Origin of the sequence: Micromonospora sp. NPDC053740, assembly GCF_040677775.1 — a bacterium.
GTDB lineage: Bacteria > Actinomycetota > Actinomycetes > Mycobacteriales > Micromonosporaceae > Micromonospora > Micromonospora alfalfae.
This window is the reverse complement of the sequence record NZ_JBFASO010000001.1, coordinates 687828-744023: the sequence shown is the minus strand read 5'-3', so window position 1 is coordinate 744023 and position 56196 is coordinate 687828. Positions and strand designations below refer to the sequence as shown.

At 69.9% G+C, this 56196-nt stretch carries 61 protein-coding genes (1 of these 61 cut by a window edge); 34 read left to right on the top strand and 27 right to left on the bottom strand.

What is annotated here, in order from left to right:
- The first annotated feature begins 538 nt into the window (after nt 1–538).
- The 3 genes from AB0K35_RS03325 (at nt 539) to AB0K35_RS03315 (ending at nt 3176) form a co-directional block, all read left to right on the top strand.
- Complete coding sequence (locus AB0K35_RS03325) at nt 539–853, top strand: STAS domain-containing protein (RefSeq protein ID WP_363883425.1); 315 nt, start codon at nt 539–541, stop codon at nt 851–853.
- 351 nt (nt 854–1204) lie between these two features.
- Nucleotides 1205–2158, top strand: a complete 954-nt coding sequence (locus AB0K35_RS03320; RefSeq protein WP_363883423.1) for a hypothetical protein — start codon at nt 1205–1207, stop codon at nt 2156–2158.
- Nucleotides 2159–2303: 145 nt separating this feature from the next.
- Nucleotides 2304–3176 (top strand): NUDIX hydrolase, encoded by an 873-nt coding sequence (locus AB0K35_RS03315; protein ID WP_363883421.1) that lies wholly within the window; start codon nt 2304–2306, stop codon nt 3174–3176.
- A gap of 78 nt (nt 3177–3254) precedes the next feature.
- Here AB0K35_RS03315 and AB0K35_RS03310 read toward each other — a convergent pair whose 3' ends face one another.
- The 9 genes from AB0K35_RS03310 to AB0K35_RS03270 all read right to left on the bottom strand — a co-directional run bounded on the left by AB0K35_RS03310 (nt 3255) and on the right by AB0K35_RS03270 (nt 11581).
- On the bottom strand, nt 3255–4550 hold the full coding sequence (locus AB0K35_RS03310; protein ID WP_363883772.1) for an RICIN domain-containing protein: 1296 nt from the start codon (nt 4548–4550) through the stop codon (nt 3255–3257).
- A gap of 110 nt (nt 4551–4660) precedes the next feature.
- Nucleotides 4661–6022: a ricin-type beta-trefoil lectin domain protein gene (locus AB0K35_RS03305; RefSeq protein ID WP_363883419.1), complete on the bottom strand. Its 1362-nt coding sequence runs from the start codon at nt 6020–6022 to the stop codon at nt 4661–4663.
- A gap of 383 nt (nt 6023–6405) precedes the next feature.
- Nucleotides 6406–6924 carry a DM13 domain-containing protein gene (locus AB0K35_RS03300; RefSeq protein WP_363883770.1) on the bottom strand — a complete coding sequence of 173 codons (519 nt, stop codon included), beginning with the start codon at nt 6922–6924 and terminating at the stop codon, nt 6406–6408.
- Between the two features lie 132 nt (nt 6925–7056).
- Complete coding sequence (locus tag AB0K35_RS03295) at nt 7057–7881, bottom strand: S-methyl-5'-thioadenosine phosphorylase (protein WP_363883768.1); 825 nt, start codon at nt 7879–7881, stop codon at nt 7057–7059.
- Between the two features lie 59 nt (nt 7882–7940).
- A complete protein-coding gene (locus tag AB0K35_RS03290) occupies nt 7941–8351 on the bottom strand; it encodes a hypothetical protein (RefSeq protein ID WP_363883417.1) in 411 nt (136 codons plus the stop codon).
- Complete coding sequence (locus tag AB0K35_RS03285) at nt 8348–9514, bottom strand: molybdopterin-dependent oxidoreductase (RefSeq protein ID WP_363883415.1); 1167 nt, start codon at nt 9512–9514, stop codon at nt 8348–8350. Before AB0K35_RS03285 ends, AB0K35_RS03290 begins: the two co-directional genes overlap by 4 nt.
- The gene (locus AB0K35_RS03280) at nt 9511–10098 is read right to left on the bottom strand and encodes a class I SAM-dependent methyltransferase (protein ID WP_274525468.1); all 588 of its coding nucleotides are present in this window, start codon (nt 10096–10098) and stop codon (nt 9511–9513) included. The genes AB0K35_RS03285 and AB0K35_RS03280 overlap by 4 nt, the downstream gene beginning before the upstream one ends.
- Before the next feature lie 125 nt (nt 10099–10223).
- Nucleotides 10224–10904: a DUF2064 domain-containing protein gene (locus tag AB0K35_RS03275; protein ID WP_363883413.1), complete on the bottom strand. Its 681-nt coding sequence runs from the start codon at nt 10902–10904 to the stop codon at nt 10224–10226.
- Entirely contained in the window at nt 10901–11581 is a 681-nt protein-coding gene (locus AB0K35_RS03270) for a glycosyltransferase family 2 protein (RefSeq protein WP_363883411.1), read from the bottom strand. Before AB0K35_RS03270 ends, AB0K35_RS03275 begins: the two co-directional genes overlap by 4 nt.
- 147 nt (nt 11582–11728) lie before the next feature.
- Here AB0K35_RS03270 and AB0K35_RS03265 point away from each other — a divergent pair, with 147 nt between their 5' ends.
- Entirely contained in the window at nt 11729–13093 is a 1365-nt protein-coding gene (locus AB0K35_RS03265; protein ID WP_363883409.1) for a hypothetical protein, read from the top strand.
- Here AB0K35_RS03265 and AB0K35_RS03260 read toward each other — a convergent pair.
- Nucleotides 13065–14144: an NAD-dependent epimerase/dehydratase family protein gene (locus AB0K35_RS03260; RefSeq protein ID WP_238667935.1), complete on the bottom strand. Its 1080-nt coding sequence runs from the start codon at nt 14142–14144 to the stop codon at nt 13065–13067. The genes AB0K35_RS03265 and AB0K35_RS03260 overlap by 29 nt on opposite strands.
- 159 nt (nt 14145–14303) lie before the next feature.
- On the opposite strand from AB0K35_RS03260, the gene AB0K35_RS03255 reads away from it, so the two are divergent.
- The 3 genes from AB0K35_RS03255 to AB0K35_RS03245 all read left to right on the top strand — a co-directional run bounded on the left by AB0K35_RS03255 (nt 14304) and on the right by AB0K35_RS03245 (nt 16380).
- Nucleotides 14304–14999 (top strand): response regulator transcription factor, encoded by a 696-nt coding sequence (locus AB0K35_RS03255; protein WP_238667934.1) that lies wholly within the window; start codon nt 14304–14306, stop codon nt 14997–14999.
- Nucleotides 14992–16008, top strand: a complete 1017-nt coding sequence (locus tag AB0K35_RS03250; RefSeq protein WP_357360452.1) for an ATP-binding protein — start codon at nt 14992–14994, stop codon at nt 16006–16008. The genes AB0K35_RS03255 and AB0K35_RS03250 overlap by 8 nt, the downstream gene beginning before the upstream one ends.
- Before the next feature lie 171 nt (nt 16009–16179).
- Complete coding sequence (locus AB0K35_RS03245; protein WP_363883406.1) at nt 16180–16380, top strand: hypothetical protein; 201 nt, start codon at nt 16180–16182, stop codon at nt 16378–16380.
- Between the two features lie 70 nt (nt 16381–16450).
- On the opposite strand, the gene AB0K35_RS03240 is transcribed toward AB0K35_RS03245, so the two are convergent.
- Both AB0K35_RS03240 and AB0K35_RS03235 read right to left on the bottom strand, forming a co-directional pair.
- Nucleotides 16451–17011 carry a GNAT family protein gene (locus tag AB0K35_RS03240; protein WP_363883404.1) on the bottom strand — a complete coding sequence of 187 codons (561 nt, stop codon included), beginning with the start codon at nt 17009–17011 and terminating at the stop codon, nt 16451–16453.
- 151 nt (nt 17012–17162) lie between these two features.
- A complete protein-coding gene (locus AB0K35_RS03235) occupies nt 17163–18182 on the bottom strand; it encodes an NADPH:quinone reductase (protein ID WP_363883402.1) in 1020 nt (339 codons plus the stop codon).
- A gap of 98 nt (nt 18183–18280) precedes the next feature.
- Here AB0K35_RS03235 and AB0K35_RS03230 point away from each other — a divergent pair, with 98 nt between their 5' ends.
- Nucleotides 18281–18634 carry a metalloregulator ArsR/SmtB family transcription factor gene (locus AB0K35_RS03230; RefSeq protein WP_363883400.1) on the top strand — a complete coding sequence of 118 codons (354 nt, stop codon included), beginning with the start codon at nt 18281–18283 and terminating at the stop codon, nt 18632–18634.
- An 11-nt stretch (nt 18635–18645) separates the two neighbouring features.
- Here the strand turns inward: AB0K35_RS03230 and AB0K35_RS03225 are convergent, their stop codons facing one another.
- Together AB0K35_RS03225 and AB0K35_RS03220 are read right to left on the bottom strand one after the other, a co-directional pair.
- A complete protein-coding gene (locus tag AB0K35_RS03225) occupies nt 18646–19176 on the bottom strand; it encodes a GNAT family N-acetyltransferase (RefSeq protein ID WP_238667928.1) in 531 nt (176 codons plus the stop codon).
- Between the two features lie 43 nt (nt 19177–19219).
- The gene (locus tag AB0K35_RS03220) at nt 19220–19747 is read right to left on the bottom strand and encodes a MarR family transcriptional regulator (RefSeq protein WP_238667927.1); all 528 of its coding nucleotides are present in this window, start codon (nt 19745–19747) and stop codon (nt 19220–19222) included.
- Between the two features lie 39 nt (nt 19748–19786).
- On the opposite strand from AB0K35_RS03220, the gene AB0K35_RS03215 reads away from it, so the two are divergent.
- The 5 genes from AB0K35_RS03215 to AB0K35_RS03195 all read left to right on the top strand — a co-directional run bounded on the left by AB0K35_RS03215 (nt 19787) and on the right by AB0K35_RS03195 (nt 25766).
- Nucleotides 19787–20413, top strand: a complete 627-nt coding sequence (locus AB0K35_RS03215) for a disulfide bond formation protein DsbA (protein ID WP_363883398.1) — start codon at nt 19787–19789, stop codon at nt 20411–20413.
- A gap of 96 nt (nt 20414–20509) precedes the next feature.
- Nucleotides 20510–20863, top strand: coding sequence for a hypothetical protein (locus AB0K35_RS03210; protein WP_238667926.1), 354 nt, complete (start codon nt 20510–20512; stop codon nt 20861–20863).
- A gap of 524 nt (nt 20864–21387) precedes the next feature.
- A complete protein-coding gene (locus AB0K35_RS03205) occupies nt 21388–22785 on the top strand; it encodes a family 43 glycosylhydrolase (protein ID WP_363883395.1) in 1398 nt (465 codons plus the stop codon).
- 36 nt (nt 22786–22821) lie between these two features.
- Complete coding sequence (locus tag AB0K35_RS03200; RefSeq protein ID WP_363883393.1) at nt 22822–24261, top strand: glycoside hydrolase family 43 protein; 1440 nt, start codon at nt 22822–22824, stop codon at nt 24259–24261.
- A gap of 29 nt (nt 24262–24290) precedes the next feature.
- Nucleotides 24291–25766, top strand: coding sequence for an RICIN domain-containing protein (locus tag AB0K35_RS03195; protein WP_238667923.1), 1476 nt, complete (start codon nt 24291–24293; stop codon nt 25764–25766).
- Between the two features lie 115 nt (nt 25767–25881).
- On the opposite strand, the gene AB0K35_RS03190 is transcribed toward AB0K35_RS03195, so the two are convergent.
- A complete protein-coding gene (locus AB0K35_RS03190) occupies nt 25882–26133 on the bottom strand; it encodes a hypothetical protein (protein ID WP_363883391.1) in 252 nt (83 codons plus the stop codon).
- Between the two features lie 560 nt (nt 26134–26693).
- Between AB0K35_RS03190 and AB0K35_RS03185 the strand changes: the two genes are divergently transcribed.
- Nucleotides 26694–27404 (top strand): ThuA domain-containing protein, encoded by a 711-nt coding sequence (locus AB0K35_RS03185; RefSeq protein WP_363883389.1) that lies wholly within the window; start codon nt 26694–26696, stop codon nt 27402–27404.
- Entirely contained in the window at nt 27374–28492 is a 1119-nt protein-coding gene (locus AB0K35_RS03180) for a Gfo/Idh/MocA family oxidoreductase (RefSeq protein ID WP_363883387.1), read from the top strand. Before AB0K35_RS03185 ends, AB0K35_RS03180 begins: the two co-directional genes overlap by 31 nt.
- 28 nt (nt 28493–28520) lie before the next feature.
- Here AB0K35_RS03180 and AB0K35_RS03175 read toward each other — a convergent pair whose 3' ends face one another.
- A complete protein-coding gene (locus AB0K35_RS03175) occupies nt 28521–30020 on the bottom strand; it encodes an FAD-dependent monooxygenase (protein ID WP_363883385.1) in 1500 nt (499 codons plus the stop codon).
- A 123-nt stretch (nt 30021–30143) separates the two neighbouring features.
- Entirely contained in the window at nt 30144–30764 is a 621-nt protein-coding gene (locus AB0K35_RS03170) for a TetR family transcriptional regulator (protein WP_238667919.1), read from the bottom strand.
- Between the two features lie 134 nt (nt 30765–30898).
- Between AB0K35_RS03170 and AB0K35_RS03165 the strand changes: the two genes are divergently transcribed.
- The 10 genes from AB0K35_RS03165 (at nt 30899) to AB0K35_RS03120 (ending at nt 39345) form a co-directional block, all read left to right on the top strand.
- Nucleotides 30899–31258, top strand: coding sequence for a DNA polymerase ligase N-terminal domain-containing protein (locus AB0K35_RS03165; RefSeq protein WP_238667918.1), 360 nt, complete (start codon nt 30899–30901; stop codon nt 31256–31258).
- 569 nt (nt 31259–31827) lie between these two features.
- Nucleotides 31828–32160, top strand: coding sequence for a TraR/DksA C4-type zinc finger protein (locus AB0K35_RS03160; RefSeq protein ID WP_308193441.1), 333 nt, complete (start codon nt 31828–31830; stop codon nt 32158–32160).
- A gap of 156 nt (nt 32161–32316) precedes the next feature.
- Nucleotides 32317–33360: an aromatic ring-hydroxylating dioxygenase subunit alpha gene (locus AB0K35_RS03155; RefSeq protein WP_363883382.1), complete on the top strand. Its 1044-nt coding sequence runs from the start codon at nt 32317–32319 to the stop codon at nt 33358–33360.
- On the top strand, nt 33357–33575 hold the full coding sequence (locus AB0K35_RS03150; protein WP_238667915.1) for a hypothetical protein: 219 nt from the start codon (nt 33357–33359) through the stop codon (nt 33573–33575). Before AB0K35_RS03155 ends, AB0K35_RS03150 begins: the two co-directional genes overlap by 4 nt.
- Entirely contained in the window at nt 33572–34525 is a 954-nt protein-coding gene (locus AB0K35_RS03145) for a PDR/VanB family oxidoreductase (protein WP_308193436.1), read from the top strand. Before AB0K35_RS03150 ends, AB0K35_RS03145 begins: the two co-directional genes overlap by 4 nt.
- Before the next feature lie 30 nt (nt 34526–34555).
- The gene (locus AB0K35_RS03140; protein ID WP_238667914.1) at nt 34556–35317 is read left to right on the top strand and encodes an IclR family transcriptional regulator; all 762 of its coding nucleotides are present in this window, start codon (nt 34556–34558) and stop codon (nt 35315–35317) included.
- Between the two features lie 112 nt (nt 35318–35429).
- Nucleotides 35430–36356: an SDR family NAD(P)-dependent oxidoreductase gene (locus tag AB0K35_RS03135; RefSeq protein ID WP_238667913.1), complete on the top strand. Its 927-nt coding sequence runs from the start codon at nt 35430–35432 to the stop codon at nt 36354–36356.
- Between the two features lie 51 nt (nt 36357–36407).
- Nucleotides 36408–37289 carry an amidohydrolase family protein gene (locus tag AB0K35_RS03130; RefSeq protein ID WP_238667912.1) on the top strand — a complete coding sequence of 294 codons (882 nt, stop codon included), beginning with the start codon at nt 36408–36410 and terminating at the stop codon, nt 37287–37289.
- A 17-nt stretch (nt 37290–37306) separates the two neighbouring features.
- Complete coding sequence (locus tag AB0K35_RS03125; protein ID WP_238667911.1) at nt 37307–37759, top strand: MaoC family dehydratase; 453 nt, start codon at nt 37307–37309, stop codon at nt 37757–37759.
- A gap of 59 nt (nt 37760–37818) precedes the next feature.
- Entirely contained in the window at nt 37819–39345 is a 1527-nt protein-coding gene (locus tag AB0K35_RS03120; protein WP_363883379.1) for a long-chain fatty acid--CoA ligase, read from the top strand.
- Here AB0K35_RS03120 and AB0K35_RS03115 read toward each other — a convergent pair.
- The 7 genes from AB0K35_RS03115 to AB0K35_RS03085 all read right to left on the bottom strand — a co-directional run bounded on the left by AB0K35_RS03115 (nt 39269) and on the right by AB0K35_RS03085 (nt 46531).
- The gene (locus tag AB0K35_RS03115; RefSeq protein WP_363883377.1) at nt 39269–40156 is read right to left on the bottom strand and encodes a PaaX family transcriptional regulator C-terminal domain-containing protein; all 888 of its coding nucleotides are present in this window, start codon (nt 40154–40156) and stop codon (nt 39269–39271) included. The two genes, AB0K35_RS03120 and AB0K35_RS03115, sit on opposite strands and share 77 nt — an antisense overlap.
- A gap of 39 nt (nt 40157–40195) precedes the next feature.
- Nucleotides 40196–41008 carry an ABC transporter ATP-binding protein gene (locus AB0K35_RS03110; protein ID WP_363883375.1) on the bottom strand — a complete coding sequence of 271 codons (813 nt, stop codon included), beginning with the start codon at nt 41006–41008 and terminating at the stop codon, nt 40196–40198.
- Entirely contained in the window at nt 41001–41825 is an 825-nt protein-coding gene (locus AB0K35_RS03105) for an ABC transporter permease (protein WP_357360392.1), read from the bottom strand. Before AB0K35_RS03105 ends, AB0K35_RS03110 begins: the two co-directional genes overlap by 8 nt.
- Complete coding sequence (locus tag AB0K35_RS03100; protein ID WP_238667906.1) at nt 41822–42622, bottom strand: ABC transporter permease; 801 nt, start codon at nt 42620–42622, stop codon at nt 41822–41824. Before AB0K35_RS03100 ends, AB0K35_RS03105 begins: the two co-directional genes overlap by 4 nt.
- A gap of 66 nt (nt 42623–42688) precedes the next feature.
- Complete coding sequence (locus tag AB0K35_RS03095; RefSeq protein ID WP_363883372.1) at nt 42689–43663, bottom strand: ABC transporter substrate-binding protein; 975 nt, start codon at nt 43661–43663, stop codon at nt 42689–42691.
- 207 nt (nt 43664–43870) lie between these two features.
- The gene (pobA, locus tag AB0K35_RS03090; RefSeq protein WP_363883370.1) at nt 43871–45052 is read right to left on the bottom strand and encodes a 4-hydroxybenzoate 3-monooxygenase; all 1182 of its coding nucleotides are present in this window, start codon (nt 45050–45052) and stop codon (nt 43871–43873) included.
- A gap of 18 nt (nt 45053–45070) precedes the next feature.
- Nucleotides 45071–46531, bottom strand: coding sequence for a benzaldehyde dehydrogenase (locus tag AB0K35_RS03085; RefSeq protein ID WP_363883368.1), 1461 nt, complete (start codon nt 46529–46531; stop codon nt 45071–45073).
- Between the two features lie 296 nt (nt 46532–46827).
- Between AB0K35_RS03085 and AB0K35_RS03080 the strand changes: the two genes are divergently transcribed.
- From AB0K35_RS03080 to AB0K35_RS03045, 8 genes are read left to right on the top strand one after another with little or no spacing between them, the layout of a single operon-like run.
- Nucleotides 46828–47646 (top strand): CoA transferase subunit A, encoded by an 819-nt coding sequence (locus tag AB0K35_RS03080; protein WP_238667902.1) that lies wholly within the window; start codon nt 46828–46830, stop codon nt 47644–47646.
- A gap of 14 nt (nt 47647–47660) precedes the next feature.
- Nucleotides 47661–48431: a CoA-transferase gene (locus tag AB0K35_RS03075; protein WP_363883765.1), complete on the top strand. Its 771-nt coding sequence runs from the start codon at nt 47661–47663 to the stop codon at nt 48429–48431.
- On the top strand, nt 48428–49177 hold the full coding sequence (gene pcaH / locus AB0K35_RS03070; protein WP_363883366.1) for a protocatechuate 3,4-dioxygenase subunit beta: 750 nt from the start codon (nt 48428–48430) through the stop codon (nt 49175–49177). The genes AB0K35_RS03075 and pcaH overlap by 4 nt, the downstream gene beginning before the upstream one ends.
- Nucleotides 49170–49742, top strand: a complete 573-nt coding sequence (gene pcaG / locus AB0K35_RS03065; protein ID WP_238667899.1) for a protocatechuate 3,4-dioxygenase subunit alpha — start codon at nt 49170–49172, stop codon at nt 49740–49742. The genes pcaH and pcaG overlap by 8 nt, the downstream gene beginning before the upstream one ends.
- Nucleotides 49717–51057 (top strand): 3-carboxy-cis,cis-muconate cycloisomerase, encoded by a 1341-nt coding sequence (gene pcaB, locus AB0K35_RS03060; RefSeq protein ID WP_238667898.1) that lies wholly within the window; start codon nt 49717–49719, stop codon nt 51055–51057. Before pcaG ends, pcaB begins: the two co-directional genes overlap by 26 nt.
- Entirely contained in the window at nt 51054–51833 is a 780-nt protein-coding gene (gene pcaD, locus AB0K35_RS03055; protein ID WP_363883363.1) for a 3-oxoadipate enol-lactonase, read from the top strand. The genes pcaB and pcaD overlap by 4 nt, the downstream gene beginning before the upstream one ends.
- Entirely contained in the window at nt 51830–52210 is a 381-nt protein-coding gene (gene pcaC, locus AB0K35_RS03050) for a 4-carboxymuconolactone decarboxylase (RefSeq protein ID WP_238667896.1), read from the top strand. The genes pcaD and pcaC overlap by 4 nt, the downstream gene beginning before the upstream one ends.
- Complete coding sequence (locus AB0K35_RS03045) at nt 52207–53034, top strand: IclR family transcriptional regulator (RefSeq protein ID WP_238667895.1); 828 nt, start codon at nt 52207–52209, stop codon at nt 53032–53034. The genes pcaC and AB0K35_RS03045 overlap by 4 nt, the downstream gene beginning before the upstream one ends.
- Here AB0K35_RS03045 and AB0K35_RS03040 read toward each other — a convergent pair.
- The 3 genes from AB0K35_RS03040 to AB0K35_RS03030 form a co-directional block, all read right to left on the bottom strand.
- Entirely contained in the window at nt 53021–53665 is a 645-nt protein-coding gene (locus tag AB0K35_RS03040; RefSeq protein ID WP_363883360.1) for a DUF2306 domain-containing protein, read from the bottom strand. The two genes, AB0K35_RS03045 and AB0K35_RS03040, sit on opposite strands and share 14 nt — an antisense overlap.
- A gap of 98 nt (nt 53666–53763) precedes the next feature.
- Nucleotides 53764–54426, bottom strand: a complete 663-nt coding sequence (locus AB0K35_RS03035) for a response regulator transcription factor (protein ID WP_363883358.1) — start codon at nt 54424–54426, stop codon at nt 53764–53766.
- Nucleotides 54423–55562 (bottom strand): sensor histidine kinase, encoded by a 1140-nt coding sequence (locus tag AB0K35_RS03030; RefSeq protein ID WP_363883356.1) that lies wholly within the window; start codon nt 55560–55562, stop codon nt 54423–54425. Before AB0K35_RS03030 ends, AB0K35_RS03035 begins: the two co-directional genes overlap by 4 nt.
- Before the next feature lie 159 nt (nt 55563–55721).
- Here AB0K35_RS03030 and AB0K35_RS03025 point away from each other — a divergent pair, with 159 nt between their 5' ends.
- On the top strand, nt 55722–56196 hold the beginning of the coding sequence (locus tag AB0K35_RS03025; protein ID WP_363883354.1) for a PHB depolymerase family esterase. It continues 791 nt past the right edge of the window; the window shows 475 of its 1266 coding nt (coding positions 1–475); it begins with the start codon at nt 55722–55724; the stop codon falls past the right edge of the window.

The window sequence follows — 56196 nt, the reverse complement described above, 5'->3', positions numbered from 1 at the left end:
CGATCAGTGTCGTCGCACCCGCCGGGGCGTGCGACGCCTTCAGCAACACCAGCACCGACGCGGTCACCGCCAGCGACCCGGCCACCGCCACGATCCTCAACCCGGTCACCCCCTCCTGGAGCGCGGGGGAAGGCGTGCGCGGAGCGCCCGCTCGGCCTCTCACGTTCCCCCTGTCGGTCACCGAGCCACCACCAGGTCCGTCACCGTCGACTCCTTGCCTCGACCGCCCTTCAGCATGTGCCTACCCCCGGCCGGCGGACCGAACCGGACAGGCAGCACCTCTTCGAGGATCCGCACCCTGTCACTGCCGTGATCGAGACCCCGCCGCCGCTCCCGAATGGTGTCGGCGGCGAACGTAGTGGGTAGGGTGTTTCGCGGGTCAAGACATGCGCCCAGGTCCGCCGCCCGCGTCTCGTTGCCGCGGGAGGGTCCGACTCACCGATGCACCAGATCGGGAGGCGTCATGTCGATCCTCGAACAACCCACCCGGCAGCACGCTCAACCCACTCGGCGTCAGGCTCAGCCCGCCAAGCCGATCATGAGGCTCGACCTGCACAACGACCGGAATGCGCCAATGATCACCGTTTCCGGCGAGGTCGACATGAGCACCGCGCATCTCATCAGCGAGCTGGCCGAACACGTGATCACAGGGCGACCCGCACGTCTGGTGCTCGATCTCTCCGGGGTGACCTTCTTCAGCGCCCACGGCATCAGCGCTCTGCTGCGGACACAGCGCGCCGCCGAGTCTGCCGAGGTCACGTTGGCCCTGCGCGCCGCCGCTCCGTGCGTCACCTACCTGCTGGCAGTGACCGGCACTTGTCCACTGCGGCCTCATACCGATGGGCTGGCGTGAGCCTCATACGAAAGGGGCCGGTCGACGTGAGAGCCTCAACGTCGCGCTGAGCGTCATCCGTGTTGGCGACAATTTTCGTGTCGCCGCCCCAAGCGCGAAGCATTCGATCATCGAGATTTGGGTTGGCGCAACCCTTGCCGTGCTACTGAGTTGAAGTCGCAGCCTAATGTGGACTGTGCTCCATCGATAGGGCTTGCTCTTTGCCGCGTCCGACGCCATGCTGAGTCGGTGCGACGTGTGGTGGTATTCGGTGACAGCGGCATCAGTGCCAACCACTCTTCACTGCGGGGCGGGGTGGCCTCGGCGACGACCAGCAGATGCTGCAAGAACGGCTGCTAGACGTCTTCTGTTGTGCGCGCGGCGCAAGGAGTTTGCAAACTGGAAAAAGAGGAGGAAGTCTTGCATCCTGCTCGCTCGTTAACACTCAGACGGTGGTTCTTCGCCTCCCTGATTCTTGCTGCGGTGATCATTGTACTTGTGCGCTTCCTGCTCATCCCGGATTCAAAGGATGCCGCCGACTGGCAGGGCACCCTCGCCGCCATTCTGGACAACTTGCTTGCTGCGACAGCTACGTCGCTTGCGATAGGTGTGGCATACGTAGTTCTGCTTCCAAAGCTTGAGGTAGAGCAGGTGGAGATAATCCAACCTCGGCTAATTTCTGGAGCGCTCGAAGCCGCTGCGAGGGATTGCACGCGCTGGTCGATTCGAGCTAGGACGGCCAGCTATTTCGCCAGGGTGGTTGCGCCGCTGCTCAGGGACAACGCCCTTCGTGCTGGTGGGAGTATCGAAATCAAGGTTCAACTGCTTGACCCTGGGAACGATAAGGCCCTGGAGGCCTATGCGCGCTATCGAAGCAACAGGCCCGGCGCCTCGGCTGTGTGGAGTGCGGCGCGGGTTCGTACGGAAATTTGTTCCACGATACTGGCAATGGCGGTCTACCGGAATGAAGCGCCGAGGCTGGAGATAGAAGTCGGACTTAGTTCGGACTTCTGGGTCCTCAGCCTCGACTTGTGCGATGAAATCGCGTTCATAACCGGACAGAACAAGGGTCAACCCTGTCTCTGTGTTCGGCGCACCTCGCAACTGTTCAGCGGATGGCGCGAAGATTTCGAAGCCGGATTCCTGATGTGTCGAATTATTCGGCCATCCGCACCAGGTCTACGCCTGCAGGATCTCCATCGTCCCACGGCTGCAACATTGGGTGTCATCCGGTCCCTTTTTGAATCGGTTGGCATTCTTGGAATGCAAGACTCTAACCTTAAAGAGATTGCTGCTTATATGCGGCGGGAGCACAACTATGCATGACGCTGAGGTAGCTGAATGGCTAGCCAATTGCACTCAACGTGACATGAGAGGGCTGCTGGAGAAGGTTGATCGTTGTTATCAACACCCATATGGATTCACGGTCTGCCGAGTTGGGGCGCGGCATTTGGCGCCATGGAATCTCCGGGTGCACTTCTGGCCGACACCGCTGGCGTCCTACGAATATTTGCAGAGGAGTCGAACTGAATCTCAGTTGATCCATGCACATGGATGGGATTTGCTGTCAGTTGTGATGGATGGAGAATTGGAGGAGCGGACTTACGACATGCAATCCGCGCACGATGGCGACTTTGTGCTCTATGAAACGACAGCTGCTCCTGGCCGAGGTGTCAGCGTGCTTCGGGCAACCGAAGAGAGAATGGTAATTCAGGGTGCCGAGAAAGTGAGTCGGCGGCCAGATGCGGGCGTATACTCAATTGCCTCCGGAACCTACCACTCAACTCTCCCCGCGACACGAAGCACCTCTGTCGTGGCGGCGAAGCAGTTGCCTGGGCAGACCTCGCAGGTTGCGGTATATCGAGGTGCTCAGAAAGAACTAGAAAACGCCGCGCCGGAACAAAACTCTTCTCACGCTCATCCGCACCCTGAGTCAACTCAGTCCGATGTGTGGGCTTCCTTTGTCTTCTTCGCTCGTGCTGACCAGATTCTCTTGGTTCGTACTGTGGCGCGTCCAGAGCAGTGGCACCCAGTGGGCGGTCGTCGAAACCACCGCGACTCTAGCCCCATTGATACCCTCATCCGAGAGGCGCGCGAGGAGACTGGGGCGAAGATAGATCCCGCCATGCTTGAATGGTTGGGCTGGCGTAAATCCGACATCGATACTGGCTTCGTAAGCTTCTGGAGGGTCAGGGATTACGCCCTCCAGAACCCATTGCCGTTGCCGCGTCGCGAGATTATCGAAGCCCGCTGGTGGAACATTGCTGAGGCGAGAGAGTTGCCCATGTACCAGGCCAGCGCCGAGGTGCTAAATTCTCTCGTCGCCTTCTCTGCGAATACCTGAGATAAGACGGCCACGCGCCGCCCGGGACAGGACCCGAGCGGCGCGTCTCCGACAAGGCGGGCGTTGCCTGGTGTGGTGCTAGGCGCGCCTGGCCCACTGCTGGTTGGCGCCGCCGTGGCAGGCCCAGAGGTGAAGCTGCGTCCCGTTGGCCGTTCCGGATGCGACGGCGTCGAGGCACAGCCCCGACTGGGCGCTGGTGATGGTGCCGTTGGAGTTCAGGTTCCACTGTTGGTTGGCCTGGCCGTTGCAGTCCCAGATGAGGACCGCTGTGCCGTTGCTGCTGCCCGCCCCGCTGGCGTCCAGGCACTTGTTGCCGTAGACGGTCAGGGTGCGGTTGGCGGTGTGGGTCCAGCGCTGGTTGGTGCCACCGTGACAGTCCCACAGTTGTGGGCGGGTGCCGTTGCTGGTGCTGGAGTTGGGGATGTCGATGCACCGGCCGGACTGACTACCCACGATCAGCACGTTCTGCTGGCTGGGCGGCGGGGTCGTCGGCGGGGGAGTGGTGGGCGGCACGTCCGACCCGAACTGGGTGAAGAACCGCCACACCTCCTGCTTGACCCAGCTCCGCGCGCCGCTCTCACAGCCGGCGCACCCGTCCACCGGGCCCTGCTGGTGGCCGCCGTCGAACGCGGCCCAGAGCACCGGGTATCCGGGCTGGCAGGAGTACGCGGTGGTGATGTGGGTCAGGCTGCCGGCCCTCGGCTCGGGCGGGCTCTGTGCGGCGCATCCGTTGTTGCGGACGAACCGGTCGCGCAGCGACCGTCCGCTGGGGATGTTGTCGTTGATGCCGTGGATGCCCAGGTAGGCCACGGGCTGGGTGCCGCCGCTGCATCCGCTGATCGCCCCCGGGGCCGCGATTGCCGCGACCGCCCGGAACACCGTTGGCCGGGAACACGCCAACGAGTAGCTCATCGCGCCGCCGTAGCTGAACCCGACCGAGAAGCGTTGTGTGGTGTCGACGCAGAGCGCGTTGTCGATCACGCGGATCATGTCGTCGGTGAAGGTGACGTCTTCACCGTTGGAGTTGCCCCAGCCGTTGTTGAGGCCCTGCGGGGCGACGAAGATGGTGCTGTTGTTCGCCTGTGACTGCATGCCGTAGTAGGCCCACGCGGCTCCGTCGGTTCCGCCCGACGCGACCTGACTGGCGGTGCCGCCCAACCAGTGGAACCCGAAGGCCAGCCGGTGGGCGTAGGTGTTGTTGTAGTTGTCCGGCAGCCGAAGGATGAAGCTGCGGCTCTTCCCGCTGCTCTGGATGGTGTGGGTGCCGCTGTTCAGTCCGGGCGCCTTGCCGCAGCCGGCAGTGGTGGCCGCGGACGCCGGTGTGACGGTCGTGAGGACGTACATTCCGACGGCGATCAGGACCAGCACCGCCATGGCTGCCCCCAGCCAGGGGGCGGAGAGTTTGCGAAGTGGCACGGCCGAGCCTCCTTGTGGGTGGTTGAACATCCGTTGGACCGGTCCCCACTCCGGGAACCTCGCCGGGCTCAACTCCGGCTCCAGCGTTGGTTGGCCGCGCCGGTGCAGTCCCAGATCTGGACGCGCGTGCCGTTGGCAGTGCCGTTGCCGACCATGTCCAGGCACCGGCCCGAACCAACTCCGGTGATCGAGCCGTCGGCGTTGAGCCGCCACTTCTGGTTGGACTGGCCGTTGCAGTCCCAGATGATCACCGAGCTGCCGTTCGCGGTGCCGGCGCCGTTGACGTCGAGGCACTTGCCGCCGAAGACGCGCAGTTCCTGAGCGGCGGTCGAGGTCCAGCTCTGGTTGCTCTGACCGTGGCAGTCCCAGATGATCGCCGCAGCGCCGTTGGTCTGCGAGGCGCCGTTGACGTCGAGGCATCGCCCGGAGGACGTGCTGCGCAGGGCCGACGTGCCGCTCGGTGGCGGGGTCGTCGGCGGCGGGGTGGTCGGCGGCGTCGTGGGATCGGTGCTACCGAACTGGGTGAAGAACTTCCACACCTCGCCCTTGGTCCAGGTCCTGGCGCCGCTGTCTCCGCCGCCGTCCACCGGGCCCGGGGTGTGCCCGCCGTCGAAGGCGGCCCAGACCACCGGATAGCCGGAACGGCAGCCGGAGTAGGTGGTGGTGATGTGGGTCAGGCTGCCCGCCCTCGGCTCGGGTGGGTTCTGTGCGGTGCACCCGTTGTTCCGCACGAACGTGTCACGCAGGGACCGCCCGGCGGAGACGTTGAGCACCGGGTCCCCGATGCCGTGGATCCCCATGTACGCGACCGGCTGGTTGCCGCCGCTGCACCCGCTGAGCTGCCCGCCGGAGTAGACAGCGACAGCGCGGAAGACAGTTGGCCGGGAACAGGCCAGCGAGTAGCTCATGCCGCCGCCGTAGCTGAAGCCGAGCGCGAAGCGCTGTGTGGTGTCGACGCAGAGGTCCGCTTCGATCAGGCTGATCATGTTGTCGACGAAGGTGACGTCCTGGCCGCCGGGGTTGGCCCAGCCGTTGCCGTTGCCCTGGGGGGCGACGAAGATCGTGCTGTTGTTCGCCTGCTGCCGCAGCCCGTAGTAGGACCAGGCCGCACCGTCGGAACCGCCGCCGTCGACGTCGTTGGCGGTGCCACCGTTCCAGTGGAATCCGAAGATCAACCGGTAGGCGTGGTTCCTGTCGTAGTTGTCAGGAATCCTCAGGATGAAGCTACGGTTCTGGCCGCCGCTCTGGATGGACCGTTGGCCGCTGGTCAGCGTGGGCGCCTTGCCGCACCCGGCGGTCGCTGCGGCCGCTCCGATGTTCGCGGCCGACGCGGTGGTGTTCAGACCACCGGCCAGCGCCCCCGCGCTCACTGTCACGACGACGGCCGCCGCCGTCGCAAGCAGTCCAAGGATGGGTCTACGTCTTGTCATGAAGGGGCTCCCGCCACTCGGCACGAACTTCTTGAAAGGGGTCCATGGCAACCCGCACGCCGCCACGACGCGCCGCTGCTGGTCACACCCATCGACCACGTTGGCCGCGGACGAACCCCAGAAGACGCGATGTGCCGACGGCGCCCCGGCCGGCTGTCGACACAGGTCTGGCACAGGTTTGCGCCACTGGTCTCGCCGCCCACGCAGGACCAGCCGCTCCTCGAATCGATGGTGGCCACACCGTGCGCCCGAACACCACGTGACCGTTCGCCCGACGGTGCCGGAGCACCTGGCTCGGCGTCGAATCGATTCGCTCCGACGCTAGGTCGCGCAGTGAAATATGTCAATGCCGTGTCCGGCGGGTTGCGACCCGGTCGGGTCGGTCAGGCGCTCGTGAGATCTGCCGCGCCGAAGGAGACCGCGAACCGCTTGCACCAGATGGAGACGCTCCGGAAGTCGCCCGGCTTCACCGACGCCGGTAGCTCGTACACCTGGTTGCCCCTGTTGCCCTTGAGCTTCGCCAGCTCGACCCATTTGCCGTCGTCGAACACCCGCCAGCCGGCCGTGCCCCGGACGACCGGTTGGTCGGTCAACCACACCCGCAGGTCCGGGCCGTTCGACGTGTTCAGGTCTCGGATGACGAGCTGGTGGCGCCCGTCGGCGAGCCGGTGAATCTCGGCACTTCCTGTCGTCCGGTGCTCATGGGTGACGAACTTGCCGGCCGTCAGGATCTCGTTCGCCGCCGGGGTGGCCGCCGAGGTCGCGGGGGCCGGCGTCGAGGACTCCGCTGTAGCGGACGCCGGGGTCGGGGCGGCCGATGCCGTTCCTGCGCCGGGAATCGCTTCGTCCACGTAGGTGTCGGTGAACAGCTTCCACGGCTGGAACCAGTAGAGGGCCAGCATCGCCACGACGACAGCGGCGGCGAGACCCGTTCGGACCACCGGCGACCGGAACATCCGTTTTCTCACCCCCGCAGCGTACGGCCGCAGCCGCTGTCGAACTGTTCGCGAACCCTTTCCGAACTCTTACGACGTTCACCGCTCGGTATCTGCCAGCGCCTGTCCGCACGGGCAGGTTCCCTGGTCCTCCGGCAACGTCTTCACCGCGTCGGCGAGCAGGAGGCGCAGGCGATCGATGTTCCGGGCGAAGACCGTGAACACCTCCTGCTGGGTCACGCCCTGACCGACCTCGACGCCCGAGTCGAGGTCGGTCACCAGGGACAGCGCGGTGTAACACAGTGCCAGTTCGCGGGCCAACACCGCCTCCGGGTGGCCGGTCATGCCGACGACCGACCAGCCCTGCCGGCCGTACCACTGTGATTCGGCTCGGGTGGAGAATCGGGGCCCTTCGATGACGACCATGGTGCCGCCGTCGATCGGCTGCCAACCGGCCGACTGGGCGGCGTCGAGGACCGTGGCCCGTCCGACCGGACAGTAGGGGTCGGCGAAGGGCACGTGAATCACCTGCGGGGGTTTCCCGTCCGCGCGTGGCTGCCCATCGTGGTAGGTCTGCTCCCGGCCGCTGGTCCGGTCGACCAGTTGGTCCGGTACGACGAGGGTCCCCGGGCCCAGATCCGGGCGCAGGCCGCCCACGGCGCCCGGTGCGAGCACCTGGCGGATGCCGAGTGCGCGTAGTGCCCACAGGTTGGCCCGGTAGTTGATGCGGTGTGGGGGGAGGGTGTGTCGACGTCCGTGGCGGGGCAGGAACACCACCGGCCGCCCGGCGACACTTCCGACGGACAGCGCGTCGCTCGGCGGCCCGTACGGTGTGTCGACGGTGACCTCGGTGACGTCGTCGAGGAACTCGTAGAACCCCGATCCGCCGATCACGGCGACCGGCGCGCCATCGGGTGGGCTGATCTCTCTTGCTGACATGGATGCCCCTCCTGAGCGACGAGTAGGGAACGCGTGGAGCGAATTCACCGACGGTCGGTGCGCCGGTCGAGCGTGGTGGCGACGACCAGGACGACCACGATCGCGGCCCAGAGGACAGCCAGCCCGACAGCGAGCCCCAGCGGGTAGTCGCGGTCTGGTAGGCCCGGGTTCGGAGGCGCCGAGGGTGGTCGCCACAGCAGGGGCACGGCGATCAGCAGCAACGTGGCGCTGGCCATCAGACCGGCGACGATCCAGGCCAGACGTAACCGGTTCGTCACCAGTCGACCCAGCGCCAACCCGACCAGTCCGACCAGCGGTGCCACCAGGACGTCGTGCAGCACCGGGCCGCCGATCAGCCACGGCAGGGCGGTGCCGAGTTGGGGGAGGAGCAACCAACAGCCGTACGCGGTGGCCGCGGCGCCGACCACGAGCAGGAGCAGTCGGGTGACTCTCACCGCAGCACCTCCAGCCGGGCCACCCACTTGGTCTGCAGGACCCCCGGCCGGCTCGGCGCGATGAGCCGGCAGGGGTAACCGTGGTCGGGCGACAGTTCCTCGCCGTTGATCCGCAGCGCGAGCAGGGTCAGCGGGTCCCGGGCATGGGCCGCGGGGAGTGTGCTCGCCGCGTACAGGCCGTCGGTTTCCAGTGAGGTGACTCGAACCGGTCGGCCGGTCGGTGCGCCGGCCCAGCGGAGCAACTGCACGACGGGCACGCCGGTCCAGTGGGCCGAGGCGCTCCAGCCCTCGACACAGGCGATCGGCAGTTCCGCTGTGCGTTGCGGCAGGGCCGCGAGGTCGGCCAGGGACAGGCTGTTCCGCCCGCCCGCCCAGACGATCTCCAGCCGCCAGTCCGGGGGAACGGAGATGTGCGCGGCAGCCGCCGTACGGTTGATCGGTACGCCCTGCGGCCCGGACGCGGAACGCCACGCCAGCGGCGACACCCGACGTAGCCACGGCACTGTGACCCCGGCGGTGGCCAGCACGGCGATGCCGGCGACGCCCGCCGAGGTACGGAGGAACGCCCGCCGCTCGGACGAGTCCCGATCGTCAGGCCCCGGCGTCGCAGCCGGCGCCGCTCCGCTGCGTCGCAGTGGCGTGCTCAGCGCCGCGCGGGCGACGGGGAGCTTCACCGCGACGTGCAGCAGCAGCGCGCCCACCACCAGCCAGGCGACCGCGTAGTGCGCCGTCGGGAAGAAGAACCCCCACGGGTACGACTGGGCGACGTTGAACAGGCCCGTGACCAGTTCGAAGAACGCCGCGCAGACCAGCACCAGGACGGAGATCCGTTCGAGGGCGTGGGCGGACAACCGGATCGGCTGACGCACTGGCGGACGGACAAACAGCCGGGGGTAGACGCTCCACAGCTTGGCCAGCAGCAACGGGACCGCCGCGACACCGGAGAGCACGTGGACACCCTGGGTGATCCGGTACAGGTTCACCGGTCGGGTCGGCCAGGTGAACCAGCCCGGCGGGTGCTGGATGTAGTGACTGAGCAGCCCGGTGCCGAAACACAGCCCGAACGCCACAGCGAGCCAGAGACCGAGCCGGGCGGTGACCAGTGGTGAGTGCGAGGGCGCGGTGAAGTCCTCGGGTACGGGGACGCGTGGCCGGCGGATCATGGACGCGCCAACTCGGCGAACCAGCGTGGACCGAACCGGAAACGGTCGACGACCCGCAGGCCGGCAGCGGCGGCGGCACTGGACACCGCCTCCGCTCCGACCCGCGCCCAGCGGAACACCGGCCCGCGCAGTTCCCGATCGCCGGACGACCCGGACACTACGTACGCCTGCCCCTGCCAGAGCCCGGTCCCCGGGGGTTCCACCTCGACCAGCAGCGTTCCGTCGGCCGCGATCAGGGTGCCGCACCGGCGCAGCAGGCGGACCGGGTCGCCACCGATGCCGATGTTGCCGTCGATGAGCAGGGCGTGCGCCCACCTCCCCTCGCCGGGAAGGGGTTCGAAGACGTCGCGTCGCAGGGCGATGACCCCCCGGTCCTGGGTCAGACGTACCGCCTCGGCGGAGATGTCCACCCCCAGTGCGACGAGGCCGCGCTGGGCGAGTGCCCTGGTCAGCCGGCCGGGGCCGCAACCGAGGTCGATTGTGGGCCCGGTGCAGCGTGCGGCGACGGACTCGATCGCCGGTTCGGGCGGGCCGTGCCAGCGCCGTACCGGCAACAGGTCACGCCGCCCGTCGGTGTGCACCAGCCAATGGTCGGGTTGGGTCGCGGGCCTCGGGCGGCCGACCGGCGTGGCGTAGGCGTCAGGGTCTGCGGACCACCCGCCGAGCCTGCCCAGCACCACGGCGAAACCGTCGAGACTGATGGCCGAAGTCACCGGGGGTGCCCGATCAGCAGATGGCGGTCCACCGACGCGACGGCGTCCGCGAACCGGGTGCCGGGCAGGTCGGCCGCGACCGCCAGCGCCGTCGACCAGTCGTCGACATCCCGCTGTACGGGCAGGATCGCCGGTTGCAGGCCGCGCCCGTGCAGCGCGGCGAGGGTGCGTCGCCCGGTGTCGTCGGTCGACATGGGTACGTCGCGTAACGCGCTCGCGTACCTGGGATCGCGTAACCCGAGTGCCCACCAGCCGCCATCCAGCGCCGGTCCGAACACCGCCTGGTGTTCGGCGAGCCGATCCAGGGCTGTGGTGAGCGCTGCCGGCCGGATCTGCGGGGTGTCCATGCCGATCTGCAGCACCGGTCGGCCGGGAAAAGCCGCAGCGGTGTCGGCGTGGGCGTTCGCGAGGCGGTCGGCGAACGTGTCGCCACGCTGCGCAAGCAGGTGCCAGCCCGCCAACGCGGCGGTGAGTTCCGCGCTGTACTCGGCATCGGCGAACCGACCGGTGTGGGCCAGCACGGGAATGGTCGAGGCGGTGGCGCGCACCGCCGCGAGGGTGTCCAACAGCGACGCCGCCGCGATCCGGGCCGCCTGGATGGGATCGGCGGGCGGGCAGAGGCGCGTCTTGGCCTGCCCGGCGACCGGTGCCTTCGCAACCAGGAGCAGGACGTTCACCGGCCACCACCGGCGGCGTCGGCGCGCAGCACTCCGGCGAAGTCCCGGGTCGCCCGCAGCGTGCCCCGGACCGACCCGGAGACCTTCGAACTGGTGCCGGCGGCTCGCGGCGCGTACGCGACGTCCAGTTCGAGGATTCGCCAGCCCGCTCCGGCCGCGCGCAGCAGCAGTTCCAGGGGATAGCCGAACGCGCGGTCGTTGACACCGAGTCCGAGCAGCGCCGCCCGGCGGGCGACCCGGATCGGGCTGATGTCGTACACCGGCACGCCGCGACGCCGCAGCAGGGCCGCGACCAGCGCGTTCCCGGCGCGGGCATGCCACGGCCAAGCGTCCGCCGAGACCGGTCGACGTCGCCCGACGGCGAGATCGGCCTGCCCGTCGAGCACCGCCGAGACGAGCCTGGGCAACTCGGCCGGGTCGAACGAGCCGTCCGCGTCGAGCACGCAGACCAGATCCGTCTCCGCCGCCAGCAGGCCGGCGTGTACTGCCGCTCCGTACCCCCGTCGCGGCTCGTGGACGACCCGCGCCCCGTACTCGGCCGCGACGACCGGCGAACCGTCGGTGGAGCCGTTGTCGACCACGATGGCGCGGTAGCCGGGCGGTAGCCCGCTCAGTACGGCAGGCAGTGCGGCCGCCTCGTCAAGACACGGCAGCACCACGTCGATCGTTGTGTGCATACCGGCGACGCTAGGCCCGCCACCGGCCGTCCGGACCGCGGTTGCTCCTTACGAATCGCTTACACGGCACCGGATCTTACGACTCTCTGACGTCTCACCGTGCGGCCGTCGAATGCCTGGTGGGAGGTCGTATCGTCGGCCGTCACCATGACCATGATGACCCGGCCGGGACGAACCCGGTCCGCCGACCTGATCGTCCTCGGCGTCGAGGTGGCACTGCTCGCCGTCGCCGTCGCCGTCGGCGCCCTGCTCAACCATCAGGGCGTACGACTGCACGCCGACGCGGCGCCGCTCTACGCGAGTTGGCAACCCCATCTGGGGCCCGGCACCCCCGTCGCGCTTCTCGTCGCGGCGCTGTTCGTCTGGCGGGGCACACGCTGGGGAACCGACACGCGCTGGCCGCGGCTGCTGGTGGTCGGCTATGTCGCCTCGCTGCTCTGGACGCTGTCGCTGGCTCTGGTGGACGGCTGGTCCGCGGGGTTGACCGAGCGGCTCACCGTGCAGGCCGAGTACCTGCACGAGGTGCCCCGGGTGACGGACGTCAGCATCATGTTGTCCGGCTTCGCCGACCGGATTCTCGACTTCCAGCCCGATTCGTGGTCCACCCACGCTGCCGCTCACCCACCGGGAGCGTTGCTGTTCTTCGTCTGGCTGGAGCGGATCGGCCTCGGCGGTGGGACCGCCGCCGGGCTCGCCTGCGTGCTGCTCGGCGCCACGGTGTCGGTGTCGGTTCCGGTGACGCTGCGGGCACTCGGCGCCGAGGACGCTGCCCGGGCGGTGTGGCCGTTCCTGGTGCTCCTCCCGGGGGCGGTCTGGGTTGGCGCGTCCGCGGACGGGATCTTCGCCGCGGTGGTAGCGGCCGGGTTGGCGCTGCTGGCGGTGGGTGGCCGACCGGGGGCCGTACTGGGCGGGTTGTTACTCGGTTTCGCGCTCTACCTGTCGTACGGGTTCGTCCTGGTCGGGTTGCTCGCGTTGACAGTGGTGCTGCTCCGGGCGCGGGACCGCCTCGGCGTGTTCCTGGTCGCGGCGACGGCGGTCGCGGCCGTCGTCGCCGCGTTCACAGTCGCCGGCTTCTGGTGGCTGGACGGCTACCACCTGGTGGCACGTCGTTACTACCAGGGCTGGGCGGCGGAACGCCCGTACGGTTACTGGGTCTGGGCGAATCTTGCCGCCCTGCTGCTGTCGGCCGGCCCGGTGGTCGGGCCGGCGCTGCGGCGGGCGGTGGCCGCCGTGTCGATCCGAGCGCCGCACCCACCGCTCGCGACGGCCTTTCGGCAGCGGATCGCCAGCGCCGGACCCACTGTGTGGTTGCCCATCGCGGCGGTGGTGGCGGTGCTCGCGGCGGACCTGTCCGGGCTCAGCAAGGCAGAGGTCGAGCGGATCTGGCTACCGTTCGCCGTCTGGCTGTTGGTCGCCACCGCGCACCTGCCCCGCTGTCACCGGCGGTGGTGGTTGGCCGCCCAGGCCGCCACGGCTCTCGCCGTCAACCACCTACTGTGGACGGTGTCGTGACCGATGCCGGGTCTCGCATGACCGCTGTGGTGAAGTCGGCGATGCCAGCGGCGAAGCCGACCCGGGCGGTGAAACCAAGCAGCCGGGTGGCGCGCGCCGGGTCGGCCACGACATGCCGTACGTCGGCCGCCCGCCCGCCCCCGACCGTGACCGGCGCTGGCCCGCCCATCGCCGACGCCAGCTCGTGGGCCAGCTCGCCGACGGTGTGCGGCTCGCCCGAGCAGACGTTGATCGGGGTCAGGGGGTCCGGTGCCGGTGTCGTGAGGGCCAGCAGGTTGGCCGCCGCCACGTCGGTCACGTGCACGAAGTCGCGCCGTTGCCGGCCGTCCTCCAGCACCCGGGGCGCTCGTCCGGCGGCCAGTGCCGACCGGAAGATCGACGCGACCCCCGAATACGGGGTGTCGCGGGGCATTCGCGGACCGTAGACGTTGTGGTAGCGCAGGGCCCAGACCGATCCGCCGGTCTGCCGGGCCCAGGCGCCGGCGAGGTGTTCCTGGGCCAACTTGGTGGCGGCGTACGTGCTGTGCGGCTCCAGCGGCGCGTCCTCGGGCACCAGACCGGGGGAGAGCGCCTGGTCGCAGCGAGGGCAGGTCGGCTCGTAGCGGCCCTCGGCCAGGTCGGCGACCCGGCGGCCGGCAGGCCTGACGATTCCATGGGTGGGGCAGTGGTAGCGGCCCTCGCCGTAGACCACCATCGAGCTGGCCAGCACCAGTCGGCGTACCCCGGCGGCGTGCATCGCCGCGAGGAGGGTGGCAGTGCCAAGGTCGTTGTGCGCGGCGTACCGGGGGGCGTCGGCCGGGTCGATGCCGTGGCCGACCATGGCTGCCTGATGGCAGACCGCGTCGATCCCGGTCAGTAGCCGGGTCAGCAACTCGGTGTTCCGCACGTCGCCGACCACCAGGTCGTGCCGCTCGGTCCAGGGCGGCGCCGTCGCACCGTGCGCCTCGGGCAGGAGCGCGTCAACGGCCACCACCTCGTGCCCGTCGTCGGTGAGCAGGTCCGCGACGTGTGAGCCGATGAAGCCGGCCGCACCGGTGACAAGTATCCGCATTCCGGTCACCGTATGACCCCGCGTACGCCTGGGCGGGTTTCCGCACGCAGCCGTAAGAACCTCGCAAGGTTTGCTGGTGCGGGCGGCGACTGGTGCGTGGCTACGCTGGGCCGGTGGACATCTGGGGGAGACGTTGACGGGGCGGAACGGGGAAGGTCCGTGACACAGCGCGTGCTGGTGGTCGACGACGATCAGACAGTGAGCGACGTCATTCGTCGTTACCTCGAGAACGACGGCTTCCAGGTGAGCCTCGCGGCGGACGGTGCGGCGGCACTGGCGGCCGTGGAGCGGCAGGCGCCACACCTGGTAGTGCTCGACCTGATGCTGCCCCGGATCAACGGCCTGGAGGTGTGCCGGGCACTGCGGGTACGGCCCGACGGCGTGCCGATCGTCATGCTGACCGCCCGCGGTGACGAGTCCGACCGGATCCTCGGGCTGCAACTCGGCGCGGACGACTACCTGACCAAGCCCTTCTCACCCCGGGAACTGGTGCTGCGGGTCCGTTCGGTGCTCCGTCGCGCCGGAGGTGGGACGCCACCCGAGCGGCCGGAGGCGCTCACCGATGGCGACCTGGTGGTGCACACGGCCTCCCGAACCGCCCGCCTCGCGGGTGCGGATCTGGCCCTGACGTTGCGCGAATTCGACCTGCTCGTCCATCTCATGCGGCATCCGTCCCGGGTCTTCGGCCGGGCCGAACTTCTTGAGCAGGTGTGGGGGTGGAACTTCGGGGACCATTCGACAGTGACAGTGCACGTACGCCGACTGCGGGAGAAGATCGAGGCCAACCCGGCCGATCCGCAGCGGATCGTGACCGTCTGGGGTGTCGGCTACCGCTACGAGCCGGCCCATGCGTGACGTACTCCTGATCTTCGCGATCGCCCTCGGCGCGGCCCTCGGCATCGGTCTCGCCGGCGCGGTGCTGCTCCGCGCGCTCCGGCGCAGCTCGATCACCGTGCACCTCAGCGTGCTGCTCACCACCACTGTGGTCGCCGTCGCCGTCGGGGTGATGGCGGTCGCGGAAGCGATGTTCCTCTCCGCGCACGACAGTGAGGTGGTCCTGATCACCGTCGCGGCGGCGGCGGTGGTCAGCCTCGCCGTCGGGGGGCACTTCGGCCGGCGACTGGCCCGTGCCGCGGTCTGGCGCGACCAGGCTCGGGAGCGGGAACGGCAACTGGAGAAGGGACGACGCGACCTGGTCGCCTGGGTCTCCCACGACCTGCGGACCCCGCTCGCCGGGCTGCGGGCGATGGCGGAGGCGCTGGAGGACCGGGTGGTCCGCGATCCGGAAACGGTAGACGAGTACCACCGCCGCATCCGCGTGGAGACCGACCGGATGACCCGACTCGTCGACGACCTGTTCGAGCTGTCCCGGATCAACGCGGGAGCGTTGCGGTTGTCGTTGACGGCGGTGCCGCTCGGCGAGGTGGTCTCGGACGCGCTGGCCAGCACCATCCCACTGGCCGACGCTCGCCGCATCAAGCTGATCGCCAGCGAGTCGGGGTGGCCCACTGTCGCCGCGAGCGAACCGGAACTGGCGCGGGTGGTGGCCAATCTGCTGCTCAACGCCGTCCGCTACACCCCGGCCGACGGCACCGTACGCATCGAAGCCGGCCGGGAGGAGGACCACGCCTGGCTGTCGGTTGCCGACACCTGTGGCGGCATCCCCCCGGCGGACCTTCCCCGGCTGTTCGACATCGCGTTCCGTGGTGAACCGGCCCGGACCCCTGGCCCCGGTGACGGTGGGGCGTCCGGAGGGCTCGGCCTGGCCATCGTTCGTGGCCTCGTGGAGGCGCACGGCGGTCGGGTCGAGGTGCGCAACACCTCCGACGGCTGCCAGTTCATGGTCCGCCTGGCGACCGCCTGAGGCGCACCCGGGCACTGCCCAGATCAACGAGGGCGCTCCGGCCGATCAGATTTCCGCCGAGCTGCCGCAGCCGGTCCGGAGCTGCTGGAGACCGCCAACGGCATCCTGGCCGGCGCGTTCGACCTGGCCGCAGTCGCGGCCCTCGACGACATCCAGTACTACATCGAGCAGATGCCCGGGTTCACCGGCGTCGCCGACGAACCCGCTGAATGGCTGGTCATCGGCACACTGAACGACGAGCCGCTGCTGATCCGACGCGACAGCGGCGCGGTCTGGTACTTCCCGGCGGAGACCACCGACGAGTGGTGGGGCTTCCTCGACGAGCAGGGTCTGACCTCGCCCGGTGACGATGACGAGGAGGCGGATGATTGACTGCGACGCATGAGGAGATCACGGCGCTCTGGGGCGCCGATGGGAAGGTCTAGTTTCCGCTGGACCGGCCCTACGGTGCTGGCTCTCGATGCCATGCCTCGGCGAGGACGGCGTAGGTGTAGCCGTCGACCCAGCCCAGTTCGGCGTGCCAGGAATCGCCGACGCCGTGCTGCTCACGACGCATGCCGACCTTCTCGAGGATGCGCACCGAGGCGAGGTTGTCCGCGAAGCAGCCGGCGGTGATTCTGCGAATGCCCAGCCGGTCGAATGCGTGCGCCACCACAGCGGTCACCGCCTCGGTCGCGTACCCATTTCCGCGGTAGGCCGGATCGAAGATGTAGCCGAGCTGGGCCTCGGTCCGTGGTGGCATGCCGGGTTGACCCATGCCGTCGACGACGTCGAGCGAGACGGTTCCGATCACCACGCCGTCGAGCGTGGCCGCCATGCTGTGGTCGTCGGGGTCTGCGGCCGCCCGTCGCCATGCCGCGCGGAAGGATACGGGGTCGACCTGCGTGCGTAGTAGCCAGTGCGTGACCTGCGGCAGGTTGCGGTACTCCAGGATCCGGTCGACGTCCTCGTCCCGCACTGGGCGAAGCTCGAGGCGTTCAGTGCGTACGGTGGTGTTCTCCATGAGGCGGGACGCTAGTGGACGCAACCCGGCGAGACGTCCGATTATTGGTCCGCCCGACCCGACACATGCCGCTCGGGGCGGACTGGTATTCATCGCCGGTGACGGTGCACGACGACGTGTGACTACCTCTCCTCCTGCTTGCGGGTGAACTTCAGGGCATGACGTCCACCAGCACCTTGCCGACCGCGCCAGCCTCCACCGCTCGATGAGCGTCGGCGGTCCGGTGCAGTGGGAAGCGGAGCAGTGGCAGGCCGTGTTCCTCGCCAACCGGCAAGGCGTCGTCGCGAATCGCGGCGGCGACGTCCTCGACGGCTGCGGCGCGAGCGTGCGGGCCAGCGGTGTAGAGCACCAGGAACTGCAGGCGGGTGTTCAGCACCATGTTCTGCCCCACGTTCAGCGCGACAGGATGGCCACCCACGTTGGCGTACGTCGCGATGGTGCCGCGGGTGCGCAGCACGGCCAGGTCCAGAGCCAGGTTCGCGCCCAACGCCACCTCGGCGACGATGTCGACGCCGTCCGGGGCGATGGCACGGATGGCGGCGGCCGGGTCGCCCTCGCGATAGGTGATGGTGTGGTGGGCCCCGGCCGCGGCGGCCAGCTTCGCCTTCTCCGGCCCGCTGACCGTGGTGATCACGGTGGCGCCGGCCCAGCGGGCGAGTTGGATCACCGCGTGCCCGACCGCGCCGGCCCCGCCGGCGGCGAGCACCACCTTGCCGTCGAGCGCTCCGGGGTGCAGGCGGCGTGGCCCGTCCTCGGCGACGGTGAGGGCGCGGTGTGCGGTGAGTGCGGGGACACCGAGCGAGGCGCCGACGTCGAAACCGGTCTCGTCCGGCAGCGGCACGGCCTGGTCGGCGGGTACGACGGTGTACTCGGCGGCGGTGCCGGTGGGCCTCCCGGCGGCGGCCATGAACAGCCAAACCCGCTGACCGACCCGACCGGGGTCGACCCCGGCACCGACGGCGTCGATCACGCCGGCGCCGTCGAGGTGCGGGGTGATCTCGGGAAACAGCTTGCGGTGGGCGGTGCCGGATCGGGCCTGCCAGTCGGTCGGGTTGACCCCGGACACGGCGACCCGGACGCGAACCTCACCGGGTGCGGGCGTGGGCCGGTCACGCTCGACGAACTGGAGAACGTCGGGGCCGCCGTTGTCGCGGTAGATGATCGCCTTCATGATGCATCCTCTGTTCGATTCATGTCGTACCGTTCGAGCTGGATCGAACAGTACGATCAGAGTCGAACTTTCCGCAAGTTCTGGCTAGGCTTGAACTCGTGACCGAGGTGATCGAACCCGCCATCGAGACCGTGACGATCGACGTCGTGCTCAGCGCGCTCGCCGACCCGGTACGGCTCACGCTCGTGCGTGCCCTCGTCGCCGCCGGGGACTGGACGTGCGGCAGTGACGTCCTCAAGGAGGCCGGCGTCACCATCGGCAAGTCGACGGTGTCGCACCACATCAAGGTGCTGCGCGATGCCGGCCTGATCCGCACGCGGGTCGACGGCATCCGCCGGCTGGTCACCCTCCGCTACGACGACGTGGAGCAACGCTTTCCCGGGCTGCTGAGCATGCTCCGCGAACACACCTCTGCCCGTACCGCCGCAGCGGCGCCCACTTCATCCGCGTGAAAGGGCGCCGCTCAACCGACCCGTTGGGCCAGCACCTGCCCGGGCCAGGTTCCGGCCAGGAAGCTCTCGGTGGACTTGAATCCGTGCCGCTCGTAGTACGCCACCAACTCGCCTCCGCCGCCCGCCCAGCAGTCGACCCGTAGCAACCGCACGCCCGCTCGCCGGGTTTCCTGCACGGCGTGTGCCAACAGGGCCGACCCCAGTTTCCGGCCGGCGAATCGTCGGTTGGAGACCAGGAGGCGGACGTACCGCTCGGGTTCTTCCGCGGGCGCGATCGGTACGCGCGGGTCGGGCCCGGAGCCCAGCACCAGGGCCGCGGCCGGCGTCCCGTCCACTTCCGCGAGGAACGGGAGGTTCTCGGTCAGGTACCGATCGACCTGTTCGGCCCGTGCGGGTATTTCGGAGAACGGCGTCGTGCCCCACTGCTCGGTGTTGCCGCGGTCGTTCATCCAGGCCACAGCGGAGTCCAGCATGGTCAGAACGGCAGGCGCGTCGACCGGGCCACCGCGTCTGATACGTATGCCGCGGGTGGTGTCGTCCATGGCGGAATGGTAATCCAATGCTGGCCGATCACGACCGAGGCGCTCAACCGACCTGACTCTCGCCCTCAGGGCCGAGACCTCGGGAGGTCAGGGTCCGGTTCAGCGCCGCCAGCAGCCGTTCAAGGGCTCTGCGATCGCTGTCGGTGAGACCACGAAGGATGGCCGCCTCGTTGGCCAGATGCTCCTCGATGAGCCGGTCGGTCAAACCCACACCCGCCGGAGTCAGCCCGACCACTCTGCCGCGCGCGTCGGCTGTGGAGACCGAGCGGGACACGAGGCCTCGGGCGATCAGCCGGTCCACCCGCTTGGTGACCGCCCCGGTGGTGACGAGCATCCGTTGGCTCAGCTGGCCCGCCGTGAGCGTGTATGGCTCGCCCTCGCGGCGCAGCGCCGCGAGCACGTCGAAGTCGCCGTTGCTGAGGTCCGCAGCGGCGAACGGCGGCCGCAGGGCCACATCGAGGACAGCGGCCAGTTGTTGGATGCGACCGATGATCAGCAGCGGGGTGGGGTCAAGGTCTGGTCGCTCGCGACCCCACTGACCAACGATGTCGGCGATCCGGTCGTCATCCACTGTTGCATCTTAGCTTCCACGGAAGATAAGTTGTCTTCCGTGGAAGACAACTCCCCTCGAACGTCAGCTCCGCTGGTCACGGCGTACGTGGATCCGTCCTGCCCGTTCGCCTGGATCACCTCCCGCTGGCTCATGGAGGTCGCGAAGATGCGGCCGCTCACTCTGCGGTTCGAGGTGATGAGCCTCGCGGTGATCAACGAGCATCGTGACCTGGAGCCCTGGTACCGCGAATTCAACGACCGGGCGTGGGGCCCGGCCAGGGTGTGCGTGGCGGCAGCGGCGCAACACGGCTCCGCCGCCCTCGCACGGCTGTACCCGGCGCTCGGCCGCCGGATCCACGACGGCGGCGACAAGGACTTCGACACCGTCGTCCCGCTGGCCCTGGCCGAGGCCGGCCTCCCCGCCGACCTGGCCGCCGCCGCCTCGCGCAGCGACCTCGATCCACAGATGCGGGCCAGCACCGCCCGCGCGCAGCAACTGGTGGGCGAGGACCTCGGCACCCCGACGGTCGTCGTCGACGACGTGGCCTTCTTCGGGCCCGTGCTGAGCTCCATCCCTCGTGGCGAGGAGGCCGTCCGCGTCTTCGACGGCGCTCGCCTGCTCGCCGGCTGCCGGGCTTTCTCCGAGCTCAAACGCGCCCGGTCCGACGGCCTCACTTTCGCGTAGCTCCAGCACCGGGAAGTCACCTGTCCCCGACTCGGGCCTGTCGATATCTGATAACCGGCCGTTCGGCATCGCGTCCACTGGAATCGATAGGGTCCGTTGGCTGCCACCGACGGCGGTTCGTGCGACGCGGTGGCCGGCATCGAAACCGCGGGCCGGCCGGAGGGTCTGCCGCGCACCAGGTGCGCCGAGGCGCAGTTCCAGGGTCTCAAGGAACTGGCTGTCGACAAGCAGGACGAGGGCCAGGTCATAGTGAGCGGAGACCTCAACGTCGACTTCAGCGCCGACCGGAGCTACGGATACGCCAAGTTCCCGTGGCAGGTGTTCGAGGCCAACGAGCTGCCGAATTTGCGCTCCAACTACAACCTCTACGGCGAAAAGGGCACCGGAAGCACGGCAACCGGCACATCGACTACGTCTACTTCTGGAAGCGGCTGCCCGCACACCAGCTGATGTGGATGACCGACTACGACATCGTCGGCGCCACCAGATCCGACCACAACGGTGTCGTCGCGACTTCTCCATGCAGAGCTGACGTCCGCGACCCTCGCCGGCTGCCAGAGCCTCGGCGCTCGGGCTGCCCCCACTGCTGGCGACCTCGCCTGTCGCCGAGGGCTCGACCTTGCTCGGACTCGGGCTCATGTAGGTGCGTCAGGTGCTGAGGGATCAAGGCAAACCCGATGTGGGCCGAGCGTGACAACCGGCTTCGCCGGACGCCGGGGGAGCGGCCACTGTTGATCCCTTGACACTGGTCTATGCGATCGCTAACACTTGTCCGCAACGCGAAGTTAACGAACCGAACACATTGCGCCCGTCCCCGTGAAGCGCCAGGGGTGTCCCCGTGCGGGCGCGTCGCCCATTGCTGGAACCGCCGTTGCCCGAGCCAGGATACAGCCCGTTCTTGTTAACGCTAACATAGATGATCTTGCGAGAGGGGCGGGATGGTGGTTCCACGGCGTAGGACTGTGGCATCAACAATGCGTCTGCGTGCCCTGCTCGTGCTGTCCGCCGTCGCCGCCACGGCTGTCGTGGTGGTGGCCGACAAACCGGCCCACGCCGCCACGCTGCCGACCGGTGCCGTCTCGCTGGAGGCGGTCAACCAGGCCGGACGGTACGTGCGGCATATCGACTACCTCGGTCAACTCGACCCGGTCACCTCCAGCAGTGCCAACCAGACCAAGCTGGATGCCACCTTCACAGTGGTGAACGGTCTGGCGTCGCCGACCTGCTACTCGTTCCAAACCAGGACAGGCATGTTCCTGCGGCACCGCGACTACCGGCTCCGGGTCGATCCGAACACCGGCGACGCGGCATTCCGGGCCGACGCCACCTTCTGTGCCGTGGAGGGCTCGGTCGGCGGATCGCTGGCGCTCGTCTCGTACAACTATCCGAACCGGCGGATCCGGCACCGCGACTTCGCGCTCTGGCTCGACGCCTACCAGGACACGGCCGCGTTCCGGGCGGACAGCTCCTTTCGCCTCGTCGCGCCCTGGGCACCCAGGACCAGCAAGGGGCCGGTGATCCCGGGTCTCTTCGCCGACCCGCACCTTGCCGTGTTCAACGGCCGCTTCTACCTGTACCCGACCACCGACGGCTACGCGAGCTGGGCCGGCACCTACTACAAGGCGTTCTCCTCGACCGACCTGGTCAACTGGACCGACCACGGCGTGATCCTCGACCACGGTCCGGACGTCTCCTGGGCGGACAACTCGGCCTGGGCGCCGGCGGTGGCCAGCGCCAACGGCCGCTACTACCTGTACTTCAGCGGTGGAGCGGCCAGCGGCAACACGGCCAAACAGCTGGGCGTGGCGGTGGCCGACAGCCCCACCGGGCCGTTCCGTGACGCGCTGGGCCGGCCGCTGATCCGCAGCGATCAGTTCTCCGGCGGGCAGACGATCGACCCCATGGTGTTCACCGACGATGACGGGCAGTCCTACCTGTACTGGGGGCAGGGCGTCGCGCGGGCGGTGCGGCTGAACACCGACATGGTCTCCTTCGACGCGACGCAGACGCGGGTCGTCACCCCCTCGGGCTACAACGAGGCACCGTTCGTGTTCAAGCGCAACGGTCTCTACTACTTCATGTGGTCGGAGAACGACACGCGCAGTGAGGACTACCGGGTCGCCTACGCCACCGGCTCTTCACCCCTCGGGCCGTGGACGAGGCGCGGCGTGGTGCTGCAGAAACGCCTCGACGTCGGCATCAAGGGCACCGGTCACCACTCTGTGGTCCGGACACCCGGCAGCGACACCTGGTACATCGCCTACCACCGCTTCGCCGTGCCGGCCGGTAACGGCACAAACCGCGAGACCGCCATCGACCGGATGGAGTTCAGCACCGACGGCACCATCCGGCCCGTTGTACCGACGCTCTAGCTGACTGGCAAGCCCCTGCGCGAAGGAGAGAGACACATGTCGAGAGTCCTCGCCCGGCTCTGCGCGGTTGCGGTGGCCGCGAGCCTGCTGTTCACCACCTGGTCAGCGGCCACACCGAAGGAGGCGGCCGCGCTCGACCCGACCGTCGGCTACCTGATGGCGCACTTCACCGGCGAGTCGTCGACCGACCAGCAGATCTACCTCGCCCACAGCACCGACGGCCTACGCTGGACCGACCTCAACAACGGCGGCCTCGTGCTGCGGTCCACCGTCGGCACCCGCGGCGTCCGCGACCCCGCCCTGGTCCGCTCGCCCGCCGGCGACCGGTACTGGATCATCGCCACCGACCTGTGCATCGGCTGCGGTCAGGACTGGTCGGCCGCGATCAACAACGGCAGCCGCAACCTCGTCGTATGGGAGTCCACCGACCTGGTCAACTGGTCGGCGCCGTGGCTGCTGAACGTCGCGGGCGCGATCCCGGACGGACGCAACGCCTGGGCTCCGGAGGCGATCTGGAACCCGGACACCGGCGACTACGTCCTCTACTGGGCGACGAACGTCCCGCTCAACGGTGCGACCAAGCACCGCATCTACTCCGCGCGGACGGCGAACTTCCGCAGCATCACCACACCGCAGGTCTACATCAACCGACCCGGTAATCAGGAGATCATCGACACCCAGATCGTCGAGGTCCCGACCGGAGTCGGCGCGTACCGCTACGTCCGGGCCTCCCGGGACGGCCAGATCGCCATCGAAGGCAGCAACTCCATCCTCGGCACCTGGACCAGCCTCGGAAACCTCTCCGGCATCGGGCTGACCGGCGCGCAGGTCGAAGGCCCGATGTGGATGAAGATGAACGCCCGCAACGAGTGGGTGCTCTACCTGGACCAGTACGCCAGCGGGCGTGGTTACCTGCCGGTGCTGACCGCCAACCCGTCCAGCGCAAGCAGTTACCGGCTGCCGGCGTCCGGCTCGTACGCCATGGGTGGCACCAGGAAACGACACGGAACGATCCTCAACCTGACCGCAGCCGAACAGAACCGGGTGCTCGCCCGCTGGCCCGCCACAGCTGTCAACCGGATCCAGTCGTACAACTTCCAGGACCGGTACGTGCGGCACTACGACTACGACGCCCGCATCGACCCGAACGTCAGCCCTGCCCAGGACGGCCAGTGGCGGCTCGTGCCCGGCCTGGTCGGCTCCGGCACCGTCTCCCTCCAGTCGATCAACTACCCGGGCCATTACCTGCGCCACTACGGATACGACTTCCGGCTGGAGGCCAACGACGGCACCGCCACCTTCGCCGCCGACGCCACCTTCCGGCAGGTCGCCGGGCTCGCCAACTCGTCGTGGACGTCGTTCCAGTCCTACAGCCACCCGGACCGCTACCTCCGGCACTACAGCTACCTGCTCCGGCTCGACCCGGTGTCCGACGCCCAGAGCCGTGCCGACGCCACCTTCCGCGTGACCAGCTGAACCTGGTCCTTCTTCAAGGAGTTCCGACTGTGGCACTACATCGACGGGTGCTCTCCGCCCTGGTGGCCGCGTTGACGGCAATGGTTGGCGTCGTCGCCATCGCGTCGTCGCCGGCCACCGCCGCCACCAACCAGTTCCGAGGCATGAACTGGGCCATGTTGGGTGACAACTTCAAGACCAGTCCGCTCGTCGTGCAGGGCCTGAGCATGTCCGACAGCAATGCGACAGTGCGGGCCAAGGCCAACGCCCTCTACGACGACATGGCGTCCACCATGGGGGTCAACACGATCCGTCTGCCCATCAACACCCACACGGTGGGGACAGCCTGGTGGGAGGCGTACCGAGGCGCCATCGACGCGGCCACCGCCCGCGGCTTCAAGGTCATCCTCGCGTACTGGGAGGACGGCGCCGCCTCCGGCGGCAGGATCACGAACCTCGCCGCGTGGAACGCGATGTGGTCCACGGTGACCAACACGTACGGCACGAACACCAACGTCTACTTCGAGCCGATGAACGAGCCGCACGGCTACAGCTCGGCCGAGTGGCGCAACGTCGCGGCGAACTGGCTCAGCTACCACTACTCGGCGGTGCCCGGCCGGGTGCTGATCGGCGGCACCGGCTTCAGCCAGGACCTGCGCGACATCTGCAACGACAGCCGCTTCAACTCGACGCTGCTGTCCTTCCACTACTACGCCTTCTTCTACGGCGCGATGACCTACGACGCCTTCCGCAGCCACATCCAGGCCCGCCTCGGCAACTGCGCCTCCCGCGCGGTCGCGACCGAGTTCGGCGCTCCCATGAACGACGGCCGCAACTACGGCGACGCGGGCAGCACCGACAACTTCGTGCGCTACATCCGCGCCATGGCCCAGGTCATGCGCGACAACCAGATGGGTGGCACCTACTGGCCCGCCCTCGGTGGAAAGACCGGCACCATCGGCTACGACTGGTACTCGATGTTCGCGCTGAGCGGCAGCGGCACCGACCTCAACCTGACCGTCCGCAACACCTCCGGCGCGGACCGGATCCGGTACGCGTGGGGCGACACCGTCGGCGACGGCCCGACGACGCCCCCACCGTCGACGGGCTCGTTCTACCGGATCGATGTGCGGCACAGCGGCAAGGCCATGGACGTCCAGCAGCCGAACACCGACAACGGCGCGCGCGTCGGCCAGTACACGTACGGCGGTGGTGCGTGGCAGCAGTGGCAGTTCCAGGACGCCGGCAGCGGCTACTGGCGCATCGTCAGCCGGCACAGCGGAAAGTGCCTCGACGTGGTGAGCGCATCGACCGCCGACGGCGCCGAGCTCGTCCAGTACACCTGCGGCACCGGCACCAACCAGCAGTTCCAGATGGTCGCCAACGGCAGCTACTTCCAGCTCCGGGCACGGCACAGCAACAAGTGCGTGGACGTACCGGCATCCGCGACCGCGGACGGGGTCGTCCTCAAGCAGTATTCGTGCAACACCGGCGCCAACCAGCAGTGGTCCCGCACCGCCGTCTGACGGTCGTCCGGACGTAACGACCGATCAGCGGTGGCCTTCCCAGGCCGGACAACGACGGGTTGCTTGTGAGCAATCCGTCGTTGTCCGGGCGGCGGGCCGCTCCGTAGCGTCGCGACTACTCCAGTCCGGTCGTCCGGGCGTACGCCGCCGCCCGGGGCGTGCCGGCCACCCCGGGAAGGACCACCATCGAGGTACGGGGGCGTCGGCTGATCTCGACCACCGAGGCGGACGGCGTATCCGTGATCAGGACGACGGCGGCGATGCGGTTGAGGCCCGGGGCTCGGTTCGCGCCGGCAGGCGGCAGGTAACGGATGTCCCGTCGGAGCGGGGGAACACTCGCCCCGGCCTGGCGTTGCGCTACCGTCAAGGCGCGCACCCCGGCGTCGATGAGTCCGCGTTCCGGCGGCCGTCGACGGCCGGTAGACCCACCAGATCCAAGGAGAGCCCGATGCCGGAGCCTGAGCCCGCCCAAGACGCCCACTCGGTGGCTGCCGACACCTCAACAGCGGCCGAGGCCGAGATTGAGACCGACCCGCCTGCCGTTCCCGCGAATCGGGCTGCCCGACGCGCGAAGGGCAAGGTCGCCTCGCCTCAACCGCAGGGGAAGGGTCAGCACCTCGGCGGCCGAGGTTCGGTCCAGAGCCCTCGCCAGTATGGCAACCGCCGTAGCGGTTGATCAGCAGATACCGCAGCGACGCTCGCGATCTCGACCCGGCCGGCCCGGAACCTCTGCGCCGTTTCAGCACCTGTGCATTCTTGCTGCGGCGTGAGTCGACCGTGCACAGTGGAATCCGCAAGCCGGCGTAGGTCGGCCTTGTCGGCGACCAAGGGTACGGTTTCGATGCTCGACACGTACCGGAATCGACGGCACGTCGTCGGGGCGGGATCGGCCAGCCCGGTGGCGACGGACCGTGGGAGGGAGCGACGGTGGCGCAGCGGAGAGCACTGGTGGTTCGGGGCGGTTGGGAAGGGCACCAGCCGGTCAAGGCGACCGAGTTGTTCCTCCCCTTCCTCGAAGGTAGCGGCTATGCCGTACGGGTCGAGGAGTCGACGGAGATCTACGGTGACGCCGCCGAGATGGCCGAGATTGACCTCGTCGTGCAGTGCATGACGATGTCGCAGATCACCGCGGACCAGGTGGCGGGCCTCAGCGCGGCTGTCATCGCCGGCACGGGCTTCACCGGCTGGCACGGCGGCATCGTCGACTCGTTCCGCGCGTCATCCGAATACCTGCACCTGGTGGGCGGCCAGTTCGCGACCCATCCGGGCCGGGAGCCGTGTGAACGTCACGGTGGCCCGGAGGACAACTTCCTGCCGCACACGGTGCGTGTCACCGACCTCGGCCGGGAGCACCCGATCACTGCGGGCATCGAGGACTTCGACCTTGTCACCGAGCAGTACTGGGTACTGCACGACGACCTGATCGACGTGCTGGCCGTGACCACCCACCCGACGCAGGCGTGGCATCCGTGGCACCGGCCGGTCACCTCACCGGCGATCTGGACCCGGCGGTGGGGTGCCGGGCGCATCGTCGTGACGACCCCGGGGCACAGCCTCGACGTGTTGGAGCACCCGGATGTCCGTACCGTGATCGAGAGGGGGATGGTGTGGGCGACCCGCACCGCGTCGGCGTCGTAGGTCTCGGGGTCATCTCCCGCGCGTACCTGGACACACTCGCGGGCCACAGTGAGGTCGACATCGTCGCGGTGGCCGATCTCGACGCCTCCCGGTCAGCCGAGGTCGCGGCCACGATTCCTGGAGCCGAGGCGATGAGCGTCGAGCGTCTGCTCGCCCACCCGGACGTGCAGACAGTGCTCAACCTGACCATCCCCGCGGCCCACGCCGACATCTCGCTCGGCACTATCGACGCCGGCAAGAACGTGTATGTGGAAAAGCCGCTCGCCGTGACGTTTTCGGACGGCCGTTCGATCATCGAACGGGCCGCGTCGGCCGGCGTCCGCGTCGGGTGCGCGCCGGACACCGTCCTGGGCACTGGTACGCAGACGGCGCGGGCGGCGATCGACGGCGGGCTCATCGGCCGCCCGATGTCCGCGTCGGCCGTCATGGTCACTCCGGGGCACGAACGCTGGCATCCCAACCCCGACTTCTACTACGCCCCGGGCGGCGGCCCGATGCTGGACATGGGGCCGTACTACATCTCGGCGCTCATCCACCTGCTCGGGCCGGTCCGGTCGGTGACCGGAGCCGCCAGCCGCCTGCGCGCGGAGCGCGTCATCGGCTCGGGTCCCCGCACCGGCCAGCGGATCCCGGTGGGGGTGGACACCCACCTCACCGGCGTACTCGAGCACACCAATGGTGCGCTCTCCACAATTACCACGAGCTTCGACGGTGTCCGGACGACGGCCGCACCCATCGAGGTGCACGGCGAGGCCGGCACGCTCGCCGTGCCCGATCCGAACTACTTCGACGGTGAGGTCCGACTCTTCGCGCTCGGCGACACCGAATGGCGCGCTCTCGAACCGCGTGCCGGTTACGCCGGGGCCTCCCGGGGCATCGGTCTGATCGACCTGGCCAGGGCCGACGATCAGCGTCCCCCACGCGCTGACGGCGACGTCGCACTGCACGTACTCGACACCATGACCAGCCTGCTTCGGTCGGCGACCGAAGGCCAGCGGATCGAGCTGACGACGACGGCACAGCGACCGGCACCGGTTGCGCTCACTCCGATCGAGGACTGGAAGGCGTACGACGCCAAGACACGCTGACGAGGGCCAGACCGGAACTGTCTCGCGGTCATCGCGCAGGGCCGAAGTGGTGGGTGAGCGAGGCGCGCAGCGTGGTGGCGTCCCCGGCGGACCAGGCGACGAAGCAGTCGGGGCGTACGAGCAACGCGGCCGCTGTGGTGCCCTCCAGTGGGCCGGTGACCACGTCGACCCGGTCCCGCCATGGCGCGGCGATCCCGGCGTAGGCGCCAGTGGAGTCCAGCAGCAGCGGCCGGGCGGTGCGGGTCAGTTCGGCGAGACGTGTCGCGCCGTGGTCGGTGTGCACGATGACGTCGGGCGCGCAGCGGCCTGCCAACGGGTCGGCGGGATCGGCGGGGTAGCTGATGTCCGCACCGGACATCAGCGCCGCGATGTGCCCGGTCACCTCCGGCTTGCGCAGCAGTTCGGCGAAGAGTTCCCGCAGGCCGGTGATCTCGTCGCCAGGGCCGATGAGCGCCGACTGCGCCTGGGTGGACATGACGACCCGTTCGGCGACGGGACGACGCTCGCTTTCGTACGTGTCGAGCAGCCCCTGCGGTGCCCAGCCGCGCACCGTTGCGGCGAGCTTCCAACCCAGGTTGACAGCGTCCTGCAGGCCCAGGTTGAGACCGGGGCCGCCCATCGCGGGGTGCACGTGCGCGGCGTCGCCGACCAGGAGCACCCGGCCGGCGCGGTAGCGGGCGGCGATGCGGGTGTTTCGGCCGGTCAGCCGCCTCAGCAGGCCGGGGCCGTCGGGCGCGCCGAGGGGGATGTCGGTGCCGAGCACCCGGGCGACGCTGGCGCGGAACTCCGCCACGCTCATCGGGGTCTCGTCGTTGGTTGGCGTGTCGGGCCACTCCGTCGTGCTCAGGATCGCCGGGCGGCCGGGGAACGGGGCCCAGGCGATCAGGCCACGCGCGGTGCGGGTGTGCTGGAACGGCGTGACGACGCCAAGGCCGGGGACGCGCAGGCCGCCCGTCTCGGGGTCGAGGGATGACGCAGGCACCGTCACCGTGGCGGTACGAGAGATCGACCGGTCGTTTGTGACCCCGGGGAAGCCGATGCCGGCGAGGCGGCGCACCGCGCTACGCCCGCCGTCGGCGCCGACGACGAAACGACTGGTGAGCTGCGTACCGTCGGCGAGGTGAACCTCGACCCCGTCGGGGCGTTGGCGGAGGTCGACGACCTCGTGGCCGCGGCGCAGGTCGACCCCGAGCTCGGTAGCTCGGACGGCGAGACCGGCTTCGAGCTGGGCTTGCGGCACGCCGAGCACGTAGTGCGGGTTCTCCGCGAGCATCGTGAGATCCAGCGGGAACGCGCCGAAGGTGAAGGCCGGTTGAGGGGTCGGCGGTGTGCTTTCACCGCTGAGCCGCGCATAGAGGCCGCGCCGGTCGAGCAGGCGAACGACCTGGCCCACGAGGCCGTTGGCGCGCGGCTCGCCGGTGGGCGTGGCGTGGCGTTCGAGGACGACGGGGTGTACGCCGGAGAGCGCCAGTTCGCAGGCGAGCATGAGGCCGTTGGGGCCGGCGCCGACGATGACGACATCGATCATGGTCGTGGTTCCTTCGGGGTGTGCGTCATCGCCACGGCAGGCGCGGCGCGTGGCCGGCCCGCCGCGGGAGTGTGACGCGGCTGGAGACGTGGGTGAGGTGGTGCCCTGCGTGAGGGCGGAGCTTCAGCGGGGTGGGGCCGGGAGGCCGGCGGCGATCTGGGTGAAGGCGTCGGTGATGAGGCGTTCGATCGGGGCGGGTGGGTCGGCGCTGTCGAGATAGTGCTGCATGGCGACGCTGACGGCGGCGCTGGCGGCGGCCGCGACGAGCCTCGGGTACATGTCGGTGGCGAGGTCGGTGCCGGTGCGCTCGGCGACTGCGGCGGCGAGCTCGGCCTCGGCGAGGGCGGTGGCGCGCAGCCGTTCGCCCTGCAGCGCGGGCTCGGCGAGCATGGTGCGGACGCCGGCAACCCACTGCGCGTGGTCGGGGGAGGGCATCGCCTCGACCTCGGGGCCGCGGGTGAACTGCTCCAATGCGGCCTGGGTGAGCGCTGCCCAGAGCGGCTCGTCGGCGGGACGTTCGCGCAGCGCGGCGGCGGTGCGCAGGCTGCGGTCGAGGTGGCGGGAGGCGATCGCCTCGGCCTTGCTGGAGAAGTAGTTGTTGAAGGTGCGCGGGGAGACACCGACCGCATCGGCGATGTCCTCGACGCGGACGTTGTCGTAGCCGCGCTCAGCGGTGAGATGGATCGCGGCCCAACCGAGCGCCGCCCGCGTCTCGGCCTTCTTGCGCTCCCGGAGCCCCGTCATGCCACCACGCTAGCACCATTTGCGTGACACGCAAATATGCGTGCTACGCAAAAATCCCCCACACGGCGGGTACCGGCTATCCGAGGTGATCGCGTCGACAGGCGGAAGGGCGGGCCGGCGCCGACAATGGGGGAGTGGCACCTGCCTTCGTCCTGCACGACCACCGCAAACCACGACCGCACTTCGACCTGCGGCTGGAGGAGGACGGCGTGCTGCGCTCCTGGGCGGTGCCTCGCGGCCTTCCGGACAGCCCCAGCGACAACCGCCTCGCGATCGCCGTGCCCGACCACGACCTCGATCACCTCACCTACGAGGACGTCGACAAGTCGATCGCCGACATCGGCACCTGGGAGGAGCACGATCGCACCGACCGCCGGATGCTGTTCACCCTGCACGGCCGCACCGGCCCCCGGCGATACGCGCTCATCCGCACCGGCGAGGGGTGGCTGCTCCACCTGACGAAGGAGCAGCCTCCGGACGAGCGCGGACGGTAGCCGACGAAGACGGCGACGGTGGGCCGCGGCTGAAGGATCTCGGCGCGACAGCCGCCGACGTGGGTCAGGGTGACGGGCCGTGGACGGTCCTGGCCGACCCGGAAAGCAACGAGTTCTGCCTCCTCACCCCGAGCTGACCAACCGGCGACACCGGGCCGATGGAGAACCGGACGGAGTCGGTCGATTCGGACAACGGCCCTAGTGCGGCGGAAAGTGGCAGTTTGTGGCCGGAACGACGTCCCACCGCGAACGTTGGCATTAGGGCAACGCCACTCTATGGTGGGGGTATGCCGCCGGTGACCTTCCGCTCGCCCGCCGCCACCGAGGTGGCGGTGGGCGGTGCTGTGCGCGTGCCGACGGCGACCCGTCCCAAGGCCGACATGCGGGTGCCGGTTGTCCGCGCGCCGCACACCGCGCCCATGCGCACAACGTCGAGCCCGACGCGAACCGGCCGAGGCCCACCTGCGGAGTCGTTGCATACCCAGAACGACCGCCAGGGCGAAGCTACCAAGCTTCGGCCCTTTTTGTTTTTCCCATTTTTCCCACCCATTCCCCTTGAAAGGCAGATCATGAGCGTCGATCATCGTCCTACTCTCGACCAGAGTTGGCTGGCTGACCTACGAGCGTCCCTGGCGGACGACTTCGCCACCCAGACGGCTCGGCTGCGGGAACTGACCGAGCTCAACGCGGACACCGGCGACCCCGGCGAGGCCCACAACCAGGCCGCGCTGCTGCTGGCCACCCGCCAGAACATCGAGCAGATCACCGGTGCGCTGAACCGGATCAGCGACGGCACCTACGGTGCCTGCCAGAGGTGCGGCCAGAGTGTCCCGGCCGAGCGGCTCGAAATTCTCCCGCACGCTCGCTTCTGCGTGCCCTGCCAGGAGAAGCAGAACAGGTGACGCCCCGGTGTGGCTGCCGTGCCGCCGGTACGGCAGCCACACCGTCACGTACGAGAGCCCGGCCTTTCATTCAGTGAAAGCTCCGGTTCCCCAGCGGGGACACCGCACGGGACGATCCGGCTCCATCGACATCCGTCGGCATGGAGGTCCGGTCGCATGGCATTCGCGCGTAACCAGTGGTATGTGGCCGCCTACGGCGGTGAGGTGGGGCGAAACCTGCTCGCCCGGACGGTCCTCGGTGAGCCGCTGGTGCTGTACCGCACCGGTGCCGGGCAGGCGGTGGCGCTCGCCGACCGGTGCGTACACCGGCGCTTCCCGCTGTCGGAGAGCCGGCTCGACGGCGACACGATCGTCTGCGGCTACCACGGCTTCACCTACGATCCGACCGGCGCCTGCGTCTTCGTACCCGGTCAACAGCGCATCCCGCGCACCGCGCGGGTGGTCTCGTTCCCGGTTGTCGAACAGGACTCCTTCATCTGGGTCTGGATCGGCGACCTGGACCGGGCCGACCCGGCTGCGATTCCGCGCGCACCGTGGCTGGCCGACCCGCGTTACGCGGTGGTGCGGGGCATGGCGCCACTGAACGCACGGTACGGGCTGCTGGTCGACAACCTCCTGGACCTGTCCCACGAGACCTATCTGCACGGCGGTTACATCGGCACGCCGGAGGTGGCGAACACCCCGATCACCACCGAAGTGGACGAGGACCGGGGGATCGTCTACGTCAGTCGGCACATGGACGACGCCGAGTGCCCCCCGTTCTACGCGCGCTCCACCGGCATCCAGGGCCGGATCACCAGGTGGCAGGACATCGAGTACCACCCGCCCTGCCTCTACCTGCTGCACAGCCGGATCGCGCCGCAGGGTGTCTACCCGCCCGCGGAGGGCGAGGACCGCGAAGCGTTCCACGCCGAGATCGTGTACGCCATCACCCCGTCGACGGAGCACACCACCTATGACTTCTGGGCGGTGGCGCGCGACTTCGCGATCGACGACGAGTCGGTCAGCGAGTACCTCCACCACAGCAACCACACGGTTGTCATGCAGGACGTGACCGCGCTCAACATTCTGGAGCAGGTGATCGCGACGGAGCCGGACAGGTATCAGGAGCTGAGCATCAACATCGACACCGGTGGCCTGGCCGCCCGGCGGCTGCTGGCCCGGATGGTCGGGTCGGGGACGGTGGGAGCGGCGCGGTGAGTTCCCGGGCAGGCACCCGCAGCGGGGACCGGGTCTACCGGATCCACTGGGTGCCGGGCACCGACACGCTGCGCGGGATCTGCCACTGTGGGGCCGAGCGCCTCGCCGAGGAGCCGGTCGAGTTGTGGGAGTGGCTGCTCGCCCACCCGCAGGGCCACCAGGGTGCGGCCGTGCCGGTGCCCGGACCGCCGAGACGGCTGGCGATGCGCGAGTGACGGTGGATGCTCTGACCGGTGCGGAGCTGGTGGTCGCCGGCCGCGATCAGGTGGCGGCCGAGGTGGTGGCGATCCGCCTGTGTCGCGCGGACGGCGGTGACCTGCCCGAGTGGACGCCGGGCGCGCACATCGACCTGGAGTTGGGCGCCGGGCTGACCCGCCAGTACTCCCTCTGCGGTGACCCGGCGGAGCGGTCGGTCCTGCGGATCGCGGTGCAGCGCGAGCCAGACGGGCGCGGCGGTTCTCGGCTGGCGCACGAGCGGCTCACCGTCGGCGCGACCGTCCGGGTGAGCGGCCCGCGCAACACCTTCCCGCTGGTCGCGGCACGCCGCTACCTCTTCATTGCCGGCGGCATCGGTATCACCCCCATCGCACCGATGGTCGCCGCGGCCGACACCGCGGGCGCCGACTGGCGGCTGGTGTACGGCGGACGCAGCCGCGCCACCATGGCCTTCGCCACCACCCTGCGGGTGAGGTACGGCGACCGGGTGAGCCTGCACCCGCAGGACGAGACCGGGCTGCTCGACCTGGCCGGGTTGCTGGGCCGGCCCGGCAGCGGGCTCGTCTACTGCTGCGGCCCGGAACCACTGATCACCGCGGTCGAGGAGCACTGCCGCGGCTGGCCACCGGGCTGCCTGCACGTCGAGCGTTTCACCGCCCGGGGCGACACCGGCGCGCCGGAGACGACGATCGAGGTCGAGCTCGCGCTCTCCGGGCGGACGGTGACGGTGCCGCCGGGCACGCCGATCCTGCTGGCGGTGGAGGAGGCCGGGGTGCAGGTCCTCTCGTCCTGCCGGGAGGGCACCTGCGGCACCTGCGAGACGCCGGTGCTCGCCGGTGTGCCGGAGCATCGCGACAGCCTGCTCACCGCCGAGGAACGGGCCGCCGGGGACACCATGATGATCTGCGTCTCCCGGGCCCGTACGCCCCGACTCGTGCTGGAGCTGTGAGCTGCCGGCGTGGGCGGGGATGATGACGGGGTGCGCGCAGAGCCGGGACGGTCGGTGACGAGCAAGGTGCTGGCGTTGCTCGACGCGTTCAGCCCGGCCACCCCGGCGTTGACCCTGAGCGAGTTGGCGCGTCGCACCGGGATGCCACTGCCCACCGTGTACCGGCGGGCCGCGGAGCTGGTCGCGTGGGGGGCACTGGAGCGCGGTGACGACGGGCGGTACCGGATCGGTCTGCGGCTGTGGGAGGTGGGTTCGCTCGCCCCCAGGGGCCTGGGGCTGCGGGAGCTGGCCCTGCCGGTGATGGAGGACCTGTACGAGGTGACCCACGAGAACGTCCAGCTCGCCGTCCGGCAGGATCTCGAACTCGTCTTCATCGAACGGATCGCCGGGCGACACGCGGTGCCCGTTCTCACCCGGGTGGGGGGTCGCTTCGCGCTGCACGCCACCGGCGTCGGGCTGGTCCTGCTCGCCCACGCGCCCGCCGAGGTCCAGGAGCAGGTGCTGGCGGCGCCGCTGGAGCGGTACACCGAACTGACCATCACCGACCCGAAGCGGCTGCGTCGCTGTCTCGCCGAGGTACGCCGGGTCGGGTACGCGGTCAGCGACCGTCAGGTCACGATGGACGCCCTCTCGGTGGCCGCGCCGATCCGCGTACCGGAGGGTGTGGTGGCGGCGATCTCGCTGGTGGTCGCCCACGACCGGGCGGACCCGGTGGCGTTGGCGCCGCTGGTCCAGGCCGCCGGCCGGGTGGTCTCCCGGGCGCTGAACAACCCCACCCGCCCTGCCGTCTGATGTAGACAGACTGCGAATCGTTGACGCCCGGTCAAATTCTGCATTACGTTGCCGGTGCGCGTGTTACTCCCCACCTTCGTGCGCAGATCGGCATCGACGAAAGGGAGCACTCATGTCACTGGACGGCAAAGTCGCCATCGTCACCGGCGCCGGGCGGGGTCTCGGCCTCGCCTACGCCCAGGAGTTGGCGCGGCGGGGCGCCTCGGTCGTGGTCAACGACGTCGACGCCGAGACCACCGCCGACGCCGTGGCGACGATCGAGACGTCCGGCGGTCGGGCCGTCGCGGTGGTCGCACCGGTCGGCCCGACCGAGACCGCGAAGGAGCTCGTCAGCACGGCGGTCGAACACTTCGGCCGGCTGGACATCCTCGTCACCAACGCAGGCGTGCTGCGCGACACGGTGCTGTGGAAGATGAGCGACGACGACTTCGACACCGTCATCAACGTGCACCTGCGTGGCACGTTCACCACTGTGCGCGAGGCGGTGCAGCACATGCGGCAGGCCGGCGAGGGCGGGCGGATCATCTGCGTCGGGTCACCCACCGGGCAGCGGGGCAACTTCGGCCAGACCAACTACGCGGCCGCCAAGGCGGGCATCGTCGGCATGGTCCGGACCTGGGCGCTGGAGCTGAAGCGGGCCGGCATCACCGCCAACACCGTCGTCCCGGTCGCCGCGACCGCGATGACCGCCACCGTTCCCTACTTCGCGGCGGCGGTGCGGGCCGAGGCGAACGGCGAGCCGATGCCCGCGTTCTTCCGACACGAACTGGGCTTCGGCACGGCGGACGACGTGGCCGGGCTTGTCGCGTTCCTCGGCTCCGACGCGGCGGCCTCGGTGACCGGGCAGGTGATCGGTGTCGGCGGGGACCGCCTGCAGATCTGGACCCACCCGGAGGCGGCGCTGACCGCGCACCGCGAGGGCGGCTGGACGTACGACGCGCTGGTGGAGGCCTGGCCGACGACATTCGCCGGTGCGGCGCAGAGTGTCGGCGAACGCTTCCCGGAACTCCCCGAGGAGTTCGAGCCCGCGCCGTCCTGACCGGCCCGAGCGGACCTGCCCGCACCGACCCGCCCGACGAAGGTTGGCCCCATGTACCAGCCCGCGATCGACCTCGACCACGTCACGGCGATCGACATGCACGTGCACATCGAGGTCGACGACCACGGTCACACCTCACTGCCCGAACCGCTCCTGGCAGCGGCGTCGGCGTACTTCAGGACGGACGGCCCACGGCCCGCGGTCGAGGCGGTGGCGCGGTACTACCGCGAGCGGCACATGGCAGCTGTCGTCTTCACTGTCGACGCGCGTACCCAACTGGAGCACCAGCCACTGTCGAGCGTCGAGATCGCCCGCGCGGCGGCCGAGCACGCCGACGTGCTCATCCCGTTCGGGTCGGTCGATCCGCGCACCGGGGGAGCGGCAGTCGAACTCGCCGACCGGTTGATCCGGGAGGAGGGCGTTCGCGGCTTCAAGTTCCACCCCACCGTGCAGGGCTTCGACCCCAGCCACGACGAGTACGCGCCGCTGTGGGGCCTGCTGGAGCGGGCCGGCGTCCCGGCGCTCTTCCACACCGGGCAGACCGGCATCGGCGCGGGCACGCCGGGCGGCTACGGCCTGCGGCTCGGCCGGTCGAACCCGATCCTGCTCGACCCGATCGCGGCCGACTTCCCCGACCTCCAGATCATCATGGCCCACCCGTCGGTGCCCTGGCAGGACGAGGCGTTGTCGGTGGCCACGCACAAGCACAACACCTGGATCGACCTGTCCGGCTGGAGCCCGAAGTACTTCCCGGCCGAGCTGGTGCGCTACGCGAACTCGCTGCTGAAGCAACGGGTGCTCTTCGGCACCGACTACCCGATGCTCACCCCGGACCGGTGGCTGCGCGACGTGCAGGCGACCGACCTCAAACCGGACGTGCTCCCGGGCATCCTGAAGGACAACGCGGCCCGACTGCTGGGCCTGGCCCGGTGACGACGAGAGGGAACGCCATGACGACGACCATCACCTACGACCGGCTCGGCGACCTCGCCGGCACCGATCTCGGCCACACCGGGTACCGCACTGTCACCCAGGACCAGGTGGACCTGTTCGCGGACGCCACGGACGACCACCAGTGGATCCACGTCGACCCGGAACGGGCGAAGACCGGCCCGTTCGGCGCACCGATCGCGCACGGCTTCCTCACTCTCTCCCTGGCGGTTCCCTTCTGGACCGAGCTGCTCGAGGTCAAGGGCGTGACCACGAAGGTGAACTACGGCCTCGACAAGGTGCGCTTCCCCGCGCCGGTGGTGGTCGGGGCGCGGGTGCGGATGCGGGCCACCGTCGTCGAGGTCGTCGAGGTGCGCGGCGGCTACCAGCTCGCTGTCGACCAGACGATCGAGATCGAGGGCGGGACCAAGCCGGCGGTCGTCGCGCGCGGGCTGTACCGCTTCTACGCCTGAGCCCGGGGGCATCCGTCGAGCCGGGCGAGCACACCACCTCCACCCCCGGGAGAATGATGATGCACCAGCACGGAATTGGCGCCTGGCTGGCCAAGCGCCGGCTCAAGTCCCCGGACCAGATCGCGATCATCCACGGCGACCGGCCACCCATGACTTACCGCCAGTTCGCCGACGCCGCGGACCGGATCTCGGCGGTGCTGCGGGAGCGGGGCGTCGGCAAGGGCGACTCCGTCGCCTACCTGGGAGAGAACAGCCCCGAACTGCTCCAGGTGATGTTCGCTGCGGCGCAGGTCGGTGCGGTCTTCGTGCCGATCAACACCCGGCTCGCCGCACCCGAGATCGGCTACGTCCTCGCCGACTGTGCCGCGCGGGTGCTGGTCCACGACCCGGACTTCGCGGTGCCGGTGGCGTCCGCCGCGCCGGCCGCCCGGATCCCGTACGTCATCGTCAACGGCGAGGGCAGCGCGGACCGACCCGGGCTGGCCCACCTGACCCGGGCCGCCGCCACCCCGTTCACCGACCACGTCGACACCGCCCACGAGGATCCGGCGGCGATCGTCTACACCTCGGGCACGACCGGCCGGGCCAAGGGCGCGGTGCTGACCCACGGCAACCTCACCTGGGTGGCGCTCAACTGTGTGGTCGACTATGACGTCGTCTCCACAGACGTCGCCCTCATGATCTCGCCGCTGTTCCACGTCGCCTCGCTCGGGATGGGCGCCCTGCCCATCATCCTCAAGGGCGCCACGATGGTCATCGAGAGGGGCTTCGAGCCGGGACGCGCGCTCGCGCAGATCGAGCGGCACGGGGTCACCATGCTCAGCGGTGTGCCGACCACCTACCAGTTGCTGGCCGACCACCCCGGCTGGGCGTCGACCGACCTGTCGTCGTTGACGAAGCTCACCTGCGGAGGTTCGGCGGTGCCGGCCCGCATCCTCAACGCGTACGAGGCGCGGGGCCTGTCGTTCTCCCAGGGTTACGGCATGACCGAGGCCGCGCCGGGCGCCACCGCGCTGCCGCCGGCGATGACCCGGGTCAAGCAGGGCAGTGTCGGCCTGCCGCACTTCTTCACCGACGTACGGATCACCGATGCGGCCGGTGCGGTGCTGCCCGTCGGCGCCGTCGGTGAGATCGAGGTGACCGGTCCCAACGTCTTCCCCGGCTACCACGGGTTGCCGGAGGCGACCGCCGAGGCGTTCACCGCCGACGGGTGGTTCCGCTCTGGCGACCTCGGTCACCTGGACGCCGACGGCTACCTCTACATCTCCGGCCGCCTCAAGGACATGATCATTTCGGGGGGCGAGAACATCTACCCGCTCGAACTCGAGCAGCTGCTCACCGAGGTCGACGGGGTGACCTCGGCGGCGGTCATCGGCGTGCCGGACGAGCGTTGGGGGGAGGTGCCGTGGGCGATCGTGACCGTACGGGAGGGGGCGTCCGTGGACACCGCCACCGTCCGGGCCGGCCTGGACGGCAGGATCGCGCGCTACAAGCTCCCGAAGAACGTCGTCATCGTGGACGAGCTGCCGCGGACGGCGTCGGGGAAGGTGCGGAAGGCCGATCTGCGGACCCGGTTCGGCGCCTAGGCGCGGGCCGGGCCGCGACGAGTTCGGCGAATTCCGCAGCGGACGCCTCGGCCAGCTTGCCGTGCATCCGGCGGTAGGTCCGCACCGATCTCGCAGCAGGCCATTCCGCGTCCATGAACTCCCCGGGCAGCCTCGGGTCGGCGCGCAGCAGCGCGAGCCAGTCGGCCACGAGCATGGTTCGTACGGTGAGGGCGCTCGGTGCCATCGCCAGCGCGGACGGGTCGTCCCACACCTCGATGAAGGCGAGGTGCGCGCGTCGGATCGCCTCGATGTCCCAGGCCGTGCGCACGCTCTCACCGATCGGGAAGCCGGCGAGTTCGCGGGCGTGGAAGGCGACCACGGTGTTGGGTGCGAGGTCCTGCCGCAGCCGCTCCAACGACCCGGCGAGGTCGACCTCGCCGGGCGCCAGCCACAGCCCGTCCCGGAGCGGCGCGAAGCCCTCCCAGGTGAGGGTCGAACGCAGGCGGTGCCGCAGCATCCGCTGGCCCTCCGGGATCGAGAAGGTGACAAGGGTCCATCCGCTGCCCTGTGGGTCGAACGGCCGCGGCCCGCGAACGCGGTACGTCGCCTCGCGCAGCACAGCGGCCCCGTGCTCGGTCAGTGAGAACAGCGTCTCCCGGCCGCTCCTGCTGCGGCCGAGGATGCCGCTGTGCACGAGACGGTCGAGGGTCGCGCGGGTGGCCGGCGCGGCGACGTCAGCGCCTTCCAACACGTTGATCAGAGCGCTTGCCCGGATGGGTCCCGTGGCGGCGTCGACGACGTGTTCGCCGAAGAAGGCGAGCAACAACTGCTTCGGCTGACGACTACCCACAGCGCTTCCCTTCGGCGAACTCGTTGGCCTGGCCGCCGATCATCGCGCGGATCGCGGGGCCACAGCCTGCCCGCGCTTGGCCCGCTGGATCTGGTCGTAGACGTGCGTCCGCAATTCCGTGAAACGGGGCAGAGCGCGGGTCGTGATCTGATCGCGCTCCGGCGGCAGGTCGATCGCGAGGTCCTCCTGGACCCAGGTCGGCGACGTGGACAATACTAGAACCCGCTGACCGAGATACACCGACTCGTCGATGTCGTGGGTGACGAAGACAACCGAGATGGTGCGGCTGGCGTGCAGCTCGCGGACCAGGTCCTCCAGGTCGGCCCGGGTCTGCGCGTCGACGGCGGCGAACGGTTCGTCCATGATCAGGACGTCGGGCTGGTAGGCGATCGCCCGCGCGATCGCCACCCGCTGTTGCATCCCCCCGGAGAGCTGCCACGGGTGGCTTCGCGCGGCGTGCGCGAGGCCCACCGCCTCAAGAGCGTCGACGACCAGCTTGTCCCGGGCCGCGCGGGTGAGCTTCTTGTGCCGCAGTGGCAGCTCGACGTTCCCGCGCACCGTCAGCCAGGGGTAGAGGCTGCGACCGTACTCCTGGAACACGACGGCCATGGCCGGGCTGGGCCCGGTCACCGGAGTGCCGTCCATCTCGACCACGCCGCTGGTGGGCCGCAGCAGGCCGGCGAGGCACTTCAGCAGGGTGGTCTTGCCACAACCGGACGGCCCGACGATGCAGACGAGCTCACCGGCGTCCATGGTGAAGCTGATGTCCCCGATCGCCTCGACGGTGCCCGTCGCCGACTCGTAGACCTTCCGCAGGTGCTCCACCCGCAGCATCGTGCTCCGATCAGGCACGGTTGACCTCCCTGATTCCGTGGTACCAGCGCAGAACACGCCGTTCGACGAGACCGAAAGCTACGGCGAGGAAGATGCCGACGAGACCGAGGAGGAGGATGCCACTCCACATCTCGGCGATCAGATAGTTGCGCTGGAAGTAGGCGATCCGGTAGCCGAGGCCGGAGGAGGAGGCGAACATCTCGGAGATGACCATCAGGATCAGCGCCACCGAGAGGGCCTGCCGGACCCCGGCCATGATCCGTGGGCTGGCGGCGGGGAGCACGAGGAACCAGAGCCGCTCCCACCAGGTGACCTGAAACGATTCCGCGGTCTCCGTCATGACGCTGTCCGTTCCCCGGACACCCTCGATCGTGTTCAGCAGGATCGGCCAGATCGCGCCGGAGACGATCACGACGACCTTCATGGTGTCGGTGATCCCGAGCAGGAGCATCACCACCGGAATCAGCACCGGTGGCGGGATGGCCCGGAGGAACTCCAGCACCGGTTCGAGGAGTTCGCGCAACCAGCGGGTCAGGCCGATGACGGTGCCGGCGGCGATGCCGAGCACTATCGATCCGGCGACACCGAGGCCGAGGCGGGCGAGGCTGGGCAGCACGTCCTCGACGAACGCCGGGCCGATCCAGGTGTCCCGGAAAGCCTCGGCGATCGTCAACGGGTCGGGGAAGAACCGACTCGTCGTCCTCGTCGCCACCAGACCCCAGAGCACCAGCAGCAGCGTCGGCAACCCCAACGGGTAGAGCAGGCTCGCCGCGATCCGGGATCCGACCGTCCGGTTGCGTGCCGTGGTGGCGATCCGCCCGGTGTACGCGGTCACAACGGCTCCTCTCCTCGTACCGACTGGTGCCACGACAGCACCCGACGCTCGATGAACCGGAAGACGATGTTCACCGCGAGCCCGAGCAGGCCGGTGACCACTACCAGCGCGTACAGGCCGGGGGCGTCTCCGGCGGACCGGGACAGCTCGATCATGCGCCCGAGGCCGGGGTTACCGATCACCATCTCCGCAGTGATGGCGAGGATGAGCGCCACCGCCGCCGCGAGGCGCAGGCCCGTCATGAGGTACGGCAGGGTGGTGGGCAGGACGAGGTGCGACAACTGTTCCCGCCGGGTCAGACCGAAACTGCGGGCGGTGTCGCGAGCCACCGCGTCGACGTCGGCGACGCCGTAGATCACCTGCACGAACACCTGCCAGAACGACGCGTAGATGATGATGACGAGGGCGGCCTGCCGCTGGATGCCGAACATCAGCACGGCGAGCGGGATGAGGGCGACCGACGGGATCGGCCGCAGGAACTCGACCATCGTGTGCGTCGCGCGCCGCAGGAACGGCACCAACCCGACGACAGTGCCGAGGACGACGGCGGCAACCGTCGCCACCGTCAGGCCGATCGCCCAGGACGTCATGGTGCTGCCCAGCCGCCGCCAGAACGCGAGGTCGACGATCTGCTCGAACAGCCGCGCCAGCACGTCCGTCACGTACGGCAGATACAGCGGGTTGATCAGGCCCAGCGTCGGGATCAGCTGCCAGACGACGAGGAACCCGGTCAGGCCGACGACGCCCAGCATCGCTTTGCGTAACGCGCGCAGGCGTCGGGTGGGGAACACACGCATGTCACTCCCGTCGTCAGGCGGGCGGCGAGGCCCTTCCCGGGGGTCGGGAGGGCCGGATCGCGCCAGCTACTGCTGCTGGATGAGACGGTCGAAGTTGGGTTGCTTGTCGAGAACCTTGTACTTCTGCGCGAGCTCGGCGAGCGTCTGCAGGCTCGACCGGTCGACCTGCCAACCGAAGGCCGGCAGCCGCACCGAGTCGGCCACCGGTGGCGGCAGTTGCAGGTTGTCCTTGATGGCCTGCCGCAGTGACGTCTCGTTGGCGGGGTCCTTGGCCCACTCCAGTGTCTTCTTCATCGCCGCGGTGAAGTCCTCGACCAGCTTGGCGTCCTTCTCGGTGCGTTCCTTTGTGGTGATGGTGGTGAGCGTGGTCAGGCCGGGCACCACCGCCTGGTAGGGCGCGACGATGAAGGTGTCGCCGCGGGTCTTCAGTTGGGTGACGAAGGGCTCCGGCACCCAGGCGGCGTCGATGTTGCCGGATTCGAGTTGGGCCGGGGCGTCCGGGAAGGCGACCTCGACGAACTTGATTGTCGACGGGTCACCGCCGTCCTTCTCGACCGCCGCCATGATCGTCACGTCGCCGGCCGCGCCGAGACTGTTGACCGAGACCCGTTTGCCGGCGAGATCGGCCGGTCGTTTGATGCCGGATTTCGCCGAGGCGACCACGGCGTTGATGTCGTCGCCGTCGGCGTACGAGGAGGCGTAGTTGCCGATGATGACGACGCCGAGATCCCGCAGGTCGGCCCGGAACGGGCCGAAGGGCTGGCCGATCGCGAAGTCGATGTCGCCGTTCAGGAGTGCCGGAATGGCCTGCGCGCCGCCCTGGGCGGGCAGCACCTCGACCTGGAGCCCGCGCTCGGCGAAGAGGCCAGCCTTGATGCCGGCCCAGAGCGCGGCGGTCTCGGTGATGGGCAGCGCCGCGACCCGGACCTTGCGCAGGTCGCCGGAGGGCTGGTCGGACGGTTTGGACGCGTCGGAGTCGGTACATCCGGTGAGGGCGATCGCGGTAGCGGCGATCAGCCCGAGAGCCATGACCTTCTTCATTGACGAGGCCCTTCCTGGGCGGGGTGGTGGGTGCGTCGGAAGTCGGCGGATGCCTCGGATCTGCAGGTGAACTACCGCTGCGTGGGGGCGCACGCCGCTGTGTTGGCCATGGTCAGTCACCCTGGCATCGAAAGTCAATAATTTCTGACGCCCGTCATGAATAAGTTGAACAACGCTCTGCTGTGGAGGCGTCGCACCGGTTCGCGCTCAGACCTCGGGCAGGCCCACATAGTTCTCGGACAGGCTCCTGGCGTACGCCTCCGAGGTGGCGACGTACCTCAGCGTGGCGGTCTGCAGCTTCGTCTCGTACGGGTCGTCGCGCTCCAGCCGGTGCAGCATCGAGGTCATCCACCAGGAGAAGTGCTGGGCCCGCCAGACCCGGCGCAACGCCGTGGCCGAGTAGGAGTCCAGCAGATCGGTGCGACCCGCGTCGTACCACGCGGCGAACGCGTCCCCGAGCAGCGCGACGTCGGCGAGGGCAAGGTTCATGCCCTTCGCGCCGGTGGGTGGGACGATGTGCACGGCGTCTCCGGCCAGGAACAACCGCTCCCACCGCATCGGCTCGACCACGAAGCTGCGCATCGGGGTTATGGATTTTTCCAGGATCGGCCCCTCGTTGAGCGACCATCCCGGCACCGTCTCCAACCGGGCCCGCAGTTCCGTCCAGATCCGCTCGTCGGGCCACGCGGCGATGTCCTCGTCCGGCGCGACCTGTAGGTACAGCCGGGAAATCTCGGGGGAGCGCATGCTGTAGAGGGCAAAGCCCCGTTCGTGGTTGGCGTAGATGAGTTCGTCCACCGCCGGCGCCGCGGCGGCGAGGACACCCAACCAGGCAAAGGGGTACGCCCGCTCGTAGGTGGTCAGCACCCCCTCGGGCACCGCGCCCCGGCTCACCCCGTGGAAGCCGTCGCAGCCGGCCACGAAGTCGCAGTGCAGCTCCTCGTCGCGCCCGTCGCGTCGAAAATGGACGACCGGCGAGTCCGAGTCGAGGCCGTCCAGGCGTACCGCGTCGGCCTCGAAGAGGATCGAGCCGCCGGCCGCGAGTCGGGCGGCGATCAGATCCTTGACCACCTCCTGCTGCCCGTAGACGGTGATCGCCCGCCCGGTCAGATCCGTCATCGGCACCCGGTGCGACTCCCCAGCGAAACGCAGCTCGATGCCCTCGTGGCGCAGCCCTTCCCGTCGCAGCCGCTCACCCACACCGCTGCGGCAGAGCAGGTCGACCGAGCCCTGTTCGAGGACGCCCGCCCGCAGCCGGTGCTCGACGTGGTCGCGGCTGCGGCTCTCCAGCACCACCGACTCGATTCCGCGCAGGTGCAGCAGGTGCGACAACATGAGCCCGGTCGGCCCGGCACCGACGATGCCGACCTGGGTACGCATTCCCGGCATGCTCCTCTCCTCCCGGCGTCAGAACGGATACCGCGTGATGGCACCCTGCACGGTGAGCCACTGGGTCTCGGTGAACGCCTCGACGTTCGCGGCGGCCCCACCGAACCGGGAGCCGGTGCCGGACGCCCCCACCCCACCGAACGGCGCCACCGCCTCGTCGCTCACCGTCTGATCGTTGATGTGCACGATCCCGCTGGGGATCCGGTCGGCGAGGGCCATCGCCCTCATCACGTCGCGGCCCAGGATGCCCAGCGACAGGCCGTACTCGGTCTGCCGGGCCAACTGCACGGCCTCGTCCTGGTCGGCGAAGGTGATCACCGGCGCGACCGGTCCGAAGACCTCCTGGGCGTACGCCGGGGTCGCGGGGGTGACGTCGGTGAGCACCGTCGGCCGGTAGAACAGCCCCTCGTACGTGCCCCCGGCGGCCAGTCGGGCACCCGCGTCGACGCTCGCCGTGACCAGTGCGTGGACCTTGTCGCGCTGGCGCTCGTCGATGATCGGCCCGAGCGCCACCTGCTCCTTCGCCGGGTCGCCGACCGGCAGGTGGTTCGCCTTCTCCGCCAGCCGCTCGACGTACCGATCGGACAGGCTCTCGTGTACCAGGTGTCGGCCGGTGGTCATGCAGATCTGGCCCTGGTGCAGGAACGACCCCCAGGCGCCGGCGGAGACCGCGAGGTCCAGATCGGCGTCGTCGAGCACGATCAGCGCCGAGTTGCCACCGAGTTCGAGGTGTGCGCGTTTGAGGTGGCGTGCTGCCGCCTCGCCGACCTTGCGGCCGGCAGCGGTCGACCCGGTGAAGCTGATCACCCGTATGTTCGGGTCGGCCACCAGCGCCTCCCCGACCTCGACCCCGCCGGGAAGGACGTGCAGCAGCCCGTCGGGCAGGCCGGCCTCCTCGAAGACCCGGGCGATCGAGACACCGCCGCAGACCGCGGTGCGCGGGTCGGGCTTGAGCACGACGGCGTTGCCCAGCGCCAGGGCCGGGGCGACGGAACGGGTGGCCAGGATGAGTGGGAAGTTGAACGGCGCGATGACTCCGACGACGCCGACGGGCAGCCGGCGAGCCAGGCTGAGCCGCGGTTGCGCGCTCGGGATGATCTCGCCGAGCGGGTGCGAGGCCAGCGCCGCCGCCTCGTAGCATTCCTGCGCCGCGGTGTCGGTCTCGACGCCGGCCTTGGGTGGGACTGACCCAGCCTCCCGCACGATCCAGTCGCCGATCTCGGCGGCGTGCCGCTCGAACAGCTGCCCGGCCCGGCGCAGCACCGCTGCCCGCTCGGCGTAGCCGGTGGCGGCCCAGGCGCGCTGGGCGACGGCGGCGCGAGCGCAGGCGCGCGTCACGTCCTCGGCGTTCGCCACGCCGACCTGGCCAATCTCCTCGCCGGTGGCGGGGGATCGCACGGGTGCCGTGCCGCCGGCCGGTTCCACCCAGCCGTCGCTGTGCAGGGTGCCCTGCCAGGTCGTGACGTCCAGCAGTGTCATGGCGGTCCTCCTCGGAGCGTGGGGCCGGTGGGCTGGTCCCGGGGTGACCGGGCGGACTTCCGCTCACGAAGGGCCCAGAGGTGTTCGCTTGCCGAACGGCCGTTCTCTTCCTGAACGTTGGCACGTGGTCCGGCTCGCGTCAACGCATCGCCCGGCGTGATTGTCGGGCACTGTGGACGGCGGTCCGGCCTGTCGTTGACGGATGTCGTTCCCCGTCGTACGTTCGAGATGAGTACGGCAGTCCGCATAGCGAACGGCCGGCGGCAGCACCGTTCGCGCAGGAGGCGGGGAGGCCCATGGCGAAGCTCGTCTCGTTGACCGACGGCGTGGCGCACCTGGTCCGCGACGGCGACGTGGTGGCCCTGGAAGGGTTCACGCACCTCATTCCGTTCGCCGCCGGTCACGAGATCATCCGCCAGGGGCGGCAGGATCTGACCCTCGTGCGGATGACCCCCGACGTCATCTACGACCAGCTGATCGGGGCGGGCTGCGCCCGTCGCCTGGTCTTCTCCTGGGGTGGCAACCCGGGCGTCGGGTCGCTGCACCGCTTCCGGGACGCCGTGCAGCACGCCTGGCCACGTCCACTCGAACTGGAGGAGCACAGTCACGCGGGCATGGCCAACCGGTACGTCGCCGGTGCGTCCGGGCTGCCGTTCGCCGTCCTGCGCGGCTACACCGGCACCGACCTGCCCGGGCACACCACCAACATCCGGCCCATCACCTGCCCGTTCACCGGCGAGACGCTGACCGCCGTCCCCGCCCTGCGTCCGGACGTGACGGTGGTGCACGCCCAGCGCGCCGACCGGAACGGCAACGTGCAGATGTGGGGCATCACCGGGGTGCAGAAGGAGGCGGTGCTCGCCGCCCACCGGTCACTGGTCACCGTCGAGGAGATCGTGGACGAGTTGGAACCCGTACCCGGACAGGTGGTCCTGCCCGGATGGGCGGTCACCGCGGTGGCCGAGGTGCCCGGAGGCGCGCACCCCTCCTACGCCCACGGCTACTCGGTGCGGGACAACGACTTCTACCGGGACTGGGACGCCGTCAGCCGGCACCGCGACACCTTCCGCGCCTGGCTCGACGAGCACGTGCACAAGGCTGGGGCTGCGGCGTGACCGACGAGACCACGATGACCAGCTGGACCGCTGACGAGATGATGACAGTCGCCGCCGCGCGGCAACTGCGTGACGGCACCGCCTGCTTCGTCGGGATCGGGTTGCCCAGCACCGCGGCGAATCTCGCGCGGGCGACCCACGCCCCGAACCTGGTGCTGATCTACGAATCCGGGTGCCTCGGCGCGAAGCCGGACCGGCTTCCGCTCTCCATCGGAGACGGGATCCTCGCCGACACCGCTGACGCGGTCGTCTCGGTGCCCGAGGTGTTCAACTACTGGCTCCAACCCGGCCGGATCGACGTGGGCTTCCTCGGCGCCGCGCAGCTCGACCGCTACGGCAACATCAACACCACGGTCGTCGGCGGCGACTACGACGCCCCGACGGTACGGCTGCCCGGCGCCGGTGGCGCCCCGGAGATCGCCGCCTCCTGCGGCGAGGTCGTGGTGATCGTCCGGCAGGACCTGCGGACCTTTACCGAACGGGTCGACTTCGTCACCTCGGTCGGCTACGGGACGGGCCCGGGCGACCGGGAGCGACTCGGCCTGCGCGGCGGAGGCCCCCGAGTGGTGATCACTGATCTCGGCGTCCTCGAACCCGACCCGCTCACCTGCGAACTCACACTGACCCACCTGCACCCCGGCGTGACCAGGGAGCAGGCGCAAGCGGCCACCGGCTGGGACCTCGCCGTCGCCGAGGGACTGGCCACCGGTGCGCCGCCGACGGCACGCGAACTCGCGGTGCTGCGGGCGCTGGAGGCGACGAAGGTCGACGGGAGACGACAATGACCACTCAGGACAGCCAGCCCGGCAGCGGACTGGTGCTACCGCGCTACCGGCGCGACGACGTCGACGCCCACCCACCCCTGCTCAGCCCCGGTTACAAGTCCACAGTGGCGCGGGCGCCGGGACACCCACTGGTCCACCTGCCGCAGCGGCTGACCGAGGTCACCGGGCCGTTGCTGGGGGAGGGGCGGCTCGGTGCGCTCGACCACGACCTGACCCGCCAGCACGACGGTGAGCCGCAGGGGCAGCGGATCATCGTGCACGGGCGGGTCCGCGACGGTGACGGCCGACCGGTGCCCCACACGCTGGTCGAAATCTGGCAGGCCAACGCCGCCGGTCGGTACCGGGACGCACGGGACACCTGGCCGGCGCCGCTCGACCCCCACTTCGAGGGGGTGGGCCGGGCGCTCACCGACGACCAGGGGCGCTACCGGTTCATCACAGTGCAGCCCGGCGCCTACCCCTGGCGTAACCACGACAACGCCTGGCGGCCGGCGCACATCCACTTCTCCCTCTTCGGTCGGGCGTTCACCCAGCGGCTGGTGACGCAGATGTACTTCCCGGGCGACCCGCTCTTCTTCCAGGACCCGATCTTCAACTCGGTCCGCGACCCGAAGGCCCGGGAACGGATGATCGCCCGGTACGACCACGCCAGCACCGCACCGGAGTGGGCGCTGGCGTACGAGTTCGACATCGTGCTGCGCGGCCGGGAGAGCACCCCTTTCGAGGACGGGGACGACGATGAGTGAACAGTTGGGCGTCATGCCCGCGCAGACCGTCGGGCCGTACCTGCACATCGGCCTGCGCTGGCCCGACGGTCCGTACGTGGTGCCCGAGGGCACGCCGGGCGCGTTCTGGATCAGCGGTCGGATCGTCGACGGCACCGGGACACCGGTGGTCGACGCGATGGTGGAGAGCTGGCAGGCCGACCCGGACGGCCGGTTCGACCATCCGGACGACCCTCGGGGCGCTCGGCCGCCCGCGCTCGTGGGCTTTCGCGGATTCGGGCGGAGCGAGACCGACGGTCAGGGGTGGTACCGGCTGTTGACCGTCAAGCCCGGTGCGCTGCCCGAGCCGGACGGCGGCACCGAAGCCCCCCACCTGACCCTGTCGGTCTTCGGGCGCGGGCTGCTGCACCGCCTCGTCACCCGACTCTACTTCCCCGACGAGTCGACGGCGAACGCCGCCGACCCCGTGCTGAGCAACGTCGACACCGACCGCCGTGGCACCCTGCTGGCGAGTCCCGCCGCAGACGGGTTCCGGTTCGACATCCACCTTCAGGGCGACCATGAGACCGTCTTCTTCGCCCTCTGAGGGACTGCTCGGCGGCCTCTCCGGCACCCCGGACGTCGACGCGGAACTCAGCGACCCGGCACTGCTCCAGGCGATGCTCGACGTGGAGGCCGCGCTCGCCCGGGCCGCGGCGGACGCCGGCATCGTGCCCGTACCGGCGGCCGAGGCGATCGCCGAGCAGTGCCGCGCCGAGCGGTACGACCCGGCCGCACTGGGCCGGGCCGCCGACGCCACCGGCAACCCGGTCGTCCCGCTCGTGAGAGAGTTGACCGCCGCCGTGCCGGAGCACGCCCGAGCCTGGGTGCATTCCGGAGCGACCAGCCAGGATGTGCTGGACACCGCGCTGGTCCTGGTGGCCGTGCGGGCGCTCGGGCCGCTGCTGGCTCACCTCGACGTCGCCGTGGGCGCCGCCGCCCGGCTGGCCGACGCCCACCGGGACACCGTGATGGTCGCCCGGACACTCGGGCAGCAGGCGGCACCCAGCACCTTCGGGCTCAGGGCCGCCGGCTGGTTGACCGGTCTCGTCCAGGCCCGGGACCGACTGCGTCAGGTCCGTGCCGCACAGCCCGCGCAACTGGGTGGCGCGGTCGGCACCCTGGCGGCGTTCGGCCCGACCGGCGTCGAGATCACCGAGCGGTTCGCGGAGCACCTGGGCCTCCCGCCCAGCCCGTTGCCCTGGCACACCCGCCGTCAACCCTGGCTCGATCTGGCCGCCGCCCTCGGTGGGCTCCTGGTGGCCGCCGGCAAGATCGCGCTCGACGTCGGGTTGCTCGCCCAGAACGAGGTGGGTGAGGTCGCCGAGGGCGGCGCCGGACGAGGCGGCTCGTCCGCCATGCCGCACAAGCGCAACCCGGTGGACTCGATCCTCGTCACCGCCGCGGCGCGACGCGGTCCGGGTCTCGTCGCCACACTGTTCGCCACGGCGGTGCAGGAGCACGAGCGGGCCGCAGGCGGCTGGCACGCCGAGTGGGAGCCGCTCCTCGATCTGCTGCACGTGACCGGTGGCGCCACCGCCCGGTGCGCCCGCATGCTGACCGGGCTCCAGGTCCGCCCGGAGCGGATGCGGGAGAACCTCGACGCGACCGGCGGCCTCCTGCTCGCCGAGGCGGTCGCCGCACGCCTGGCGCCCGCCGTCGGCCGCCGCGTCGCACACGATCTCGTGACCCGCGCCGCCGCCGAACCCTCGTTCCGCGCCGCGCTGCTCGCCGACCCCGAGGTCCGTGCCCACCTGTCCGACACGGAGCTGGCTGAGGCGCTCGACCCGTACCGCTGGCTCGGCTCGGCCGGCCGGTTCGTCGACAGTGCCCTCGCCGCCGTGCGGGGAGCGGGCGGATGACCACCCGGTTGCATCTCACCGTGGACGGCCCGGCCGCCGCGCCGGTGCTGCTGCTGGGCAGCTCCCTCGGCACCGCCGCCGCGATGTGGGAACCCCAGGTGTCGGCGCTCGCCCAACGGTTCCGGGTCATCCGATACGACCACCTGGGCCACGGCCGCTCGGCGGTGCCGCCCGGGCCGTACACGCTGGACCTGCTGGGCCGGGAGCTGCTGCGGACGCTGGACGACCTCGACGTGCCGTGGGTGCACTACGCGGGGTTGTCCCTCGGCGGCATGGTGGGCATGTGGCTCGCCACGTACGCGCCCGACCGGGTGCGGCGGCTGGCGCTGCTCTGCACGTCGGCGTCGCTCGGCCCACCAGAGCAGTGGCGGGCACGAGCCGCGACGGTACGGGCCGACGGTCTGTCGGCGATCGCCGACGCGGTGGTGGCCCGCTGGTTCACCACGGGCTTCGCCGCCGCCCGGCCGGAGGTGGTCGCCACCCACCGCGCCATGCTGACCGAGACGCCGTCGGCCGGCTACGCCGCCTGCTGCGAGGCGATAGCCGCGATGGACCTCCAACCCGACCTCGGCCGGGTGGCCGCGCCGACGCTCGTCATCGCCGGCGCGGACGACCCGGCCACCCCGGTGGAGCACGCCCGCGAGATCGTGGGGCGTATCCCACGGGCCCGGCTGGCGGTGGTCGACGCGGCGGCGCACCTGGCCAACGTCGAGCAACCCGAGCAGGTGTGCCGACTCCTGTTGGAGCACTTCCACGAGGGACGAGGTGACGCGTGAACGACAGTGAGCGGCACGAGGCGGGCATGACGGTACGTCGACAGGTGCTGGGTGACGCGCACGTGGACCGCGCGGTCGCCGGCACTGACGAGTTCACCGCCGACTTCCAGGACTTCATCACCCGCTACGCCTGGGGGGAGGTGTGGAGCCGGCCGGGCCTCGACCGACGGACCCGTAGCTGCGTCACCCTCGCCGTGCTCGCCACCCTGCGCCACGACGAGGAGTTGGCAATGCATGTCCGGGCCGCGCTGCGCAACGGGCTCAGCCCGGAGGAGGTGGCGGAGGTCCTGCTCCAGGTCGGCGTCTACGCTGGTGTACCGGCGGCGAACCGGGCGTTCACTGTGGCCCGGGAGACCCTGCGGCAGGAGGGCGGGTGAGCGTGAGCGAGGAGGCGACGAGGTCGCCGGAGTTCGTTCAGTCGCTGGAGCGCGGCCTCGCGGTGATCCGGGCGTTCGACGGCGAACATCCGCAGCTCACGCTCAGCGAGGTGGCCAGGCGGACCGGGTTGACCCGGGCCGCGGCGCGCCGGTTCCTGCTCACCCTGGTCGAGTTGGGCTACGTGCACACCGACGGCCGGCTCTTCTCGCTGCGGGCCCGGATCCTCGAACTCGGGTACGCCTACCTGTCCAGCCTGAGCCTGCCCGAGGTCGCGCAGCGGCACATGGAGGCGCTGGTCGCGCAGGTGCACGAGTCCTGCTCGGTGTCGGTGCTCGACGGCGACGAGGTGGTCTACGTCGCCCGCGTGCCCACCAAGCGGATCATGACCGTGGGGATCAGCGTCGGCACCCGGTTCCCCGCGTACGCCACCTCCATGGGCCGGGTGCTGCTCGCCGCGCAACCGGTGGAGTGGCTGGACGACTACCTCGCCACCGCGCAACTGCGGCCGCTGACCCGGCGTACCGTCACCGACCCGGCCAAGCTGCGCGCCGTCCTGACGAAGATCGCCGCTCAGGGGTACGCCATCGTGGACCAGGAGCTGGAGGAGGGGCTGCGTTCGGTGGCCGCGCCGATCCACGGCGAGAACGGGTCGGTGATCGCCGCGGTGAACGTCTCCGCGCACGCCAGCCGGGGGTCCTTCGAGATGATCCGTCGAGAGCTGCTCCCGCCGCTGCTGGCCGCCGCAAAGCGGATCGAGGAGGACATCCGGGGCGGCCTGAGCCGGTCACCGACTGCCGGCGGGCTCGGGCTCAGCTCGGCTTGAGGGCCGGCGCGGTGACGACCCGCGCCGGACGGCGCAGGTACCACTCAGCCACCGCAAGGTTGATCAACCAGCCGGCGACCACCAGCCCGGCCCGGAGGTTCCCGCCGGGCTGCTCGCCGGTCGCGATGAGGTACGGCGCGTGGGTGAACGCCTGGGTGCCGGCGCCGAGGCCGATCGCGTAGCCGCGCACCATCCACCTGCGGTGCCGGGCGATGTCCCGGCGGAGCACGGCGGCGAGACCGACCAGGATCGAGCCGGCCATGGCCGAACCGAAGACGAGCCGCATACCGGCGAGCACGTCGTTGTCATGGGCCGGCAGGTCGTACGCGAAGGCCATCCACAGCCCGGTGAACGCGACAGTCAGCCCACAGGGGACGAGCACCCGGCCGGCCCGGCGGTGCCAGCCGTGCCGGCGCAGACGGGGTACGAACTGGAACGCGCCGAGGATCGTGTACACCACCGCGCCGACGATGTGCAGCACCACAGGCAGCGGATCGGCGACGAAGCGTGCGTTCGCCGCGGTGACCTCCGCTCCGCTGCCCAACTCGGTGAGCCGCCCCGCGCCGGCGAGCATCGGTATCAGGCCCAGCAGGATCAACGCGGCCGGTAGCCGCCACTCGCGCATCGTCATGCCATCGATGGTGGACGCCGCACCCGTCCCCGCTCATCGGCACATGGGCCGCGATCGGGTCGGCCCATGGTCGCACGCCGTCGTCGTACTTCCGGCGCTCACCAGTGCCGTCGGCGGCGGTTGGTCTCGTACGCCCACATCGCCACCTCGACCCGGTTACGCACCCCCAGCTTGGTCATCAGGCTGGTGACGTGCGACTTGACAGTGCTCAACGTGATGTAGAGCTCGTCGGCGATCTCCTGGTTGGTGCGTCCCCGCGCGACGGCGACCAGGACCTGTTCCTCCCGGTCGGTGAGCGCTTCGACGGGCTGCTGGCGCGGCGCGGCCGGATCGGCGTCGGCGAACGCCTTCAGCAGCCGGGTGGTGACGCTCGGCGCGATCAGCGCGTCCCCGTTGGCGGCGGCGTGCACGGCCTGGCTGAGCAGGTCGGGACCGGCCTCCTTGAGCAGGAAGCCGCGGGCGCCGGCTCGCAGCGCCGCGTACACGTACTCGTCGAGGTCGAAGGTCGTGATGACGACCACCGCGAGCGGCTCCGGGACCGTCGGCCCGGCGAGCGCCCTGGTGGCTTCGATGCCGTCCATGCCCGGCATCCGGATGTCGAACAGGCACACGTCGGGTCGGAGCCGCCGGGCGAGCTCGACCGCCTGCCGGCCGTCGCCGGCCCCACCGACGACCTCGATGCCGGGCTGCGTGTTCAGGATGATGGTGAGGCCGGTGCGGACGATCTCCTGGTCGTCCGCCACCAGCACGCGAACCGTCACGCGCCGACCCCCTCCCGCGGAAGCACGGCCGTGACGGTCCACCCGCGGTCGGGGTTGGGGCCGGCCTGGCAGGTGCCGCCGAGCAGGTCCGCGCGCTCCATCATGCCCACCAGGCCGAAACCGGGGAAGCCGGTCGGGCGGGCGGCGCCGGTTTCGCCGTCGTCGCTGACCCGCAGCCGCACGGTCGTGTCGTCGGCCGCGACGCTGACCTCGATGCGGGTGGCGTGGCGAGCGTGACGACGGGCGTTGGTGACCGACTCCTGCGCCAGCCGGTAGAGCGCGGAGCCGACAGTGGGCGGCAGGTCGCCGAGGTCGCCGCGCAGATCCACGTCGACGGCCGGCCCGGTGCGGAACTGGCCGGCGAGCCGCTCGATGTCGGCGACCTGCGGGTTGGGCCCCAGGTCGGCGGGCTGGTCGCGGCGCATTACACGCACCATCGCGCGCATCTCGGCAAGCGCCCGGGACGCCTCGGCCTCGATGGTGTGCAGCGCCTCGACGGCGGCACCCGGCTGGCTCGTCGACGCGGCGATGCCGGCCTGGGCGCGGATCGCCATCGCCGACACGTGATGGGCCACCGTGTCGTGCAGGTCACGGGCGAGCCGTTCCCGCTCCAACAGCTTCACCTGGTCGAGTTCGCGCAGTCGGGCGGCGGCGCGGAAGCGGATCGCGACACCCAGCGTGGCGGCGGCGAACATCACCGCGAAGCCGGCGACCAGTTCGCCACCGTCGATCGAGCCGACCAGGCCGGCGGCGGTCACCTTGGCCACCACGAAGAACGAACCGAGCACGGCGTCCCGGCCGGAACCCCAGCGGAACAGCGCGTAGGCCAGCAGGACCAGGAAGCTCGCCGTGAACAGCTGGCAGGGATCACCGGGCAGCACGTACGGGGCGACAGTCGTGCAGCCGAACGCGATCGCCACCATCGCGAGCGGTTTGGTCCGCCGCCACAGGATCGTGGGCAGCAGTGCGAGCGCGACGACGACGCAGCCCACCCGCCAGGGCAGATCGGGTCGGAAGATTCCTTCCACCACGATCGCCGGCGCGAGGACCGCGATCACCGCCCAGTCGCGCCACACCCGGGTCGGGGTGGGGGAGACCCGCGGCTCGGCAAACACCGCGCGCAGGCGAGGGTGCATGGCATCCATCGTACGAACGGTGGTGCGACTCCAGATCCTCCCAAAGTACGACCGGTGACCACCGGGTGGCCGTGACGGCAGCGGTTGCCAGCGGATCTCCGCGACGTTACGTTGAGATGCCATCGATGAGCTTCTACATCGCAAGGTATCGGGGGCCGCATGTCCACGTCCGTCACTCGTCGCACCGTCCTGGCCGGTGGAGCCGGTGCCGCCATCGGCCTGGCCCTGCCCGGCGTCGCCGCCCACGCCGGTGGAAACCATCCCACCAGCGTGAGCTTCACCCTCGACGCGACAACGCTCGACGGCGGTGAGCAGGTCACCTCGGTCACCCTCGACACCCGCCGGCTCGGGTCGATCGACCCGGCCGGGCTGACCCCCGGCACGTTCACAGTGCACGCCAAGGCCACCAGCCCGATCCCGATCGCTACCGGCGACCAGATCTTCAGCGAGTACGACCTGGACCGCACGGTGACCGCGGCCCGGCTCGACCGGCACGGCAACATCGTGCTGGAGTTGAGCCACGCCGAGGGCCAACCCGGCGGTGGGACCCTCGGCTACATCCTGAGCAGGGGCCGCAACGTCCGGCTGGACCTCGTCTACACCATCACCCAGAACACCCCGATCGTTCGACGTC

Coding starts and splice junctions, on each gene's coding strand:
- AB0K35_RS03325 (WP_363883425.1), top strand. CDS start 539: ATGAGGCTCGACCTGCACAACGACCGGAATGCGCCAATGATCACCGTT.
- AB0K35_RS03310 (WP_363883772.1), bottom strand. CDS start 4,550: ATGGCGGTGCTGGTCCTGATCGCCGTCGGAATGTACGTCCTCACGACC.
- AB0K35_RS03305 (WP_363883419.1), bottom strand. CDS start 6,022: ATGACAAGACGTAGACCCATCCTTGGACTGCTTGCGACGGCGGCGGCC.
- AB0K35_RS03300 (WP_363883770.1), bottom strand. CDS start 6,924: ATGCTGGCCCTCTACTGGTTCCAGCCGTGGAAGCTGTTCACCGACACC.
- AB0K35_RS03285 (WP_363883415.1), bottom strand. CDS start 9,514: ATGATCCGCCGGCCACGCGTCCCCGTACCCGAGGACTTCACCGCGCCC.
- AB0K35_RS03270 (WP_363883411.1), bottom strand. CDS start 11,581: ATGCACACAACGATCGACGTGGTGCTGCCGTGTCTTGACGAGGCGGCC.
- AB0K35_RS03265 (WP_363883409.1), top strand. CDS start 11,729: ATGACCATGATGACCCGGCCGGGACGAACCCGGTCCGCCGACCTGATC.
- AB0K35_RS03260 (WP_238667935.1), bottom strand. CDS start 14,144: ATGCGGATACTTGTCACCGGTGCGGCCGGCTTCATCGGCTCACACGTC.
- AB0K35_RS03250 (WP_357360452.1), top strand. CDS start 14,992: ATGCGTGACGTACTCCTGATCTTCGCGATCGCCCTCGGCGCGGCCCTC.
- AB0K35_RS03245 (WP_363883406.1), top strand. CDS start 16,180: ATGCCCGGGTTCACCGGCGTCGCCGACGAACCCGCTGAATGGCTGGTC.
- AB0K35_RS03240 (WP_363883404.1), bottom strand. CDS start 17,011: ATGGAGAACACCACCGTACGCACTGAACGCCTCGAGCTTCGCCCAGTG.
- AB0K35_RS03235 (WP_363883402.1), bottom strand. CDS start 18,182: ATGAAGGCGATCATCTACCGCGACAACGGCGGCCCCGACGTTCTCCAG.
- AB0K35_RS03225 (WP_238667928.1), bottom strand. CDS start 19,176: ATGGACGACACCACCCGCGGCATACGTATCAGACGCGGTGGCCCGGTC.
- AB0K35_RS03205 (WP_363883395.1), top strand. CDS start 21,388: ATGCGTCTGCGTGCCCTGCTCGTGCTGTCCGCCGTCGCCGCCACGGCT.
- AB0K35_RS03200 (WP_363883393.1), top strand. CDS start 22,822: ATGTCGAGAGTCCTCGCCCGGCTCTGCGCGGTTGCGGTGGCCGCGAGC.
- AB0K35_RS03175 (WP_363883385.1), bottom strand. CDS start 30,020: ATGATCGATGTCGTCATCGTCGGCGCCGGCCCCAACGGCCTCATGCTC.
- AB0K35_RS03170 (WP_238667919.1), bottom strand. CDS start 30,764: ATGACGGGGCTCCGGGAGCGCAAGAAGGCCGAGACGCGGGCGGCGCTC.
- AB0K35_RS03160 (WP_308193441.1), top strand. CDS start 31,828: ATGAGCGTCGATCATCGTCCTACTCTCGACCAGAGTTGGCTGGCTGAC.
- AB0K35_RS03155 (WP_363883382.1), top strand. CDS start 32,317: ATGGCATTCGCGCGTAACCAGTGGTATGTGGCCGCCTACGGCGGTGAG.
- AB0K35_RS03135 (WP_238667913.1), top strand. CDS start 35,430: ATGTCACTGGACGGCAAAGTCGCCATCGTCACCGGCGCCGGGCGGGGT.
- AB0K35_RS03130 (WP_238667912.1), top strand. CDS start 36,408: ATGTACCAGCCCGCGATCGACCTCGACCACGTCACGGCGATCGACATG.
- AB0K35_RS03125 (WP_238667911.1), top strand. CDS start 37,307: ATGACGACGACCATCACCTACGACCGGCTCGGCGACCTCGCCGGCACC.
- AB0K35_RS03120 (WP_363883379.1), top strand. CDS start 37,819: ATGCACCAGCACGGAATTGGCGCCTGGCTGGCCAAGCGCCGGCTCAAG.
- AB0K35_RS03100 (WP_238667906.1), bottom strand. CDS start 42,622: ATGCGTGTGTTCCCCACCCGACGCCTGCGCGCGTTACGCAAAGCGATG.
- AB0K35_RS03095 (WP_363883372.1), bottom strand. CDS start 43,663: ATGAAGAAGGTCATGGCTCTCGGGCTGATCGCCGCTACCGCGATCGCC.
- pobA (WP_363883370.1), bottom strand. CDS start 45,052: ATGCCGGGAATGCGTACCCAGGTCGGCATCGTCGGTGCCGGGCCGACC.
- AB0K35_RS03085 (WP_363883368.1), bottom strand. CDS start 46,531: ATGACACTGCTGGACGTCACGACCTGGCAGGGCACCCTGCACAGCGAC.
- AB0K35_RS03080 (WP_238667902.1), top strand. CDS start 46,828: ATGGCGAAGCTCGTCTCGTTGACCGACGGCGTGGCGCACCTGGTCCGC.
- AB0K35_RS03075 (WP_363883765.1), top strand. CDS start 47,661: ATGACCAGCTGGACCGCTGACGAGATGATGACAGTCGCCGCCGCGCGG.
- pcaH (WP_363883366.1), top strand. CDS start 48,428: ATGACCACTCAGGACAGCCAGCCCGGCAGCGGACTGGTGCTACCGCGC.
- pcaG (WP_238667899.1), top strand. CDS start 49,170: ATGAGTGAACAGTTGGGCGTCATGCCCGCGCAGACCGTCGGGCCGTAC.
- pcaB (WP_238667898.1), top strand. CDS start 49,717: ATGAGACCGTCTTCTTCGCCCTCTGAGGGACTGCTCGGCGGCCTCTCC.
- pcaD (WP_363883363.1), top strand. CDS start 51,054: ATGACCACCCGGTTGCATCTCACCGTGGACGGCCCGGCCGCCGCGCCG.
- AB0K35_RS03040 (WP_363883360.1), bottom strand. CDS start 53,665: ATGACGATGCGCGAGTGGCGGCTACCGGCCGCGTTGATCCTGCTGGGC.
- AB0K35_RS03030 (WP_363883356.1), bottom strand. CDS start 55,562: ATGCACCCTCGCCTGCGCGCGGTGTTTGCCGAGCCGCGGGTCTCCCCC.